Source organism: Maricaulis salignorans (assembly GCF_900103475.1).
In the GTDB taxonomy this organism is placed as follows: Bacteria; Pseudomonadota; Alphaproteobacteria; order Caulobacterales; family Maricaulaceae; genus Maricaulis; species Maricaulis salignorans.
Map to the genome: position 1 here is coordinate 1 of NZ_FNHG01000006.1, position 55,561 is coordinate 55,561.

Consider the following 55,561-nt stretch of genomic DNA (forward strand, 5'->3'; position numbering starts at 1 on the left):
TGGCAGGGCGTCCATTAAGGTCTGACGGCACTAAACGACCGACCTGAGTACCTTTCTGGATTGGAAACGGCGGTGGAGACGCCACGGGAAAACTGCACGTGCGGGACGTCTCGAATGTCACGCTACTAAAACTACCGGTTACCGGCATTCGCCGGCGTCCCGCACCCTCCTATCCCTCCAGCCGCTTGCGGCGTGGAGATTTTGGTGCACACCGCCGCCCCGGCAGACAGGACCATCCTGATATCGCCGGCGTCGTAAACGCTGACCACCCCTCCCCATAAGCCACCATCCCTGCTAAACCCCGCGCCATGACCGAAACCACACCCCAAACTCCCTGGACCGCGACGGCCCTTACCCTCTTCCCCGAGGCCTTCCCTGGCGTGCTTGATGTGTCGCTGATCGGGGCCGCTGCGAATCGTGGACTTTGGGCGCTTGAAGCTGTGGACATCCGGGAGTTTTCCCGTCATAAGCACCGCTCCGTTGACGACACTCCGTCTGGCGGGGGTGCTGGTATGGTGCTCCGGCCTGATGTGGCGGCAGCGGCGATCGATGCGGTGCAGTCTGACTGGTCTGGTCAGAAACGGCCGTTGATCTATTTGACTCCCCGGGGACGGCCACTTTCTCAAGCGCGAGTGAGGGAATGGGCGGCTGGTCCCGGTATTGCCGTGTTTTGCGGACGCTTCGAAGGCCTCGATCAAAGGGTCATTGAAAGCCGCGAAATGGAAGAGGTCAGTGTCGGCGATGCCGTGCTGGCCGGTGGCGAAGTCGCTGCACAGCTTCTCATTGAAGCCTGCGTGCGATTACTCCCCGGCGTGCTGGGCGACCCGGCCTCGACCGAAGATGAGAGTTTCGAGGGCGACCTCCTTGAATATCCTCACTATACGCGACCGCGCGTTTGGGAGGACAGGGAGATACCCGAAGTCCTGTTGTCGGGGCATCACGGCCAGATCGAGGCCTGGCGCCGGCAGCAAGCGGAAGAGATAACGAAGAAGCGCCGCCCGGACCTTTGGTCCCGGTTTCTGGGGCGCAAGGAGAATGCGCGATGAATATGATCGAGCGGATTGAGCAAGAAGAAGCTACCCGCGTCCTTGGCGACAAGGTCCTGCCTGATTTCGCCGCTGGCGATACGCTGCGCGTTCACGTGCGCATCAAGGAAGGCGAACGCGAACGCGTCCAGGCCTATGAAGGCGTCTGCATCGCCCGCAATGGTGGCGGCCTCAATGAGAGCTACACCGTTCGCAAGATCTCCTTCGGTGAAGGCGTCGAGCGCGTCTTCCCGATGTATTCGCCTAACGTCGAAAAAATCGAGATTGTCCGCAAGGGCAAGGTTCGCCGCGCCAAACTGTATTATCTGCGCGATCGTCGCGGCAAGTCGGCCCGGATCACCGAGCGCACGACCGGTCGTGGTATCGTCAAGCGCGAGCCAAAGAAGAAGGGCTAAGCCCTCTCTCCCTTACCGAACAGAAAACGCCCGCTGGTCAACCAGCGGGCGTTTTTTTACGTCTCGTTAACAGATGCTGGCCGGTTTTGCGGCGCGAGTCCGGATTTGCGGGTTCACCGCCAGACGGTTAGCACCAAACCCGCAATTCAGGACTCCGGGGCCGTCTAGCCCTCTGAGTCCTCAATTCTGTGCATGTCCTCATCGGACAATCCGAAATGATGCCCGATTTCATGCACCAGGACATGTCCGACCAATTCGCCAAGGGTGACCGTCTCGCGCTCCGCCCATTCATCAAGAATCGGCCGCCGGAACAGGAAAACCCGCGAAGCTTCCGGTGTCGGGTCCAGGGTCGACTGCTGCGTCAGATCCACGCCCATATAGAGGCCGCTCAACTCGAATGGCTCCTCCAGCCCGACCGCCTCGAGCATTTCTGCATCGGCGAAATCGGCGACGAAGAGCTCGACATGGCCGCACATCGTCCGATAGGCCTCGGGCAGGCCTTCCCAGGCGCTTCGGGCCAGGGTTTCAAAGTCCGACAGCGTCGGCGGGGTCAGATTGGCGATATTGGTCATGAGGCTTATCCAGTTTTGCTGAGACGCCTCTAACCGGGATTGCCGCCCAGTGCACGCACCAATGCCGCCGCGACGTGGGAGCGGCAACTTGTCAGGCGAACAAAAAACGAACAAACTACCCGTATGGACCTTTCTGACGTCGCCTCCGACCGCAATCCGCAGATCGATGATGCCCAGGCACTGATGCGTGGCGCGGCCCGCCTGCTCTGGCAGATGGGGTTCAGTGCGATCCCGGAATTCTCCCTGCCCGATGGTCGCCGCGCCGATCTGGCCGCAATCGGACGCAAGGGCGAGATCACCATAATCGAGGTCAAATCAGGCCTTGCCGATTTCCGCGCCGACCATAAATGGACCGATTACACCGGCTATTGCGAGCGGATCTATTTCGCCGTCTCGCAGCGCTTTCCCCACGAGGTCATCCCGGAGCATGCCGGCCTGATCATCGCTGACGGCTTTGGCGGTGCGATCGTGCGCGAGAGCCCCGTGCTCACCCTGGCCCCGGCCCGTCGCAAAGCCCTGACCTTGCGCTTCGCCCGCGCCGCTGCCGATCGTCTGATGCGCGTCGGTGAAGGCGAGCAAGCGGGCTATAGCGTCGACGGAAGCTGACGCAGCACGCGATCAGGCCTCCGGCTTCACTCGCCAGGGCGGATCGATCCGGTTGACGCCGGCATGGTAGAGCTTGATCAAATGCCCGTCCGGATCGCGCAGACTGGCCTCGCGCCACAGCCAGCTGGTATCCGCCGGTGCGGTTTCAAACGCGAAGCCTTCGGCCTGCAGCGCCGCAACCTCATCATCGAGTGCATCGCATTCCAGATAGATCACGGTGCCCGGCACAACTGGGTCGGCCGTCAGATGCAGTGAAAAAGTGGTATCGCCCTCCGGCGCGAGAAAGCGGGAATAATGCGGCGAATCGACCAACAGGCGAAAGCCGAGCCGCTGGTAGAAACCCTTTGATCGCGGAATATCACTGACCGGTATCGTCAGCTGGTTCAGACGCATGGCTCGCTCCTGTGTCGTCGGCAATCTCGTCGAGCGGACGCAAGAGCCGGTTAAGGCTGAGATCACTCAGCAAATAAGCCCATCCCGCCGTGCGGGCATTGATCGCATCGGCTGCCACCTGCCCGCCATCGGTGACGGCAACCGCACTGATGACGGCCCAGCGCGTCTCGCCCAGGGCCAGGATTTCAAGGCTGACGCGCAAGCCGGAGAAGGTCTCCTCAACATGGCGGCCCACAGGTTCGCCGCGCAGCCGGTCGGCCCGGCGCACATCGCGGAATCGGATACGCGACAGGGCAGCAGACGGGCCGTTTCCGGCACCGGCCGTGATCGGCCGCCAGCCGCCCGGTTCACGCAGCGAGAAATTACGCGCCGAACGGCCAGCGCGCTCGAACACATAGGCCGGACCCCGCTCGGGCGTGATCAATGTGCGGGCAATATCGGTCGTGTCCAGGGCGAGAAAGTCGAGATCAATCCAGCCATCCGCCAGGGCAATCGCGGGGATCACTGCGGCACCGCCGGACAATTGCGCGGCATAGCTTCGCGGCCGGTCCGGAAAGCGCAGATAGACGCGTCCATTGCGGGCGGCGCCGATCAGGATGTCGGTCAGGACGGCGCCATCAGCTCCGCGCACCGTCAACCGCGTGCCGGAACCTGGCTGCCCGGCCTCGGCCAGCTCCAGCCGCGCATGCTTGGCCGGGTCGGCTGTTCGGGCACCGACATAGCTCAGATCGGCGAGGAAGGCGTCCAGCTCGGCCAGGCGCTCAGGGATGACCGGGTGATCATCGCGGCTCGGCATGACCCAACCCGCATCGCTGCGCGTCAGAGTGAAGTGATCCTCCGGGCCGGTAATCTCGATCTCCCGGGCATTGGCCACACTCGCCGACCAGTCCGGCAGCACCGGTCCGCTGACATCAGGACGCCAGTCGCGCTGGATCTGTATCGCAATCGAACCGGCGCCCGCAGCCAGAAGCAGGATGGCCGCACCGCCAGTAATCACCAGTTGGCGCAGTCTCTGTCGATCCATCGGCCGGCTCATGTCGCGCTCCTGCGGCGGCGGGTCAGTGCCCCGGCCAGGCCGAGCAGGACCACCAGGGCCGGCGGCACGCCGATTGTCCAGAATTGCAGGCTGGAATTGAGGGCGTCGATATCATGGCGGAACTCGCGCTCGACCTCGCGCAAATGCGCCCTCGTGCTGAGAATTTGTTGGCGCAGCGCCACCGCTTCATCACGGCCGGCGCGGGCGCCCGGATCGGCCAGACCCGAGGCCTGGCCGGAACCGAGCAATTCCTGCAAGCGGGTCTCGGCCGCGTCAATTTCCGCCTCGAGCCGGTCCTGTATCTCGACATAGCGCGCCTCAGCCTCGGCCCGCAGGTCATCGACCCGCGTCATCGGCCGCGCCGAGGGAGCGCGCGAACGCAGCCCGATCAGGGCTGGATCGCCGGCCGCCATATCGACCAGATTCATGGCGAGGGCGAGATTGTCGGCGACAATCATATCGCCGGCCGCCGGGTCGCTGCGCAGGTAGAAACTGTCATCAAGCCAGTCGATATCGGCCACCACGGTCAAATCCAGCGCCGTGACCGAGCGATTGAGATGATCTGCCGGGCTGAACATGGCGTCGGCGGCAGGCGGACCGTCGGGAAAGGCCGAACCGGTTTCGCCGCGTAGCCGCGCCCCCAGCACGACAGGCTCACGGCCAGCCTCATAGTCACGCAGCAGATCGTCCGGACTGGGCGCTCCTGCAGCGATATCGGCATCGACCAGGGCACCATCCGGGCTGGTGGTCATCAGAGCTGTCACCTCGAACCCGCTATCTGGCAGGAAAACCAGAGCCCCGGGCGAGCCGAAATTAATGCCGCGATCGAGCGTAGCGGTCGCCAGATCGTCGCCATCGATCTGGGCGGCGCCGATGGAGAACCAGAGCGGATAGGCACGGCGGCGGGCACGGCCATCGGTATCAATAATCTCGACCGGCAGGCCAAGCGTACGGTCCATCGCCACACTTTCGCTGTCCCAGGCGACACCCCAATTGGCCAGCAGCATGGGCAGGTCCGAGGCCCGCTGGGCATCGACAGGCGGCAGACCATCGAGGCCGGGCCGCAGTGCCATATGGGCCATCGGGTCGATAAGCAGGAGCACGCGTCCCTGGCGCAGGGCGAACTGGTCGATCAGATAGAGCTGGCCCTCATTGAGCCGGCCGGGATGGATGATCATCAGTGCAGCCGCATCCGGGATGCGATCAAAATCGCGATCAAGCCATTGCAGATCATAGGCGTCATTGAGATCGGCGATGAAACGGTTGGGCGCTCCATTGGACGGGTCGAGCGGCAGACCGGTCAGGATCGCCAGCCGTGGGCGCTCGGGCCGATCGACATCGGAGATGAGCCGCGTGAGGTCATACTCCAGACGCGCTTCATCGGCCTGGTCGAACAGGTCGATCACTGCCTGGTCATCAACCGAATTGCGGGCGACCAGACCAAAGAATATCTGCTCACCGGTATCAGTCGGCAGGGCGGCGAGACCCGCCGCGAGCGCTTCATCCTCGGCCTGGGAAAAGGGCGCCGGGTCGATCTCGATCAGACGGATCCGGCCGCCGGACTGTTTTTCATAGGCGCGCAGCAATTCGCGCACCCGGGTCGCATAGCTGCGCACCGCAGGATATTGCGCCGCTTCGGCCCGCGAGTGATAGAAACGCCATTCAACCGGCTCATTGAGACGGTCGATGACCGCCAGTGTGCCGGGCGAGAGCCGGTAAAGGCCATTCTGGGTCAGGTCGACCCGCACGCCGGACAGGGTCTGGCCGGACAGGAATGTTCCGGCGAGGAAGATAACGACAATGCTGGCCAGCATCAGCGGCAGGTAGAGCGCCTTCTTCATCGTCCGCCCCCACGCTGCTCGGCAATCATGACGCCGGCTGCAGCCAGCGAAGCGAGGATCAGGCCGGCGAAATAGAGCAGATCGGTCAGAGCAATCACGCCATTGCGAAACGCATCATAATGTTCGAGCGCACTCAGCCCGGCGATAAACTCCGACAAGGCGGCCGGGGCATTCTCGCCCAGCACCGACAGGACCAGGGGCAGACCGGCCATGGTCAGCAGGAAACAGGCACCGGCACCCAGCACAAAGGCAACGACCTGGTTGGCCGTTGTCGCTGACAGGGCCTGGCCGATGGCCAGATACCCGCCCGCCAGGAGAAGCGCACCGAGATAGGCAGTCGCAATCGCCATATTGTCCGGCTCACCCAGATAATTGACCGCAATCCACATCGGTGCGGTCAGGGCAATGGCGGCGGCGGCGACGGTCCAGGCGGCGAGGAATTTGCCGCCCGTCGAGGCCCAGAGCGGGATCGGCAGCGCCATCAGGAATTCCAGCGTCCCGCGATCCCTTTCCTCGGCCCAGGCCCGCATGGCCAGAGCCGGCATAAGGATGACCAGTAGCCAGGGCAAATGGTCGAAGAGCGGCGCAAGATCAGCACGGTTGGTGTCGAAGAAACGGCCGATATGAAAGGCAAAGGCCGGCGCGGCAAAGGCGAAGACGGCCAGGAAGACATAGGCGAGCGGGGTCTGGAAATAGGCGGTCAATTCGCGGCGGTAGACGGCAATCAGCGAACCCATCACGCGGCCTCCACGGTCGCGCGGGGCCCGGCGGTGAGGTGGCGGAAAGCGGCTTCGATCGTTGCGTCGGATGTGACCGCCTCAAGCGCGTGGGGCGTACCGTCGAACAGGAGCCGGCCCTCGGCGATGATAATGGCCCGGCTGCACACGGCGGGGACTTCGTCGAGAATATGCGTCGAGATGATGATCGCCTTTTCCGGCGCCATTTCGCGGATCAGCTCGCGCACCCCGTCTTTCTGATTGGGGTCGAGCCCGTCGGTCGGCTCGTCGAGAATCAGAACGGCCGGGTCATGGGCAATCGCGGCGGCCAGGGCGGCACGGCGTTTATAGCCCTTGGATAATGTGCCGATCGGCTGCGAAGCGGCTGCACCCAGCCGGGCGCGGTCCAGCGCCAGTTCGGTCGCCCGCTTCAGCGCATCGCCGGAGAAGCCACGCACTTGCAGGCCGAAAGCGACAAAGGCGCGCGGTGTCATCGCCGGATAGGCTGGGGCCCCCTCGGGCAGGTATCCGAGACGCGATTGCGCCTCAATCCGGTCCTGTACGCAATCATGGCCGGCGATGCGGGCACAGCCGGAATCGGGCTCGAGACAGCCGGCGAGCATGCGCATGGTCGTGGTCTTGCCGGCACCATTGGGGCCGAGAAAACCGAGGACTTCACCGCGCTCGAGCGTGAAGCTCACATCGTCGACGGCCCGCAGGCCTCCGAATTCTTTCACCAAATGGTCGGCAACCAGCATGGGAAGGGCTCACGTATTGCAGACCCTAGCGTTAGCGCGGTGCAAGCCACTTGGCCAGCGCGAAGGCCGGTCACAAAATTACAAATTCGGGGAAGCGTGTCGACCGGCGCGCTGCTCTTGATCCGGGGGGCTGGGGGGGCTGTTTAAAACCAGGACCCAGAGCTTTGATGCGGCCGATCGACCCTCGAACCGTGGCTGTGTGGTGCGGCGCGAACGGGCCGAAAATATGGCAGCTTTGCGGCACAGGGTGAAATGTTTGTAAGCTGGCGCCCACGACTCACCCGCGATTCAACCGGCAGGAGAAAATAGTGGCGGCAGGCCCTCAGATCGCAAAACGCGCACCGGTCATGGTGATGTGGAACCGGCGCGAACTCTCCGAGATTCTCAATGTCTACGGCCGCTATGTCGCCATGGGGGAATGGAAGGACTACGCGATTGACGGCCTGGCGACCAATGCCGTGTTCTCGATCTTTCGCCGCGCCAGCGAAGTGCCGATGTTCGCCATTGTCAAAACCCCCGCCGACGCGCAGCGCCAGGGCATGTACAAGGTGGTCGCCGTTGACGGCCAGGTCCTCAAACGCGGCCATGAACTGCCCCAGGTGCTGCGGGTCTTCGAGAAGAAACGTTTCTCGGTCGTCGATTGAGCCTTGCCCAGAGACCAAGAAAAACCCCCGGAGCCAGGCTCCGGGGGCCGGTATTCAGTGGGGCATGACCCCGATCAGCTTCGCCAGACTACTCGCGATTGCCCATCAGCATCATCAGGAACTGGAACATGTTGATGAAGTTCAGATACAGGCTGAGCGCGCCATAAGAGGTCGCAACCGACATCTGGGCCTCATTACCGCCAAGCTGGTAGTAGGTCACTTTGAGGCGCTGGGTGTCATAGGCTGTCAGGCCGGCAAAGATCGCCACGCCGATCACCGAAATCACGGTCATCATAATGCTTGAGGCCAGGAAGACATTCACGACCATGGCGATGATCAAACCGATCAGGCCCATCATCAGGAAAGAACCCATTCCCGTCAGATTGCGCTTCGTCGTGTAGCCCCACAGGCTCAGACCACCAAAGGCGGCAGCCGTGATGAAAAAGACCTGGGTGACACTTTCGGTCGTGTAGTTCAGCGCCCAGATGCCGAGCGAGGCACCGATCAGCGAAACGACGGCCCAGAAGAGCAGGTTCGCAGCCGATTTCGACGGGTTGCGCATCATGAACATCGATCCGAACAGGATGATGAGCGGTGAGAAGGCGATCACAGTCCCGAGCAGGGTCCGGGCCATATAGGTCGCAGGACCGTTGGCCGTTTGCACCAGAACCGGGTGGAAGAGGAGCTCGGTCACGGCCGGAACGCTCGACGTCACATAGGCGAGCACACCAGACAAGACGAGGCCAAGGCCCATCTTGTTGTAGACGCCCAGCATGAATTTGCGCAGCCCGGCGTCGACGGACATGTCCAACGAAGGCGTGCCGGCATGGGTGCGGGAAAAATCATTCATAGTTTCGGTCCCTCATTCCTGTTGCCGCCCGATCAGGCGATTTGCAGTCAATATCGGGCGGCTGCAGACTGATTGCAAGACGGGACGCGAAGGCTTCGCATCCCCCCTCGCGGCGGCGTCAGCTCTGTGCCGAATTCAGCGCCCTCGCTGCCGGGACCGAGAGCGCGGCGCGCGCAACCAGAGCGCCGCCAGCCGCGGCCGACAGGATGGCCACCGCGCTTACGGCCGCGACCGCCACCCAGTCCGGCGCCCACACCGCCTCGACCAGCTGGGTCATCACATACCAGGCTGGCGGGATCGCCAGTAACAAGGCCAAAAGGGTCGCCATGACGCCGACCAGTCCGAATTCCAGCGCGAAGATCGCCAGAACCCCGGCCGGCGTCACGCCAAACGTCTTGAGCAGGGCCGCATCAGTGACGCGCCGCCTCGCCGCTGCGGCGAAAGCGCCCAGCATCACCAGGGCCCCCGCCAGGGCCACAACACCAGCAACCGCATTGATCGCCACCGTTGTCTGCGCGAACACCTCGGCGGCGGCCTGCAGGCGCTCGCGAACGCGATAGATCACGGTATCGGGGAAGGCCGAGCCAACCGCCCGGGCGATCGCATCCTCGAATTCCGGTTGCGCCCGCAACAGAACCGTCTGGGTCGGATTGGCGGCTTCCAGCGTCCCCGGCGCGAAAATTATGGCGACATTGACCCCGAAACCACCCCAGTCGATCGTCCGCAGGCTGGCAATCTCGGCGGTGATCTCGCGGCCCAGGATCCGGAAGGTCACGCTGTCGCCAACTCCGAGACCGAGCCCGCGCGCAGCGTCACCCTCGATCGAGACGAGCGGCGGTCCGGCATAATCCTCCGGCCACCATTCGCCGGCTTCGAGCACAGCCTCCGGCGGCATCCGGGCCAGATAGGTCAGGCGCGTCTCGCCATCGACCAGCCAGCGTTCTGACGGCGCGACGGCCTCCAGATCGAGCGGCTCGCCCTTGAGACCTGTGATCCGGCCCAGCAGGGCCGGTGCCCGGCGGTAGCGCGCAGCATCGGTGATCTGGGCGCCGGCCTCGGCCGCGATACGGTCGAATTCATCACCGCGATCAGACGGTATCTGGGCGATGACCAGGCTCGGCAGATTGGCCGGAGCGGTGTCGCGGATCTGGGTCACCAGATTGTGCTGCACCAGCGTCACCACGGCGAGCAGGGCCAGGCCAAGCCCCAGCGCCGGTGCCGCGACCGGCGCCACCGAGCCGGGGCCGCCCAGCTGGGTCAGGGCCAGGCGCAAGCCACCGCGGGTCCGATGCGCCAGCCCGGCTGCCAGCCGTCGCAAACCGAAGGCCGCGCCCCAGAGCAGGAGGAAGACGACCACGGCGAAACCCAGCATCACGCCGGCCACCAGTGGCGACGGGCTGAACAGCACAGCCAGTGCAATAAAAACCAGGCCGGTCAGCACGGCGGCAATCCGCTCCGCCCATGGCGTCGCACTCTGCCCTCGCACCTCGCCGCCCAGCAGGGCTGCCGGCGGAGTCGCCCGGGCCCGTCCGACCGCCGGCAAGGCGAAGGCCAGCGCCGAGAGCATGCCGAACAGCACAGCCAGAGCCAGCGGACCGGGATAAATCCCCGCCTGGACCGGAATCGGGAGGGCATCGCCAAAGCCCTGCACCAGGGCGATCGGTGCCAGCGCGCCCAATGCTGCACCGAGCAGCGAGCCGGCCAGCGCCAGAACCAGGATTTGCAGCAGATAGGCCAGCCGGATCGTGGCGCCGTCAGCACCCAGCGCCTTGAGCGCCGCGATGGACCCGGTCCGCGTCGACAAAAAAGTGGAGACAGCCTGCGCCACACCCAGCCCGCCCGCCAGCAAGGCGGCCAGCCCGGCCACGGCCAGGAAAACACTGAGATTATCGAGCAAATCGTCAAACTGGTCGCCAAGATCATCGCGGGTGGTGATATTGACGCCCTGTTCGCGCAAACGCGGTGTCCATTGCGCCGCGAGCGCCGCCAGGTCTGCGTCCTCATCATCGAACAACACGCGCAAGCCGGATCGATAGATCGAGCCTTCGCTCATCAGCCCTGCACCCTCGACAATGTCCAGCGCGACCAGAAGGCGCGGCGCGAAGTCGAAACCGAGATCGAGCCGGTCAGGTTCACTGACCAGTTCGGCGCGCAATTCGAAGACCCGGCCGGCCAGTTCGATCCGGTCACCGATCTGTGCATTGAAGACCCGGAAAATGTCGGGGTCGGCAGCGGCGCCGGCCATCCCGTCCTGCGGGGCCAGAAGATCTGGGAGCGACCGATCCGGCAGGGTCACCACTGTGCCGAGCAGCGGATAGGCCGGATCGACACCCCGCAGCCGGACCAGCCGGCGGATATCGTTGACACTTGCCATGACATTGATGTCGGCGATTTGCGACACCTGCCCGGCAGACCCCATCTCCGCCACCAGATCATCCGGCAAGCTGGCGCGCTGAACAGAGAAGGACAGGTCGCCTCCGAGGATCCGGCTCAGCTCGCCGGCAACGCCCTGGCGGAACATCGCGCTCGCCGACCCGGCTGCGGCAATTGCAGCGACGCCAAGGGTCAGGCAGGCCAGGAAAACGACGAAACCACGCGTGCCGGCGCGCAATTCCCGTCCAGCAATGCGCAGGGCCAGTCCCGCATTCATGACTGAATAGCCCCGTCGCGCATTTCAACAATCCGATCGGCCCGGCTGGCGAGGTCGCGATCATGGGTGACCAGGACCAGGGCCGCGCCATGTCGACGCGCGGCCTCAAACAGGAAATCGGCAATCATGCTGCCCGCGGCCGTATCGAGATTGCCGGTCGGCTCGTCGGCAAAAATGATCTCCGGCCCGACGGCCAGCGCCCGCGCCACGGCGACGCGCTGTTTCTCGCCGCCCGAAAGCTGACCCGGATAATGCTTCAGCCGGTGCTCCAGCCCGACCTGGGACAGGGCTTCGGCAGCACGCTCACGCACCCGGTCCTGGCGGGCAATTTCGAGCGGCGCCATGACATTCTCGAGCGCCGTCATCGTCGGCATCAGATGGAAGGACTGGAAGACGAAGCCGACGCGGCCACGGCGCAAACGGGCCAGCTCGCCCTCATTGCGACCGGTAACGGGATCGCCAAGCAGGATGATCTCGCCGGATGTTGCCCGTTCCAGCCCGGCGGAGACCGCCATCAGGGAGGATTTTCCCGATCCGGACGGGCCGACAATTGCCACGCTCTCGCCAGCCCGGACGTCGAGACAGACATGATCGAGAATATGGATCGGCCCCGATGCGGCCATCAGCGTCAGTTCGACATCGCGCAGCGACAGGACGGGGGGCAAGCTGGTATCTGTCATCACGGATCCGGAGTTTGCGTTGATATCGAATTTCGATATATGTCATAGAATGTCGTTCGGCAAAGGCCTTGTTTAAGATGCGTCACATGCTTCACCTTATCGTGATCGGACTGCTTGGCCTCACCGCACCGGCCTTCGCGTTGGATGACGAACCAGCCTACCGGCTGGTCGTGCTCGGTGACAGTTTGAGCGCCGGTTTCGGCCTGAGCGATAACGAGGCCCTGCCGGCCCGGCTCGATCAAGCCCTCGCAGCCCGGGGTCTGGCCCAGGTCATCGTGCTCAATGCCGGCGTCTCCGGCGATACCACGGCAGGCGGCCTGGCCCGGTTCGACTTCTCGGTCGGTCCCGATGCCGACGGCGTCGTGATCGCGCTGGGGGCCAATGATGCCCTGCAGGGACAGCCACCGGCGCGGACACGGGCCAATCTGGCGGCGATGATCGACCTGGCGCGGGCCCGCAATCTCGACATTGTCCTCGCGGGCATGCAGGCTCCGGTCAATATGGGTGTGGAGTACCGCGCGCAATTCGACGCGATCTATCCCGACCTGTCACAGGCCGAGGATATCGCTCTCTACCCTTTCCTGCTGGGGCCGGTCATCCTGCGCCCTGAACTCCTGCAGCGCGACGGCCTGCACCCGACGGCCGAGGGCGTCGAGCTTATGGCCGCCCCGCTGGCGGACTTCATCGCCACAGCCCTGTTCGTCCTGCCGCTGCGAGAAGTGACGCCATGAGCCAGCGCCTGTTCGCCGCCATCGGCCTGCCGGACAGCGTGTGCGATCCACTGCTGGCCCTGCAGTCAGGCCTGCCCGGTGCCAGTTGGAGGCCGCGTGAAAACCTCCATCTGACGCTTCGTTTTTTCGGCGATATCGATGAACGCAAGGCCGAGGATCTCGAATTCGAGCTCGGAAAAATTACCGCACCGGCCTTTGATCTCACACTCAAGGGTGCGGGCTGGTTTGGCCGGCTGGAGCCACATGCACTGTGGATTGGCGCCGAGCCCGCTCCGGCGCTGCTGGCTCTTCAAACGAAATGCGAACGCGCGGCCCGACGGGCCGGGCTTGCCGCCGAAACGCGCGATTTCGTTCCCCACGTCACCCTCGCCTATCTCAGAAAAACGCCGGTGGAGGCCCTGGCCGGCTTCACGCAGGCGCTCGGCACCTTCCGGTGTGATCCAGTGAGGATCTCACGCTTCAGCCTCTATGCCAGCTGGTTGAGCCGCGGTGACGCCAATATCTATCAGCCGGTCACGAGCTACCCGCTAGGCTAGTCTTGCGCATCGACCTCAAAGGCGGACGGCAGAACCGTCACCTGCCAGCCACCATCCAGCTGGTAAAGCCAGAAAATATCGCCATAGGCATGATCGGCCAGACGCCCGTCGCTGCAGCCAACGGCCTGCGATGCCTCCGGGCCGGCAAATTGCGCCAGCCAGAGACAGCTGGTGTTGGAATGCTCGCCGACCAATGTCCAGCGAGCGTCCGAAGCGGCCGCATCGGCAAAGGCCGTGGCGCGATTGCGCGTAATCACGTCCTGCGCCGCACAACCCGCCTCCATGCCGTCCCCGGCCTGATGAACGATCACCGCCTGACCTCCGGCCTCGGCGGTTCGCAGGGTCCGGCAGGCGGCACTCGCATAGGCCTGGTCAACCGCCGGAGTCCCGATCAGCTCGGCCAGCCGCGCCACCATGGCCTCGCCCTGAGGGCTGAGGGGACAATCAAGCGCATTGCAGTCCGACGAGATCTTGCGCGCATGCCGGACGACCAGAATATGCCGCTCAGCGCGCTGCAGGTCGGCAGACCGGTCAGCCGGAGCCCGTTCCAGCAAGCCCGGACGATCAAAGCCCGCCATGGTTTCAGGACCGGCGCAGGCGGCCAGTATCGACAGAAGTACAAGCGTCGGAAGTAAGCGGGTCATGCGGGGCCTCGTGTCCGGTTCGCACGGAGCATAGAGCGGTGCCGGGGACGCATCCAGCCCTAAAGGAAACGGACGCCGGCTAGACTTCCCGTCGCATCGGCAGACACACAGTGATCACTGTGCCGGTGTCAGCCTGACTGTCGATCTCCAGCGTGCCGTCCATCAAGGTGGCCAGACGCCAGCAGATCGCCAAGCCGATGCCACCATCACCGCGCATACTGCCGAACTCGGCACGCACCCGTTCGATTACCTCGGGTGGAAAATGTAATTCCCCTGCGACCGCCGTGAACTTCACCCAGGCGAGTCCCTCGCCTTCTTCCTCGACATCGATCAGGCCGCGAATGGTGCCGGGCGGGCTGTATTTGATCACCAGCGAGGCGAGCGTTGAAAGCAGCTGCCGCGTCAACCGGCTGTCACCGATAACCTGCTTCGTCGCTGCGGCGGAGATCTCGGTGGCAAACACCAGACCCTTGTCACGCGCGGACGGCGCAAACAGGGCCTCAATCGATTTGACGAGCTCAGCCGGTGAGAAGACCAGATTGCGCACTTCAACCTGGTCTGACCTCAACCGCGACAGGTCGATCACGACACCAACCCGCGCCAGCATCGTCTGGGCGGATTGCTCCATCGTGGCGAGCAGTTTGCGTTGCGCCGGATCAAGCTCGGTGTTTCCAAGCAGGCTGCCCAGCCCGATAATCCCGTTGAGCGGTGTCCGCAATTCATGGCTCAGCCCCAGCAGGAATTCCGATTCATGCTGGCTGGACTCCCGCTGGCTCTCCACCGCGGTCTTGAGCTCATTCTCGAGCGTCGTGCGCACATGGTGCTCATGCTCAAGCGCCGATGTTGATTGCTCCAGGCTTTCCATCAAGCGGCCAAATCGCCAGGTGAGTTGCACCACCCCCAACAGGAACAATATCGTCGCGACCGTTTCACAGGCCCAGCGGACCCAGGTCTCCAGGACCGTGCCGATCTGGACAGATTGTCCCTCGCCGACCAAGACCGGTCCAGCCATCAGGAACACGAGATGAAGGAGGTGGTATCCGCCCCAGATCGCCATCCCGACTGCAATCAGGCCGAGTTCACGCGAGATTCCCGCGAAGCTGATAGCCCGCAAATTCCTCGCCATCACGAACAGCGTTAAAGCCAGCACGAGGATTACAAAGACATCTTGGACAGCCGTTGACAGCATGAAGTTCTCACTCATGCGCGGCCCTACAGATGAGCCACGGGGCAGTCTATCACCCGTCCAGGGGCGTCGCATGATGACACCCCGGTCAAACCGGCGGCGCAAAATCACTCGTATCGTGCTGTCTGTAAAGCGTTAACTGGCCCGATGAATTAAAGATACGTGCGCTTGACTCGGTTGGCCGGTGCGAGAACGCGCTTATCCTCAATCATTGCGGCCCAACCGGCGCTTGCGCCGCGCGAGCAACTGAAGCCGAAGTGCATTCAGGCGAATGAAGCCGGCCGCATCCTTCTGGTCATAGACTTCGTCCTCTTCGAAAGTGACGTGCGCTTGCGAGTAGAGCGAGTGATCGGAACTGCGCCCGACGACATTGACCGAGCCCTTGTAGAGCTTGAGCCGGACATCGCCGGTGACATATTCCTGGCTGGAATCGATCGCCGCCTGCAGCATTTCGCGCTCCGGCGAGAACCAGAAGCCTTCATAGAGAAGCTTGGCATAGCGCGGCATCAGCTCGTCCTTGAGGTGGGCCGCACCGCGATCGAGGGTGATCTGCTCGATACCACGGTGGGCCGACATCAGGATCGTCCCGCCCGGGGTCTCGTAGACGCCGCGGGACTTCATGCCAACGAAGCGGTTCTCGACCAGGTCGAGCCGACCGATGCCGTGCTTGCCGCCGAGTTCATTGAGCCGGGTCAGCAGGGTGGCCGGGCTCATCGCCTTGCCGTCAATGGCGCAGGCATCGCCGCGCTTGAAGGAAATGGTGACATATTCAGGCACATCGGGCGCATCTTCCGGCCGGACAGTGCGCTGGTAGACCAGTTCGGAGGCTTCCTCGGCGGGATCCTCGAGCATCTTGCCTTCCGAGGAGGTGTGCCAGAGATTGGCGTCAACCGAGAAGGGCGCCTCGCCGCGCTTGTCCTTGGCGACTTCAATCCCGTGCTCTTCGGCATAGGCGATCAGCTTGGTGCGCGAGTTGAGGTCCCATTCGCGCCAGGGCGCGATAACCCGCAAATCCGGGTCGAGGGCGTAGACGCCCAGCTCGAAACGAACCTGGTCATTCCCCTTGCCCGTGGCGCCGTGAGCGACGGCATCGGCGCCAGTCTCGTGGGCGATCTCGACCAGGCGTTTGGAAATCAGCGGCCGCGCAATCGAAGTGCCGAGCAGATACAGGCCTTCATAGATCGCATTGGCGCGCACCATCGGGAAAACGAAATCGCGGACAAACTCCTCGCGCAAATCATCGATGAAGATTTCCGAGACGCCGGCGGCCTGGGCCTTGCGCCGCGCCGGTTCCAGCTCCTCGCCCTGGCCGAGATCGGCGGTGAAGGTGACGACTTCAGCATCATACTCATCCTGGAGCCATTTCAGGATCACGGATGTGTCGAGCCCGCCGGAATAGGCAAGAACGATCTTCTTCACTTTGGCTGGAGTCTTCATGGCCGCTTATCCCTTCGCATTGTGTGCAGCCCGCGTAGCGCTCCCGCCCTTTGTGCGCAAGTGGTCCGGCCGGATATTTCGTCTTGCAGCAGCAGATATTGCGTATTCACCACTGGACAGGCCGCCGATCCACCGCAATCTACCGCCATGGTCACACGCCCTGTTTCAGCTTTTTCCGGTTTTTCCGGCCGCCGTGCCCGTTTCGAGCACGACCGGCCCGACGCTGCGACAACACGCGAATTGCTGGCGCGTCTCCTGCGCTGCGCCCGGGACGAAGGCCTCGCCACCGCCACAGACTTGCGGCAGCGGCTGTTGCTCTCCGGCATCGATATTGACATGCCGCGGCTGGCCGACGCCCGCCGCTTTCTCGACAGCGGTATCGCACTCGACGCCGAAGCAATCAAAGCCGGGCTGACCCCGGATATTGGCCGCTTCCTGCTACAGATTCTCGACGGCGATCTGGCGATCGAGAATTTTCCTGTCTTCGAAAACCGGATTGCCAATATCTACGCCCATGCCCAGGCCGCCACGGGCGGCGAGGTCGCCAGCTATATTCCCGAACTGGCGAAGCAGGATCCCGACAGTTTCGGTCTCGCGGTCTGCAGTATTGACGGTCAGCGGATGGCGCTGGGCGACGCGGAAACCCCCTTCTGTCTGCAATCAGTGATGAAGCCGCTCAATTACGCCCTCGCCCTGGGCCTGAATGGCGAGCGTTTCGTGCATGAGCATGTCGGCCGCGAACCCTCGGGTCAGGGCTTCAATGAATTGACCCTCAACCGGGATAATCGCCCGCACAATCCGATGATCAATTCCGGTGCCATCATGTGCAGCGCCATGATCCGCCCCGGACGCCCGGTTGCCGAGCGCTTCGACATGCTGATGCGCTTCTGGAGCTCGGCCATTGGCAGCCAGGCCTGCAGTTTTGACGAAGCCGTCTATAATTCGGAAAGGGGCACGGCCGAACGCAATTTCGCCCTGGCGAAGCTGATGGAGAGCCATGATGTCTTCCCCGAGGGGAGCATCGTCGATCGCGCCCTCGACCTCTATTTCCGTAGTTGTGCCATCTCCCTCGATTGCCGCGCCCTGTCAGTGGCAGCCGCGACACTGGCCAATGGTGGCGTTTGCCCGCTGACCGGCCACCGTATCGCGGAGCCGGCCACGGTTCGCAATACGCTGTCCCTGATGCTGACCTGCGGCATGTATGATTTTTCCGGCGAGTTTGCCTTTGTTGTCGGCCTGCCAGCGAAATCGGGTGTCTCGGGAGGGTTGATGCTCGTCGTACCCGGAGTTTGCGGTATCGGGCTTTGGAGCCCACCCCTCGACCGGCTCGGCAATCCGGTCCGCGGGCTCGAATTCTCGCGCCGCCTGGTCGAAGCCTTTCCGTTTCACATTTTCGCGGGGACAACGGACGGGCCACAATAGCGCGCTGGACTTTCCCCGCGCCACTTCCCACTTTGTGCCCTGTCACCAGCCCTGTTTCCTGCCCCCCGGAGAATTTCCCATGCGACGTCATCTTGTTCTGATTACCGGCGCCTCCTCGGGCATTGGCAAGGCGCTGGCGCGCGAATTTGCCGCCAATGGCTGGGACCTCGCCCTGACCGCGCGGCGCAAGGACCGGCTCGAAGCCCTGGCTGAGGAAATCAAGGCCCAGTACGGCGTCGACAGCCTGGTGATCGCGGCCGATCTGTCCAAGGCCAGCGCCCCGAAGAAGGTCATTGACGCCGTTGAGGCCGAGGGCCGCCAGATTGACGGCCTGGTCAATAATGCCGGTTTCGGCCTCCCCGGAACCTATACCCAGACCAGCTGGAAACAGCAGGCCGACTTCCTGCAACTGATGCTGGGCAGTTATGCCGAGCTCGTGCACCGGGTGATGCCGGGCATGCAGGCGCGCGGCTATGGCCGGATTCTCAATGTCGCCTCCGTCGCCGGCCTGATGCCCGGATCGAAGGGCCACACGCTTTACGCTGCGGTGAAGTCGGCGCTGATCAAGTTCAGCCAGTCACTCCATTTTGAAGGCAAGGAATACGGCATCCACGCCACAGCCCTGTGCCCGGGCTTCACCTATTCCGAATTCCACGACGTCAATGAAACGCGCGACCTGGTGTCGAAAATGCCGTCCTATTGGTGGCTGACCGCCGAACAGGTTGCCGAGGCCGGCTATAATGCCGTCCAGCGCAATCAGCCGATCAGCGTTCCGGGCCTGTGGTATAAATTTCTCACCGGCCTCAACCAGGTCCTGCCGACACCGGCCTCGATGTGGATGATGGAGCGCAGCACGGGCAGCGTCCGTCGCGGCGAGGTCGAGCCGGCAAGCCCGGCCGCCGGCGACTGATCCATGCTCGATCTCACCCTGTTGCCGCTTTTTCTCGCCGGCGGTCTGGCGCTCGCGCTGACGCCCGGACCGGACATGGCCTTTACGCTCGCGACCACCGCCTCGCGCGGGCTGCGTGCCGGGCTGGGTGCAGTGGCCGGTATCATCACCGGCGGCGCGATCTGGACCGTGGCGGCGGCGATCGGATTGGCGGCCCTGCTGACAGCCTCCGAACATGCGCTCGCGGTGGTCCGCTATGGCGGCGCCATTTATCTGCTGTGGCTGGCCTGGCAAACAATACGCTCGCTTGACGCCGCGCCGCATGCCCGCGCATCGGCCTCGGCTTCGCAGGCCTTCCTGCGCGGCCTGATGACCAATCTGCTCAATCCCAAGGTCGGACTGTTCTTCCTCGCCTTCCTGCCGCAATTCACCAATGCCGAGCTGGGCCCGGTCTGGATCCAGATGTTGATGCTCGGCGGGATGTTTTTCGCGATGGGGACGATGGTCCTGGTCGCGGTCGCGCTGGCGGCCGGTGCGGCGCAGGCCCGACTGGCCCGTTCGCTGACCCTGCGCCGGGCCTTGAACGGTCTGGCCGCGACGGCGTTTGGCGCACTCGGTTTGCGCTTGATCTTCAGCAGCAATACCGACTAGACCTGCGGCTTATGTTACAAGCTGATCCCCGCCTGATCGTCGCGCTCGATAAGCCGACTGTCTCCGACGCATGGGCGCTTATCGAAGCGCTCGGCGATACCGTCAATTTCTACAAGATCGGGCTGCAACTCATCCCGATTGGCGGCATGGAACTGAGCACCCGCCTGAAACAGGCCGGCAAGCAGGTTTTCCTCGATTACAAGCTGCACGACATCCCGGCAACGGTCGAGAAAGCCACCCGAAGCCTCGCCGACACGGGCGCCGACCTGCTGACGGTCCACGCTGAACCGGCCGTGATGCGCGCCGCCGTCGCGGGCCGCGGCGATAGCGGTCTCAAAATCCTCGGCGTCACCGTAATGACTTGCTATGACGACGAGATGCTCACGGAAATGGGCTATGCCTTCGGCGCACGCGATCTGGTCATGCGCCGGGTCGAGCAGAGCCTGGAAGCCGGCGTCGATGGCATCGTTGCCAGCGCCCATGAGGCCGCCGGGATTCGCCAGAAATTTGGCGGCGATTTTCTCATCGTCACGCCCGGTATACGACCTGCGGGCGCCGCAGCCGATGATCAGAAACGCGTCGCCACGCCGGGATCGGCCCTGCACGATGGCTCGACCCATCTGGTGATCGGGCGGCCGATCAATGCCGCGACCGATCCGGCCGCCGCAGCGCGCGCCATCATCGCTGAAATGGCCGCAGCAGCGCCGCAACCCGCAACGGCCTGACTTGCATTCAGCCTGTCAGGGGTAGGCGCGGCGCGGGGCGACATGCGGCACAGGGGCTGTGCGGTGATCGAGCGCCCGCACTTGCCGGGCGCGATGCCCGAGGCCGGCATGGCCGGCGCGGACCCGGCCATCCGCCGCGATGAGGATCACGCCGCGATAGCTGTAAACCGGCGCGAAGGGCCGCTCGACACCGCCCACCAGAGTACCGACGAAGAAATCATCGCCCAGTCGCACGGTTTCGGCCTGGGGGGCGCGCTGGTGCACCGAGCGACCGGAGGCCGGAACAGGCTGCTGTGACGTAGTGACGGTCGCGCCCTGATAACGCTGCGACACCGCCGGAGGCTGGGTGTTGGGCATGTTTGCGCTGTAACTTACGGGCCAGACCTGCTCGGGCGATACCTGCGCGGGCCGGGCCAGGACAGGCTGGCTGTGAGATGCAGATTGAAGCGAGACGGTTGGCGCGGTCATGGCCGGGCGATTCCCCGCGCGCAGCGCAACCGCTCCCGCAGGCACCGCTTCCAGCCCATCCGGCATTTCCGTGAACCGGCAAGGCGAACCGGTATAACTGCCATCCAGCGCCTGGCGAATCTCGGCAGCGCTGCAGATGCGCTCCGGGCCCCCGGCAAGGCGGGGCTCCGTTTGTGGCTGGGCGAGCGCGACCGGTGTGGCCGCGGCGACCGCCAGCATCAAGGCGAGCAAGCGTTTCATTCCGGCACACTAGCCCGGACCGTGCAGCGCTCAAAGCGAGCGCACCCGGCAGGCGAATCGGCGCATCCAATAGCGGCTGTCAGGGGTAGGTGACTGCTTTGTCCCGATCCGTCGCCGGGCAGGGCCTTGCGTCGGGCTTAGAAATCGCTGGCCATGCCCTTGCGCTCCCAATCACCGAACCGGGTCGGCTCAAGGCCTTTCGGGCCACCGGTTTCGGCCGGGCCGTTCGCCGCTGCATCAATCGCGGCCTGCCTTGCCTTCGCTTCAGCCAGGGCGCGCTGCGCCGCAGGTGTCAGCTGTTTGTCAGGGGCCGGGGCGGTGGCGGGATTTTCCGGGGCATCTTGCATCCCTATCCGTTACAGCGCCGGGAAGGCCGCGCCAAGCACGGAACTGCAAGCGAGCCGGGCCGCCGGGACTATTAGACGTGGCCCGGCCGCCGTGCTAGCTGGCGCGCATGAGTGATGGACTAGATCCCCGCCGGGTGGCTGCCCGGGCCTATTCGCTTGTGCTCAAACAGCACAAAACGATTGAATCCGCCCTGCATCGCGATCCCGGCTTTGCGGCAATGAGTGATCGTGACCGCGGTTTTGCCCGCGCGATTGTCTCGACGACCTTTCGCCGCCTCGGTCAGACCCGGCTGGTCCTGAACAAATTCCTCGCCAGACCGATCGAGGAAAACGCCGCCCCGATCCAGGCCATATTGCTGACCGGTGCCGCGCAATTGCTGTGGATGGGTGTTCCGCCACACGCTGCCGTCTCCTCGGCCGTCTCGCTGGCCGATGAAGACGATAAATCCCGCCGCCTCAAAGGTCTGGTCAATGCCGTCCTGCGCAAGGTCGACCGCGAGGGCGGGGCGATTGCCGGCGCGACCGCACCGCAGGAAAACCTGCCGGAATGGCTGGTCCAGAGCTGGCGCACCGCCTATGGGCCCGGCCAGCTCAGCAAGATCGCCAATGCCCTGCTGGAAACCCCGCCGCTTGATCTGACGGTCAAAATTCCGTCCGAGCGCGAACACTGGGCCGCCGAACTGGGCGCCACCATTCTGCCGAATGGCACATTGCGCCGCGCCAGCATCACCGATCTGACCACCTTGCCGGGCTTCGCCGAAGGGGCCTGGTGGGCCCAGGATGCCGCTGCCGCACTTCCCGCCCAGCTTCTTCGGGTCAAGCCCGGTGAAACGATCGTTGATCTCTGCGCCGCGCCTGGTGGCAAGACGATGCAGCTGGCTGCCATGGGCGCCAAGGTCATCGCCGTCGACGTGTCCGAGCAACGCATGAAGCGGGTCAGTGAAAACCTGCAGCGCACCGGACTGGAAGCCGAGCTGGTGGTCGATGATGGCCGCACCTGGCGCCCCGATAATCGCGTCGATGCGGTTTTGCTCGATGCGCCCTGCACCGCGACCGGCACACTGCGCCGCCATCCGGAAGGCGCCTGGATCAAGCGTCCCGAAGACGTCGCCAAGCTGCAATCGCTCCAGTTCGAGCTGATCAAATCGGCAATCCGGATGATCAAGCCGGGCGGGCGCCTGATCGTATGCACCTGTTCGCTTCAGCCCCAGGAGGGCGAGGCGCTGGCCAATACGATCTCGAATTATGAAAGCCTGGCACCGTTCGCCATCACCCGGACCGAGCTGACCGACCTGGCCGAATCGGTCACCAAGGGCGGATTCATGCGGGTCACACCCGCGGTCTGGCGCAGCCATGGCGGCATGGATGGATTCTTCATCGCCCGCTTTTCCAAGCGCGCCTGATTGGGCACTGTTTCAGCGTGATCGGCGGGCGTGTCTTGCACGTGTGCTACAGCACTGTTATCCGATCTGTCATGGGCGCTCCGGTTTACATTTCACCATCCATCCTGTCGGCGGATTTCGCCCGGCTCGGCGACGAGGTTCGCGCGATCGACGCGGCCGGCGCTGACTGGATCCATATCGATGTGATGGACGGGCATTTCGTGCCCAATCTGACGATCGGGCCCGGCGTCATCAAGGCGCTGCGGCCGCATAGCGACAAGCCGTTCGACGTTCATTTGATGATCACGCCTGTCGACCCCTATATCGACGCCTTCATTGAAGCGGGCGCCAATATCATCACGGCACACCCGGAAGCAGGTCCGCATTTCCACCGCACCGTCCAGGCGATCAAGGCGCGCGGCGCCAAGGCCGGTGCCGCGCTCAACCCGTCTTCCTCGCCTGACATGATCGATTATGTGCTCGACGAGCTCGATCTGGTGCTGGTGATGAGCGTCAATCCCGGTTTTGGTGGCCAGAGCTTCATCGACAGCCAGTTGCGCAAGATCGAAACCCTGCGCGAACAGGTTGAGCGGCGCGGCCTGTCGACGATTATCGAAGTCGATGGCGGTGTCACGCCGGGTAATGCCAGTGCCTGTATCAATGCAGGCGCCAGCGCGCTCGTCGCCGGCTCTGCCGTCTTCAGGGGCGGCCCCGACCTGTACCGGCAGAATATCCAAGCGTTGCGTGGGTAGCGGCAATGGCTGGCGCTGTCCGTCTGTCTGACTATCCGATTGCCGCCATCCAGGCACTGAGGCGCGAGGCCTCCTCGACCGTCAACGCCATCGGCCTGCTGCGCTCGATGCGCGCACTCGGTCCGATCCCTGAAACCCTGTGCGCCTATCCGGCGGACTTCTATTCGGGCCATACCGGGCGCGGTGCCGAAATTCTGGAGGGCCGGTTTGACCTGGCCGGCGACCAGCTCGACGCCGACTCCGGCAAGGCGGGCATCTGGTCACGCTCGACGCCATCTCGCGCCTTCGCCTGCAGCCTGCACGGTTTCGGGTGGTTGCGCGATTGTGCCGCCGCCGAAACGTCGGGCGATGAAGCGCGCCGACTCGTCGATGCCTGGATCCAGGGCTTTGGCCGCTGGAACAGCTTCGCCTGGTCACAGGACGTCTTGTCATCCCGGTTGATGAACTGGTTACGCAGCGGCGAATTGCTGTTTGCGGTGCCCGGTGGCGACAACGAGGACGCAATCCGGCGTCACGCTGCACGGCTGCGCTGCCTTGTGCGCCAGACGCGCTATCTGCAACGCGCCCTGCCTCTGGCACCGGATGGGATCATCCGGCTGCGTTGCGCTGCGGCCTTGACCCTGGCCGGTCTGTGCCTGCCGGGCGAGGCTGCAATGCTGAAGGCGGCGATCGCAGCCTATAGCCATGAGATCGACCGCCAGATCCTGCCTGATGGCGGACATTTGTCCCGCGCGCCGCGCGCCGTGGCCGAAGCGCTGATTGACCTGGTCACCGTGCGCGATGTCGCGGCCGGACTCGAGACAGAATTGCCCGCCTCGCTGCAGCGCGCCGTCGAGCGGCTGGCGCCGATGGCGCGTTTCTTCCAGACCGTAGATGGCGGGCTGGCAAGCTTCCATGGCGGCGGCGAGGGTGACCGGGCGGCCTTGGCGGCAGTGCTCGAACGCGGAGACATCAAGTCGCGCACATTCGGATTCGCGCCCCATTCCGGCTATCAGCGTGCCCATGCCGGCGGTGCCACAGTCCTGCTCGATGTCGGCGAACCGCCGCGCGGCGCGCTGAGTGTCGAGGCCCACGCATCCGCGCTGGCCTTCGAATTGTGCACGGCCAGCGGCCGCCTCGTCGTCAATTGTGGCTGGGCCGATGATCAACCCGCCAATTGGCGTGAAGCTGTCCGGGCGACGGCGGCCCACTCGACCCTGACCCTGGAAGAGACCTCTTCGGCGCGGCTGTTGTCGCCCGGCTGGCAGCGTTCACTGCTCGGACCCCGGCTCGCAACCTCGCCCGGTCCGGTCACGGCGCGGCGCAATGAAGAGGAACTCGGCGTTTGGCTCGAGGGCGGCCATGAGGGTTATCGCGAAGAATACGGGCTCTCGCACCGGCGCCGGATCTTCCTGGCGGCCGATGGTGGCGATGTCCGCGGCGAGGACGCCCTGTTCCGCCCGATTGATGACGGGGCGCCCGATGATGTCGAGGTCCGCTGGCGTTTTGCGATCCGCTTCCATCTCCACCCCGGCGTCCGCGCCTCACTGGCACGGGACTCGATGAGCGTTCTGCTGGTGCAGCCGTCCGGAGCGGGGTGGCGTTTCCGGTGTGATGGCGAGCCGATCCGTCTCGAGCGCTCCGTCTATCTCGCGGCCGGCGCCCCACCCCAGCGCGCGACCCAGATTGTCGTGCAGGGCGAAGCAGAACCGTTCGGGGCAGGCGACCGGCCACCAAATCGTGTACGGTGGGCGTTTCAGCGCCTCGGCCGTATTGGCGGCGCTGCGGGGGAATATCCATGAGTACACCACGCCCCGACGCGCCGGCGCCCGTATCAACGGGCAGCAAGATGACGATGATCTGGGTCGCCCTGTTTGACCTCGGGGCTGGCGCAGCCTCGATGTGGGCGGCGATCCATATCCGCTACCTGTTCGAGGGCACCCCGCCGCCCGACTCCATCATGCTGCAATCGGTGGCCGTATTTGCGCTCGCCTGCGCGGTGGTTTTCCCGGTCCATGGCCTGCATCGTGGATTGTGGCGCTATACCGCGCTCAATGATGCGGCCCGCATCCTGATGGCGATCATCATCGCCAATCTGGTCTTCCTGCCCATCCTCTTCCTGATCAACCGGCTCGATGGTTTCCCGCGGACCAGCCAGTTGATCGAAATCCCGATCCTGATCGGCCTGATGCTCGGCTCGCGGCTGATCGTCGCCTCCTGGCGCACCCGCGGGCTGCAATCGGTGCTGCAATTTGAGGATCGCAGCAAGCCGGCCGCCATTCTGGTCGGCACTGAGGAAGACCTCGACACTGCCCTGCGCGACCTGGCGCGGCGCAATGGTTCGGCCCCTTTCCGGCCAAAAGGCCTGATCGAGCCCAATCTCGCCCTCGCCGGCCGCGCCATTCATGGCGTCCCGGTACTCGGAGGACTGGACGTTCTGCCGGCCGCCCTCAAACGCCTGTCGGAAGCCGAGAAACTGCCGCCGCGCCTGGTGCTGGCGGGAACACATACGGATGTTGAACTGGTCAACGCGCTGGTCCGGATCGCGGCTCGCTCGGGCGCCAAGCTTTCCCGAGCGCGCCCGGCAGAGGGGCCCGGCGCCTTTTCGCCGGTCGAAGCTGCCGACCTGTTGAACCGGCCACCGCGGGCGCCGGACCTGGAGCCGGCGCGCCCGTTGATCGAGGGCAAGCGCGTTCTGGTCACCGGTGCGGGCGGCACGATTGGGTCGGAGTTGGCCCGGCTTGCGGCCAATCTTGGCCCGGAAAAGCTGATCCTGCTCGATTCCTCGGAAGCCAATCTCTACGAAATCGACCTGGAATTCGCCACCCGCTCGCCCCAGGTGGCCTGGCGTGCCGTGCTCGGCGATGTCCGCGATGCGGTGCGGCTGGAGCAGGTTTTCTCGGAAGAAAAACCAGACGTCGTCCTGCACGCGGCGGCGCTGAAACACGTACCGATGAGCGAGCGCAATCCCGGCGAAGCGGTGCGCACCAATGTGCTCGGAACGATCCAGACCATCCAGGCCGCGGTCCAGCACGGGGCACAGGTTGTGGCCCTGATCTCAACCGACAAGGCGGTCGAACCGACCAATATCATGGGCGCCACCAAACGCGCCGCCGAGCTTTTTGCCCAGTCAGCGGCTGTCCCCGGCAGCGCGACGCGGATCTGTGTTGTCCGTTTCGGCAATGTCCTTGGATCAACCGGGTCTGTCGTTCCGCTATTCGAACGTCAGATCGAGCTGGGCCGCGCCATCACGGTCACCGATCCGGAAGCCACACGGTATTTCATGACGGTCGAGGAAGCGTCCGGCCTGGTCTTGTCGGCAGCGGCACAGACAGCAGCCAATCCATCATTGAATGGTGCGCTCTATGTTTTCGACATGGGCGAACCGGTCTCGATCCTGCGCCTCGCCCGCCAGTTACTGCGTCTGCGCGGCCGCGATCCGGACGCGCCCGGCACGCTGTCCGTCGTTGGCCTCAGGCCCGGCGAGAAACGGCATGAAAGCCTGGTCTATCCCTTTGAACATACTCAGGACACCACGATTCCAGGCGTCTGGCTCGTCGATGGTCCCTGCACCGATCCCCGCGAGATCGAGTCCCGGCTGGCCACCCTGCTCTCGGCGGCTGAAACCCAGGATGTCGAGGCGGTGAAGCTGGCCCTGAAGCAAGTGTGTGGTCTCAGCCCGGCCGCGCCGATCTGATTGACATGTCCGACCGTCATGCTACCTCCGCGACCAACCCAATTGATTGCGAATGAATGGAGCCCCGCCCATGCCCGATCTGGATCTAGTTCCGCTTCGACGCGCCCTGATATCCGTGTCGGACAAGACCGGCCTGATCGAACGGGCACAGCGCCTGGCGGCGGCGGATGTCGAAATCCTCTCAACCGGCGGCACGCTCAAGGCGCTGCACGATGCCGGCATCGCGGCTCTGGATGTCGCCGAGGTCACCGCCTTTCCCGAAATGATGGATGGCCGCCTCAAGACCCTGCACCCGCGGGTCCATGGCGGATTGTTGGGCCGCCGCAATAACGAACAGGACGTCACGGACATGGCACAGCACGCCATCCCGGCAATCGACCTGCTCTATGTCAATCTCTACCCGTTCGAGGATACCGTCGCGAAGGGCGCCGAATACGCGACCTGTGTCGAGAATATCGATATCGGCGGGCCCGCCATGATCCGGGCTGCGGCCAAGAATCATGCCTGGGTTGCCGTCTGTGTCGATGGCGAAGACCTCGACGAAGTCCTCGACGCGATCGAAGCGCAGGCCGGGTCGACATCGCTGGATCTGCGCAAGCGGCTGGCGGCGAAATCCTATGGCCGCACGGCAGCCTATGACGCCGCAATCTCCAACTGGTTTGCCGATTCCCTCGACATCCCGACGCCGAGCTATCGCGCCTTTGGCGGCCATCTGCTGCAACCGCTGCGCTATGGCGAAAACCCGCATCAGGCCGCGGCGCTCTACCGTACGTCGGAAATCCGGCCCGGCATCACGACCGCCCGTCAGATGCAGGGCAAGGCGCTGAGCTTCAACAATCTCGCCGATGCCGATGCCGCCTTTGAGCTGGCCGCCGAGTTTGATCCGGAAAGCACGGCCGCGGTCGTGATCGTCAAACACGCCAATCCTTGCGGCGTCGCGCTGCACGACAAGCTGACCACCGCCTATGAGAACGCGCTGACCGCCGACCCGGTGTCAGCCTTTGGCGGTATCGTGGCGATGAATCGCAAGCTCGACGCAGAAACCGCCAATGAAGTGGTGCGGATCTTCACCGAAGTGGTCGTCGCGCCGGATGCTGATGAGGACGCCCTCGCAATCCTGTCCGCCAAGCCGAATTTGCGCGTGCTCCTGACGGGCGCGCTGCCGGATCCCGACCAGACCGGCTGGCTGGTCAAGACGGTGGCTGGCGGACTGCTGGTCCAGGAGCGCGACACGGGTCGCGTCCTCCCCAGCGAGCTGAAAACGGTTACCAAACGGGCCCCGACCGAACAGGAGCTCACCGACCTCCTCTTCGCCTGGAAAGTGGTCAAACACGTCAAATCCAACGCGATCGTCTATGTCCGTGGCGGCGCGACCGCCGGCATCGGCATGGGTCAGACCAGCCGGCTCGAAGCCGCACGCCTGGCGTTGAGCAAGGCCGAGGCGACGGCAGTCGAGAATGAGTGGGACGGCCCGCACACCCAGGGCTCGGTCTGTGCGTCGGACGCCTTTTTCCCCTTCGCCGACGGCCTGAAGGCCGCTATCGAGGCTGGCGCGACGGCGATCATTCAGCCGGGCGGTTCCATCCGCGATGATGAAGTCATCGCCGCCGCTGACGAAGCCGGTCTGGCCATGGTCTTCACCGGAATGCGCCACTTCCGCCATTGATGCGGGCCCGCCCGGGTCAATGTGAATCAACTAAACATTGACGCGGCCGGTCGCAGCGGCACATTGGCGCCATGATGTTCAATTTTTTGCTCCGCGCCATTCCCGCCGCCCTGGCCATCGCCGCAACCGGACTGGGAGCCTCTGCCAGCTCCAATGCGAGCGGTTTTGGCGTGCCCCAGCGCACGCTGGAAGAACAGGCCGACCTGATCCGGCCGTTTACCGATGTCCGGATTCCCGAAACCGCGACGGGCCCGGTTCCCGCGGTTCTGATGTTTCACGGTTGCGGCGGCCTGCGACAGGTGCAGGAAGACTATGCCCGCTCCGCCCTGGATGCCGGATATGGCGTGCTGATCATCGGATCGAATGCGGCGCGCGGGATCGACCGCTTTGCCGCGATGAGCCAGGTCTGCACCGGCCTGCGCCTATGGGGCCGTGAGCGCGCTGCCGACGTCTTTGCCGGGCTCCACATCGCCCGTGAGGACAGCCGTATCGACGCCTCGCGCCTGGCCCTGATCGGCTGGAGCCATGGGGGCTGGACGGTGCTCGAAGCGCTCGATGATGCGGGTCGCAATGTCGCCCCGGAGGCGCTGGAGCACAGCACGGGTCCGGTTCCCGATCTGGCCGGCGTCCGCACAGCAATGACCCTCTATCCCTATTGCGGCTTTCCCATGCGCAGCAATGGGCGTGAATATGCCCGCGAAATTCCGCTGCACGCGATCCTGGCGGAGAATGACATGATTGCGCCACCGGGCGATTGCGAACGCCTGTTCGAGCGCTCCGAAACGGCCGGTCATCGGGTCGATGTCCAGGTCTGGTCGGGCTTGACTCACGCGTTTGACGAGCCGAATCCGCCGCCGGATCCCCGGATCAATTTCGATCTTGATGCGGCCGAACAGGCGCGCAGCGACTGGCTGGAAACCCTCAGCCTCGAACTCGCGCCCTAGGTCGCGTTCAGCGAGCCTGGCAGGGGTTCGACCCTGTCGAACCCCATACCCGGTAGGCTTGAAACGATCCTATGTCAGGGCTGGGCCACTGACGCCATTTCGCCAAGCTGGGTCGATGCGATCGAGAGCTTGGACAGGGTCCATGATCCCGACTCATCAAGCTGGCGCTGAACCAGGTCAACCCGATCGGCTTCATCGCCATTGACCGTATTCCAGGCCTCGACCAGCGAGTCCGCCCATTCCCGCGACGGGCTTTCGACGCCACTGGCCAGAGATCCCCCGGCCTGGGCAGCAAAGCGCATGGCCGAAGCGGCCAGCGTCTGCTGGCTGGCATAGAGGTCTTCCATCAGGCGGCGCACGGCCAAGCGGTCCCAGTGCAGTTCGGAGGACACTTCCTGGCCCAGACCGCGCAAACGGTCGAAGCGGAAACGGGCACCGATCGCATGATAGATATAGGCGGTCGAAGCGAGCGGCCAGTCACTTGCCACGGCCATGTCTATCACATCGGTCGATGAAGTCAGGGGCCGCAATTCGGCGACGGCCTTGGCCAGGGCTGCCGGAGCGCCGGCAGCGACAAACTTCTGCTTGCGAGCCCGGACACCCTTGCGCTCGTGATCGGAGATGATCTCGTGCGCCATGGAACGCAATTCCTGGACGCCGGCCTGATAATTACCGATTACCGTGCCTATGTTCTCCAGGGTCGACGCCGCGCGTCCGCGATTGCGCCGGACCAGCCAATAGGCCTGGCGCCGCAAGAGCCGGATGATTTCCCCATGCAGCTCAATCTGCACCGAGGCCGGAGCCTCGTTGTCGAGACGATTGATTTCTGTCGAGAGTTCGCTGAAGCGGAAAATCTGGCGTCCGACCTCAAAGGCATGGGCGATGGCCGGCACGGCGGCCGCCGTTGAATCGATCGCCCGGTGAATAAAGGTCGGTCCACCCAGATTGATCATTTCATTGGCGAGAACGGTGGAGATGATCTCCCGTTTCAGCCGGTGACCCTCCATGGCGTCGGTATAGCTGTGGAGCCCCTTGGGGAAGTAGTTGACCAGCATGGAATGGAAGTGCGGATCATCGGGCACATCCGATGCGACCAGCTGATCGAACAGGGTGATTTTCGCGTAGGAAATCAACACAGCCAGTTCGGGACGGGTGAGTCCCAGGCCGCGCTCCTTCAGACTGCGCATCGCTTCCAGATTTGGCAGGCCCTCAACCTCGCGATTGAGCTGCCCGACGCTTTCCAGCCGCGCCATGAAACGCTCATGGGCATCCAGATCAGCGATACTGGAATGCTCGGCCATGGAGAGAGCCAGGGTCTGATCATAATTGTGTTTGAGGACATGATCGGCGACGTCGTCTGTCATCGATTCCAGCAACACATCGCGATCCGCCAGGCTCATCGCGCCACTGCGCACCATGGGCCGAACCAGGATCTTGATATTGACCTCGTGATCCGAACTGTCGACGCCGGCTGAATTGTCGACGAAATCGGCATTGGCCCGGCCGCCGAGGCGGCTGTATTCAATCCGCGCTGCCTGGGTTGTGCCCAGATTGGCACCTTCGCCGATGACCTTGACCTTCAGGTCGGCTGCATTGACGCGAACGCCTTCATTCGTCTTGTCGCCGACCTCGCCATGCTGTTGATGGCTGGCTTTGACATAGGTGCCGATACCACCAAACCACAGCAGTTCAGCCTCGGATTTGAGCAGGGCGTGAATGAGTTCCGCCGGGCTGGCCGTGGGCGTTGTCAGCCCGGTCAGGGCCCGGATTTCGTCGGACAGGGGCAGGGATTTTTCGGCCCGCGAGAAAATACCGCCGCCGCTGGAAATCAGTGATTTGTCATAGTCCTGCCAGGAGCTGCGGGGCAGGTCGAACAAGCGCTTGCGCTCATTCCACATCTGCTCGCAATCACCCGGATCGGGATCGATGAAGATATCGCGGTGGTCGAAGGCCGCGAGCAGGCGGATCTGTTTCGACAACAGCATGCCATTGCCGAACACATCGCCGGACATGTCGCCAACACCGATGACGGTGAAGGGCTCGCTCTGGATATCCTTGTTCAGTTCCCGGAAATGGCGTTTGACCGATTCCCAGGCACCGCGCGCGGTGATCCCCATCTTTTTGTGATCATAACCGGCTGATCCACCCGAGGCGAACGCATCACCGAGCCAGAAATCGAACTCGTCGGTTGCCATGCCATTGGCGGTGTCGGAGAAAGTCGCCGTTCCCTTGTCGGCGGCGACAACCAGATACGGGTCATCATCGTCCCAGCACACGGTCGATTGAGGATGAACCACGACATCATCGACAATATTGTCGGTGACATCGAGCAGGCCACGGATGAAGGTCTTGTAGGCTTCACGGCCGGCTTCGAAAATCTCGTCGCGCGAACCGTCGCGCGGCAGGGTTTTTGGATAGAATCCACCCTTCGATCCGACCGGCACGATAACAGCATTCTTGACCTGCTGCGCCTTGACCAGGCCGAGCACTTCGGTGCGGAAATCATCACGCCGGTCTGACCAGCGCAGGCCGCCACGGGCGACCGGGCCGAAACGCAAGTGAATGCCCTCGACATCCGGCGACCAGACAAAGATCTCGCGATAGGGCTTGGGCAGCGGCAGATCGACCAGCGAAGCGCTGTCGATCTTGATCGAAATCCGCGGCTTCACCTCGCCCGCAGCATCAGCTTGATAGAAATTGGTTCGCAGCGTCGCCTGGATGAGGGCGAACATGCGCCGCAGGGCGCGGTCATGGTCGAGACTGCGAACGGCATCGAGCTGGGTCAGGATTTGCTGACCGACCTCATTGGCCGCCTCAATCCGGGCCTTGTGTTCGCCGTCAAATCCCGGGTCGAACTTGACCCGGGCCAGTTCGAGCAGGCCGCGTGCAATATCGGGATAGGCGGCGAGCGCCTCTTCCTGGATTGCCTGCGACGGATCGAGACCGGTTTGCTGGCGATAGCGCGCACAGGTACGCAGGAAAGCTGCCTCGCGCCAGGTCACGCCGATTTCGACGATCAGGCGATTGAAGCCGTCATCCTCGGCACGGCCCTCGGCCATGGCGAGCAGGGCATCCTCGAGCTTTGGACCCAGTTCTTCCAGGGATTGATGCTTGAGCGCGTCGGAGCGGATTTCGAAATCATGGACATAAGCCCGGTCAACCAACTCGCCATTGCGGCCGCGGCGGTCAACGGGGAAACCGGTTTCCTGGACGACGTAAACGCCGAGGTTTTCCAGCACGGGCATGACCCGGGACAGCGAGACCGGCTTGCCGACACGATAGATTTTGAGACGCAATTCAGTCTGTTCATCATCGGCTTCGCGATAGACGCGGACCGCAACCTTGTCGCTGGAATCGAGTGATTCCAGTTTCATGACATCGGCCAGCGCTTCGCTGGAATCATAGAGCTCGCGATACCCGGCCTTGAAGGCATCCTGATAGGCCGGCATGCGCAGGCGGATCGCTTCCGACGCTGTTCGCCGGACATGGGTTTCCAGATCGTCTTCCCAGGTCCGCGACAGCCGCGTCACGCGCCGCTCGAGCTCGGCGATATCCGGCTCGGGGTGATCGAAAGGGTTGAGCCCGATGATGAAGTGGACCCGCGCCAGCGAACTGTCACCGAATTGCGGGTAATAGGCAGACAGACGTCCGCCAAAGGCTTCGCGGATCAGCTCGCCCGCCTGCTCGCGGACTTGCGAATTATAGCGGTCGCGCGGCACGAAGAGCAGGGCCGAGACGAAACGGTCGAACTGGTCACGGCGAATGAAGAGCTTGGTGCGCGGCCGGTCATGCAGGTGCAGGATGCCGAGGCAGATTTCCAGCAGGTCATTCTCGTCGGTCTGGAAGAGCTCGTCGCGCGGGAAATTCTCGACCGTATTGCGCAGTTTCTTGGCATTATGCGTACCCGGCGCCTTGCCGGCGCGCTCAAGAACGCGCCGCACCTTGCGGCGGATGAGCGGCACCAGGGAAGCGCTCTGGTCATAGGCTTCGGCGGTAAACAGGCCGACAAAACGGGATTCGCCGATCACGGCACCGTCTTCGCGATACCGTTTGACGCCGATATAATCCATGTAGACGCGACGATGGACGCGCGATTTCATATTGCCCTTGGCGACAATGATCGGCGTGGGCTCGCGCAGAAAGGTTTCGATCGCCGGGGTCAGGACGGCCGGCTCGGAACCCTTGCGCAGAACGTGGCGCTCCGGATCGCGCAGCACGCCACGCCCGGAATCCAGCCGGACGCGCGGATGGCGATCGGCCATCGAACCGTCTTCGCTGACGTCGAAATCATAGATGCGGCAGCCAAGGAAGGCGAAGTGATCATCGCGCAGCCAGCGCAGAAATTCCAGCGACTCGGCGATTTCCTCGGGTGAGGCCAGGGTTTTCGCCTGTTGCAGATGAGCAATCGACTCATCCATCTGGGCGCGCATGTCGGACCAGTCCTCGACGGTGACACGAACATCGTCGAGCGTCGCGGTGACACCCTCGATCAGCGTGCGCCGGGACAGCTCGTCGAGCTCGGGCAAATGCACCTGGATCATGGATTCGGCCGTGCAGCGGCCACCTTCGGTCGTGCGGCGGCCTTCGGCATCGCGCCGGACCTGGACGATCGGGTGGAACATGGCGACCACGTCATGCCCCTGGGCACCGATCTCGCCCATCACCGAATCGACGATGAAGGGCCGGTCATTCCCGATGATTTCAAGGACATCACGGCCGAGATCGACACCGTCAGCGCGGGTTGCCGTGCGCATACGGACCAGGATGTCGTCGCCGACGCGCCGGTCTCCGAATGCCCAGAACTCGACGCTAAGCGCGGCGATATCCTCCACGGAGACCCGTTCCAGGTCATCCGACAAGGCATCGTCAAAGATTTGCGCAAAGAAAGCGTTGCCGGTTTCGCCGCACTCCGCTCCGAATTGATCTTGCCAGCGGCGTCGGGCCGCTTCCATGAATTCCGCACGCGTGTAGGCATGCGCGATTCCGACGACCGCCCCCATGATACGGCGCTCCTCAGCTCAGGTTGATCCAAACCTGAGCCTAGACCTGTTTGCCCCCGGTGCAACCCGGCGATGCCGCTGAAAACGCAATTGCGCTATTCCAATTGGGGTGGGTCAGAGAATGCGGCACCGCCGGGCAGGGACAGGGGGCCCGACGGTGCCTGACAGACCTCATTCGGCAGGCTGGGGGGACGCACGTTAGAGGCCTGGTCGTTCGCTGGAGGCGTTTGGGGGAAAACGTCTCCAGGGCATTTACCGGCGGGGCATGAAAGCCACCGCCAGCAAAGACATGGGGAGGGGCCAACCGTATTCCAACCCCCCAATGCATCACAGATCTGCGAGCGAGGCCGGCGCTAGTGGGGCCGACCGGACGACCCGGCGACCAGCATGTGCCGCGCGGCAGAGGATTCATCATCATCCATGGCGCGCCGGACGCCGCAACGCAGCACTTCGACGAGATAGGTCAGATCGTCATCATTGCTTTCAAGAGCCCGCAATTCGGTCTCGACGAAAGCCAGCACCAGATCGGCCACCTGCAGGCGATCGCGGTCATTATCCGCCTGTTGGATGTCCGGGAAAAATTGGGCGAGTGATTTCTGGGTCATCTGCCAATTCCAATCGTTTTCAGGGTTGGGGCTGTGGGAGAGCGCAGCCAGGTCTCCACAACTTCATCCAGCGGCATTGTGCTGCTGAGGCGGTCAATCAGGTCGAAGGAGATGTCGCGGACACTGGAGGCCGAACGCAGCCCGACAGCCCGGCCACCGACCGCTTCGGGAATGACAGTCAGCTGCTGCCCGCGCGCAACGGCATCAAACATGGTCGCCATCAGCGAAAACGGCGCCGAAAACCCGACCAGAAAGCACGGCGGACCGGCATGGTGGCGGACCATGCGGCCGAAATCAGGATCCGAATAGGCCGACAGGCCGGTGCGGATGAAGACGGCTTCGCGAGAGAGTGGCCGCAGGCCGTCAATCGGTGCCCCGGGAACCGTGAGGCCGCAATTGATCGCCGGACGGTTGCTTTGATACTGGCAATGAAGGACGGGCCAGCCAGACAGGCGCGCTGAGGTCAATAACCGCCGGATGCGGTCCGCGACGGCGACATTGCTGCCATCATCCTCGCCCTCGCCCGGATCAAGCGATTCACGCTGGCAATCGAGCAGAACGAGTGTTGGCAAATACCGGGTCATGCGAGCTCCTCCGGGCGGCGCTGCTTGCGCGGCGCCCGCCGCAGGGACCGGTCAAAGGGTCCGGGTCGATCCCAGTCACCATCCGGACGGATAATGGCCAGCGGATCGGAGTCCATGGTGATGGCATTGGCCGGACGCTCGAGCGGATGCTCGATCTCGACATATTCATAGTCGGAGAACATGAAGCTCGGCCGCCCCGGACGAACCCGGAAACCGTGCGAGCGCCAATAGGCGACCCGGTTGAGCTGGGCATGGCCGAGCACCTGGCGGTATCCACGGCGGGCGCTGTAGCGCAGGGCTTCCTGCATAAGGGCCCGCATCACGCCATGGCGGCGGAAGGTCGGCAACACCGCCGCCCGCTCCACCTTGGCGAAATCGGCAAACCAGCGCAGCCGCAGGACACCGACCGGCTCACTGCCACGCCAGGCAATCAGGTGCGATGCCGCGACCAGGTCATTGCCGTCATATTCTTCGTTATAGGGCGCGCGCTGCTCACCCAGATAGGTAACACCCCGCAGGGTCATCGCCATGACAACATGGTCGAAGCTGCGCGCCACTGTCACGCGCAACCGGTCTCGGCTCTCCGCATTCATGCGTAGTGCTCCTCTGAGGTTTTCTGGTTGCGAAGCGCCAGTTTCTCGGCGATTCGATGAGGAAAGCCCGTACTGCCAAACAGCAGTGTCGTGCCATCGGGACGGCCCAGCGGCACGAATCCGAGCCGGGACATAAGCTTTTCACCCGGCACCGATCGGGCGCGGGCATAGACGCGGATATCGCAATAGACGCCAAACCAGACGGCGAGCAGGCCGCGCAGTGATGCGGCCTGATCCATCGGCGAGCGTCCCGCCATGCCCCAGGACAACAGGGCGTGGGCGTCTTCAGACGGCCCGCACACCCATTCGCGTTTCGCATTGGCAAAGCCGAACTGGCCAGCCAGCAGAGCCTCGACACCCTGTTCGGTCAGCGGGATCGACGCGAGCAGGGCGTTGGCCTTGCCATTCCTGCGACGCAGCTGCAGCGCCCGCCCGGTCCAGGCCTGGACCTGCCAGAGCGCTTCCGGGCCGGCGACCTCGCCCTCAATCAACTCGTCGGCGAGCTGGTGGAACTCGTCGATCTGATGCTTGTGAACCTGCGTGAAACCATATGGCCCGACAGCTGCATGGAGTTGCTGGTCCTGAAATTGAACGCCGGACCGGGATAGGCTAGGCTGATCGACTGAACTACGCATCGGGCATTCCTGTTTCGGTCTGACCCAATTGGCTTAACACCGCTGCCATGCACGCGGCCTCTTCGAAGTTGGAATAGTGGATAGTCAGCAAACAGCCATCAGCCTGCGTCGCAACGTGTTTGACTGGGACGATCTCCAGATCTTTCACGCTGTCGCCACGACAGGATCAATGAGCGGCGCAGCTGCGGCGCTCGGGTGCCAGCAGCCCACCGTCAGCAAGCGCATGCGGCAACTGGAAAGCCGGCTCGGCGCCCAGCTGATCGATCGGCGCGCCGACGGTATCGTGCTGACCCAGGCCGGGGAAGCGGCACTGGACTATGTGCGGACCATGCAACGCTCGGCGCAGCAACTGGAATCGCGCATCTCGGGTACCGATACAGCGAGCACCGGGGATGTGACGCTGCATGCGTCGGACGGACTGTCGACCTATTGGCTGGCGCGCCACGCGCCGCGCTTCATGCGGGTCAATCCGGGCATCAATCTGCACATGCACAGAGCCGATGCCGGTATTGGCCCGGCGCCCGACCTGTCGATCACGTTCACGCCCGACAAGGATATGGATGCGCCGACCTCGGCGCTGGGCTCCATGCACTATATGCCGTTCGCCTCACGCGAATTCATCAATACCTATGGTGTGCCAAAATCGACCCATGACCTGCTCAATCTGCGCTTCCTGAAGCTGGAACAGTATGATCGCGGCCTCGCACTCTGGGAAAACCGCAATGAAGTGGTCGATGCATACATAAATTATGCATTCAGGACAGATGTTAGCTCCATCCTTTTGGAAACTATCAGACATGGCGGCGGAATCGCCATGGCGCCGACCTATCTGGCTGCGCTCTATCCGGACGAGTTAGTGGTGCTGGACTATGATGTTAAGCAGGACGTGCGTTTCTGGCTAAAATACCTGCCAGGCAGCCAGCGCGTCGGACGTACAAAATGTGTTGGCGACTGGATCGCCGAGATTTTTGACCCTAAGGATTACCCTTGGTTTCGTGAGGAATTCTGCCATCCCGGTGAGTTTTGCGAGATCGAAGTTATAAAACCACGATAATGAGGTTGTTATGAGTGCTAGAGGCCCAACGAGTATTGACCAGCACGTCGGTGCTCGCCTTCGCCTGCGGCGCAGCCTGTTGGAGATGAGCCAATCCGAGCTTGGAGAAAAGCTTGGTGTGACCTTTCAGCAAGTTCAGAAGTATGAGCGCGGCACCAACCGCATCGGCGCCAGCCGCCTGTTTCATGTCGCCCGCGTCATGGAAGTCCCCGTTTCCTACTTCTTCGAAGGTCTGGATACGGAAGGGGCTTCCGAGCTGAAGGGCCCTGACTCCGAAACGCTCTACGACTTCATCGCAAGCCCTGACGGTCTCGCTCTGGCTTCGGCATTCTCCGGAATCCGCGATCAGACCGTCCGCCGCCGGGTCATCGACCTGCTGAGATCACTCTCAGTCTGATTTCTGCCCGATATCTGTCGGCTATATGAACGGATCTGCCCCGCTATTGCCCGGGCCCGGTCCTGCTCGCGCCTTATCAACCCCTCAGCTTGAACCAATCAATGCTGAGGGGTAATTCTTGTGCGACCTAAATCATCCAGAAATTCATCTGCCGAACCGTCAACGGACCGGGCCAATGCATCCGCGGATCGCGATACGCGCGCCGGTTCGCACCCCTGGTTCCATCTGAATGGGTCAGGCCGGGCCTCAGGCTCAACGCTCGACATGGCAGCGACCACGAGATTCCCGAGACGGCCGTGAAGGCCGCGCCTGGGACCGGATACGGATCAGTTGCCCGATACAGGCCGGTTATCGTGCCGGCACATGTGCGAAAGCGGTCTGGCAGGCGCGAACACGCGCGCACGTCCCGCCGCGTCGCGGCGGCTGGTCACACCATACTCATCACAAATCTGGAAGAGAATGGAGCGGGCGATGAGATTCGAACTCACGACATTCACCTTGGCAAGGTGACGCTCTACCCCTGAGCTACGCCCGCTCATGTCTATGCGGGGACCAGCCCCGCCAGGGAGCGGGGTATATCGCGCAAACAAAGACGGATTGCAAGAGGGAGATTCCGTCGCGGTGCACAAGGACTTGATCCGGCCCGCCAGTCGGGCTTCAAGACACGGATGAGCGCTTCACGCCCTGAATTATTCGCCCACCTCGATGGGCTTGGCATCCGGCACGAAACTGTCAGCCACCGACCGGTCTTCACGGTCGAAGAGGGCAAGGACATAAAGGCCGCCCTGCCAGGCGGCCACACCAAGAATCTCTTCCTCAAGGACCGTAAGGGGCAGATCTTTCTCATCACGGCCCTGGCTGAAACCGAGATCCGTCTCAACCGGCTGCACCGGCGGCTCGGCAGCGCCCGCCTCTCCTTCGGGCCCGAGGCCCTGCTGTTCGAAACGCTGGGGGTGCGCCCCGGCTCGGTCACGGCGCTGGCGCTGCTGAACGACACCGATGGGCGGGTGCGCTTCGTGCTCGATATGGCGTTGATGAACTGGCCCGTCATCTATTCCCATCCGCTTCTGAATGACGCCACGACCGGAATGGCGCCGGCTGACCTGGTCCGCTTTGCGGAATCGACCGGTCATCCACCGCAACTGATTGACTTCACCGAATTGCTTGATGATGAAGATGCCACGCAGTAACGGCTTGCGCCGACGGCCTTGCAGGGCCACTTACTGGGCAAGACGCAGCGAGGAAACGCACCATGACCCTGTTCAACACCGGAGCCCCCGACACAGACACTGATGATCTGGTCAAGGACTCCTCCGACAGCAATTTCATGGCGGATGTCGTCGAACCTTCGAAGTCCGTCCCGGTCCTGGTCGATTTCTGGGCCCCCTGGTGCGGCCCCTGCCGCCAGCTTGGCCCGATGATCGAGCATGTTGTCCGCCAGGCCGAGGGCGCCGTGCGTCTCGTCAAGATTAATATCGACGAGAATCCCGGCATTGCACAACAATTGCGCGTCCAGTCCATTCCCGCCGTCTTTGCCTTCAAGGATGGTCAACCGGTTGACGGTTTCATGGGCGCGCTGCCGGAAAGCCAGATCAAGGATTTCATCCAGCGGATTTCGGGCAAGGGTCCGAGCGAAGCTGAACTGAAGGCCATCGTCGACCGCGGCATGGCCGGACTCGAGTCCGGTGACCTCGGCGGCGCCGCGCAGGATTTCGCCTCGGTCCTCCAGCTCGACCCGGGCCACGCCTCGGCGCTGGCCGGTCTGGCGCGCGTCTGGCTCAAGTCGGGCGATATCGACAAGGCAAGCGAGATACTCGGACAAGTTCCCGCTGACCGCGCCGGCGACCCGGCCGTTGAGGCCGCCCGGACGGCGCTCGAGCTGGCCAATGCCGCCCCGGCCGATGATGCGGTGACCGCAGGCTTGCGTCAGGCGGTTGCGGCCACACCGACCGACCTGCAGGCGCGCTATGACCTCGCTGAGGCACTTCTGGCAGGCGGCGACCATGCCGGCGCTGCTGATCAATTGCTCGCCATCACGGCGCTGGATCGCGAATGGAATGAACAGGCCGCACGGACCCTGTTGCTGAAGATCTTTGAAGCCGCCGGACCGATGAGCGACGTCGCCCGCGACGGTCGCCGGCGCCTGTCATCAATCCTGTTTGCCTGAGGAGGCCATGATGAGTGACGCATCCACCGCATCGACCGATCGCATGCTTGATCCCAAATTGCTCGAAATACTCGTTTGTCCCGTCACCCGCGGACCGCTGGTTTATGACCGCGAGGCGCAGGAGCTCGTATCCGAGGGCGCCGGACTGGCCTATCCGATCCGCGACGGGATCCCGATCATGCTGCCCGAGGAAGCCCGGCAGCTGGAGCAGGTCTGATGGCGCGGCCCTGGCCCGAGCAATTGCGCTTTTCCAAGGCGGACAAGGCGCTGCATGTCCGCTTCGACGACGGCAACGCGTTTTCCATTCCTTTCCAGACCCTGCGGACCGAGAGCCCCAGCGCCGAAGTCCAGGGCCATGGGCCGGATCAGAAAGTGACCGTGACCGGCAAGGAGAACGTCCAGATTTCCGCCGCTGAACCCGTCGGCCGCTATGCTGTCCGGCTGGTCTTCGATGATGGCCATGATAGCGGCCTGTTTACATGGGACTATCTCTACGCGCTCGGCGAGGCCGAAGCGCGCCCGTAAGCAAGGCTGGCGCCGCACCAGCGGACGCACTAGTCTGGCAGGCCTAGCTGATCATCAGGTGATTCATGAGACTCATTACGGTTTTGGCCGCGCTCGCCGCGAGCGCGCTGTTCAGCTCGACCAGCCTGGCCGGTCCGGAAGATTTCGCAACCGGTCCCCTGATTGACGGCTATGGCGCCGTGGCGCCCGTCACCAACCAGATGCCAATAGCTGACGACACCGTTTTCCGGGTTGCGTTTGACGTCTCCACGCCGGCGGAAGTCGGTGAGATCAACCGCAAGCTGGACAGCGCAGCGCGCTTTCTCAACATGCATGTCGCCGCCGGTATTCCCGGGGAGAATATTCACATCGCGATCGTCGTGCATGGCGGTGCTGTCCAGGACGTCACGACCGGCAGTCATTTCACGCCGGGCATGGAGCCGGCCAATGCCGAGCTGGTCGCGACATTGATCGCGCACGGCGTCAGCATCTATGTCTGCGGCCAGAGCGCGGCCTATCATGATGTCGCGGTCGAGGATTTATTGCCCGGAGTTACCATGGCCCTGTCGGCGATGACCGCGCACGCGCTCCTGCAGCAGGACGGCTATACACTCAATCCGTTCTGACGCGCCGTCACGCCGCGTCCAGTCGCTTGCCGCGCAGAAGTTTGGGCGGCTCACCCGTGTCGCCGCCGGCCTGGCGCATGAAGAAACGCCGCGCCGGACCGATCTGGTTGACGATGGACAGGCCGATCCCGCGTAATTGCCGCAATGGCTCGATATCATTCGAGAACAGCCGGTTGAAGATATCCGTGCCGGCGGCCAGGGAGGCACTGTCGAATTTGCGCCATCCCTCATAGCGCCGAAGCGTCGTCAGGGCGCCGATATCCAGCCCGACCCGCTTCGCCTCGCCGCAGACCTCCGCCAGGGCCGCCGCATCGCGGATACCCAGATTGAAGCCCTGACCGGCAAGCGGGTGGATGCCGCGCGCCGCATCGCCGACAAAGGCGATCCGTTCAGCGCAGAAGTCCTCCGAGAATTTCAGCCCCAGCGGATAGGCCCAGCGCGGACCTTCCGGGCGCAATTCGCCAAGAAAATCACCGAAACGGTTTTCCAGTTCCTGCTGGAAGACGTCGGCATCGGCGGCCTGTAACGCATCGGCAACATCCGACGGCTCGGTCCAGACCAGCGAGGCGCGATTGTCAGGGAGTGGCAGGATGGCGAAAGGCCCTGACGGCAGGAAATATTCATAGGCAACGCCGTTATGGGGCTCGGCATGGCGCACGGTGGCGACCAGGCCCTTCTGGCCGTAATTCCAGCCGACACTGCGTATCCTGGCCTGGGCGCGGATGCGCGAGAATTTGCCGTCGCACGCCACCAGCAACTTGCCCGACAGGCGCCGTCCGTCGGCGAGCAGGACATCGACGCCATCGGGCCTTGCCTCGTAACGCTCGGCCATGGCCGGAGCGATGGAAATGATATTCGGCCGCGCCAGCACCGCACGGGCCAGCACCATGCGCGTATGCCGGTTCTCGGCCATCCAGCCGAGCGGCTCGCCCTCGGGGCCTTCGCTGATCTCGCGGCGATCGAAATGCAGACTGTGCGGCCCGGGTCCGCCCGGCCGTGTGCCGCCATAGGGGCGGCCATCGCAGACCATGATGTGTTCGATTCGGGTGGTGTAGGGCCGCAAGTCATCGGCGATGCCCAGCGCCTCGAACAGGCGCCAGGACGTGAAGGCGAGGGCCGAGGCCCGGCCGTCGAATTCCGGGGCCAGCTGGGTATCGATCGGCAGCGTATCCACCACCGCCACGCGCAGTCCCGCCTGATCCATGGCCAGGGCAAGGGTCAGACCGGCCAGACCACCACCGACAATGATCGCATCGCCGTCAAAGAAATTGTGTTCGCTCATGAGCCGGAGAATAGGCGATTTTCCCGCCCTTGAAAGCGGGCATCGCGCCGCAGACGCATTAACCCCTGTTTACCACCCGGATACCCTTGCCGGGCTAGAACGGGGCATGACAAAACGCGCCGCACCCAAATCCGAGACCGAAGCCCCGCAGCCGGGCCGAATCTGGCTGACCCGGGCGTCCGATCTGCTGCTCGGCGGATTGATGCTGGTCAGCGGTGCCTTTCTGCTGACCGCCCTGTTGAGCCACAATGCGCTCGACCCGAGCTGGAATGTCTCGGCCGAGGGTGAAGTGCGCAATCTGATGGGCAAGCCGGGCGCCGGTTTCAGCGATGTCATGCTGCAATCGCTGGGCTGGTCTGCCGCCGGGCCGGCGATCGCGCTGATCATCTGGGGCGGTGTGCTCCTGCTTCGGCGGCCGCGGCGCCGTCCGGCGTCCATCGCCGGCTGGCGCTGGCTGGCCGCCGCCATCGGCACGACCGGCTTTGCTGCCGCTGCCAGCGCACTCCCCCTGCCCAATGCCTGGCCCTTTGCCAGCGGGCTGGGCGGTGCACTCGGCGATATGGCGCTGGGCGGATTGCGCAGCCTGCCCGCCTCACTCGACCTGCCGGCAGCAACCGGGATCGGCGCCGCCTTCGGCCTGGTCTTCGCGATTGCCGGGATTTTCTTCACCTTCGGCCTGCGCTCGCGTGATCTCTCGGCGGCCTATGATGCCGCCGGACTGGCCTGGGCCACGGTGCGCGTCTGGTTCGACGCCCTGCGCGGCCATGGCATGTCACTCGCCCGCTTGCTGAGCGATGGCGGCACGCGGACGGATGCGCGCGATGAGCTGGTCCGTGAGGAACCGGTCCTGCGCCGGGCCATGCGCGCCGCCGACGCGGATGCTGATGATGAAAGCGAGTTCGACGACGCGCCGCAGCCCGCCTTCAGTTCCAGCGTCAAGGTCGCCCCGACGCGCCGTTCGGCCACATCGGAGCGCGATCACCGCGAAGCCCAGGGCTCGCTGGCATTCGCCAGGACCAAGGGCTTCAAACTGCCGCGCCTCGACCTCCTGTCCAAGCCGCAACAGCGCAATGGCGCCGTCGATGAGCTGTCCCTGCGCCAGAATGCCGTGCTGCTGCAGGGCGTGCTGACCGATTTCGGGGTCAAGGGCGAGATCGTCCAGGTTCGCCCGGGCCCGGTCGTGACCCTGTATGAGTTCGAGCCCGCCCCGGGCGTGAAATCCTCGCGCGTGATCAATCTGGCGGATGATATCGCCCGCTCCATGAGCACGACTGCGGCCCGCGTGGCCGTGGTGCCGGGCCGCAATGCGATCGGGATTGAACTGCCCAATCCCAAGCGCGAAACCGTTTTCCTGCGCGCCTTGCTGAATTCCAAAGTGTTCGAGGAGAGCAAGGCCGAGCTGCCCATGGCGCTGGGCGAGACCATCGGCGGCGAACCCTTTGTCGCCGATCTGGCACGCATGCCCCACCTGCTGATCGCCGGGACCACCGGTTCGGGTAAATCGGTCGGCATCAATGCGATGATCCTGTCCCTGCTCTACCGGCTGCCGCCGGAAGACTGCCGCATGATCATGATCGATCCGAAAATGCTGGAATTGTCCGTCTATGACGGCATCCCGCACCTGCTGACACCGGTCGTGACCGATCCGAAGAAGGCCATCGTGGCGTTGAAATGGGCCGTCCGGGAGATGGAAAGCCGTTATTTGCGGATGTCGAAGATCGGCGTGCGCAATCTGGCCGGCTTCAATGAGCGTGTCGCCGCAGCCGAAGCCGCCGGCGAACCCCTCTCGCGCACCGTCCAGACCGGCTATGACCGCGAAAGCGGCGAACCGATCTTCGAGACCGAGATCATCCAGGCCGAGAAAATGCCCTATATCGTCGTGGTGATCGACGAGATGGCCGATCTGATGATGGTCGCCGGCAAGGAAATCGAGGCCGCCGTCCAGCGTCTGGCGCAAATGGCGCGCGCTGCGGGCATTCATGTGGTCATGGCAACCCAGCGCCCCTCGGTCGATGTCATCACCGGCACGATCAAGGCCAATTTCCCGACCCGTGTTTCCTATTCGGTGACGTCGAAGATCGACAGCCGGACCATCCTTGGCGAGCAGGGGGCCGAACAACTGCTCGGCATGGGTGATCTGCTCTATATGGCCGGTGGTGGACGCCTGCGGCGCCTGCACGGGCCCTTTGTCTCGGACACCGAGGTGGAGGACGTCGCCGCCTATCTCAAGAAACAGGGCGCACCGGAATATCTCGATGCGGTCACGGCCGACAGCGAGGACGGCGAGAGCGGCGCTCTGGGTCTGGACGGCGAAGCCAGTAGCGGCGATGCCTTGTTCGACCAGGCCATCGCCCTGGTGGCGCGCGACCGCAAATGCTCCACCAGCTATATCCAGCGCCGGCTCCAGATCGGGTATAACCGCGCAGCGACCCTGGTCGAGCGCATGGAGGAGGAGGGCATGATCGGCCCGTCCGACCATGCCGGGCGCCGCGAAATCTACCTGCCCGAACACAATGTGGCGTGACGCACAAATGAACGTCGAGGCCTTGCTCACGCCGCAATCGCACGGCAGTTTGGCGCCATGATTATGCACCTGATTTCCGCCCTGCTCCTGCAGGCATCGCCGGCCGCAGCCGAGGCTCTTCCGGAACCCGCATCCGTGCAGGCAGAGGCCGTGCAGCCGGAGACCATTCAGCCCGAGGCCGCGCAGGCCGAACCTGCGCAAGCCGCGACCGGGCAGCCCGCCTTCGACCGCGCCGCGGCGATTGCCGACGTCAATCGCTATCTCAACGCGATCACGACCCTGCGGGCGCACTTCATCCAGATCTCACCCAATGGCAGCGCCGCACGCGGGGTCGTGTCGATCGCGCGCCCGGGACGCTTGCTGTTCGAATATGACGATCCCTCACCGATCCGGGTGATTGCCGACGGCACGACCGTGGCGCTGGAGGATCGCGCCCTGGAAACGGTGGACCGCGTGCCTTTGCGCTCGACGCCGCTCTGGTGGTTGCTGAAATCGGATATCGACATCGCCAATGATGCTGAAGTCGTCGATATTCGCAGCGAATATGGCTTCCTGTCCGTGATTGTCCGCGACCCGGATGGCGAGATGGATGGCGATATCGAATTTGTCTTCGCCGGACCGGAACTGGAATTGCGCGAATGGTTCGTGACCGATGCCTTGGGCGAGGTCACCCGCGTCAGCCTGCTGGAAACAGAGACAGGCATGGCATTGAACCCACGCCTGTTTTCGATCCCCGAGCCGGAAAGCCGGCGCGACTCCCGGCGAGGCCGCCGCTGATCGCTGCGGCATTTTGACCACAGGCAATACCTTTCTAATATTTTATTTGTATATTTTTTCCCATCGTGGCGTTATTACTACGCTGACTGAGAAGAGATGGATCGGCTTCGTCCCCCCGCTTGCGGATCCAGAACTCAGTTGCGCCGGCTTGATCCCCTCCCGGCGCTGCGACGATGAAAATTCGCGCACAGCATAGCGCCCGGTCTCTCCCCCCCTTGAGACCGGGCGCATTTCATTCCGGCCCAGCTTTACACCGGCATTTCCGCTGTGCAGTGCGCCGATTGGGGGTTAAACAATTTCCATGCAATTTCACGACGATTCCGACGACGTTGATTTCACACGTCTGCTCGAGGAAATTCCCCTGCTCTACAAGGCCCGCGCCTTTGCCGAGAGCCTGAACGCCAATACCTGGTTCTCCAGGCTCGGCGAACCGCTCGATCCACGCGATCGCACCCTGGCCCGCGCCTATCTTGACGGGCTGGGCTTTCCCGAAGCCGAGCCGGCCCTGCTCTCCGACTGGAGCGAGGCGGCCACCGCGGCTGAAAGCCTCGATCGTGACCCGGTTGGCTGGGAAGCCGAGGAAATGTTGCGGGCCGGCCTGATTACGCGCGTGCTGGAGCGGCTCGACGAGGAAGCGGTCAATGTCGCCCTGTCCCAGGTCGGCAGCAAAACCCATGATTCCTCGCGCGATGCCGTCGAAGAGGCCGCGTCGATTGATGATATCGAGGATATGGAACTCGTCCATGCCGCCGCCGGTGCGCTGGCCCAGGCGGCCAATGGCGCAGCGCTGGTGATCATGGCGGAAGCGGAAGATGATGATCCGCCTCACCCCTTCCTGGCCCGCTGGCGTCTGTTTGCCCGCGGCCGCTGGCCGGTCGGCCTTGCCGGTGCCAGCTATAATATTCTCTGATCAGTCCGACGAAAGAACACAGCCATGAGCGGTATCTCGATAGCGACCTGGAATATCAATTCCGTGCGCCTGCGCGCACCCAGCGTAGCTGCCTGGGTCGCCGAGGCCGATCCGGACGTATTGTGCCTGCAGGAAATCAAGTGCCTGAGCGAGCAATTCCCCGAGGAAGCCTTCAGGGAAATGGGTTTTCGGCATTTCCACATTCGCGGCCAGAAGGGCATGCATGGCGTGGCAATCGCGTCAAAACTCCCGCTCGAGGATTTGCCCGACGAGGATTTATGCCCGCGCTCGGAAGCCCGGCATCAGCGGGTCGGCGTCGCCGGTTTTGAATTGCACAATTTCTATATCCCGGCCGGCGGCGACGAGCCGGATCCGGCGATCAATCCGCGCTTTGCACACAAGCTGGAATTCCTCGACAAGCTCGAATCCTATTTCGCCGGCCGCGCGGCGGCGAAGACACCGCTCGTTCTGGTCGGTGATTTCAATATTGCGCCCTATGAACATGATGTCTGGTCGCACAAGCAATTGCTCAAGGTGATCAGCCACACGCCGGTCGAGGTCGATGCCCTCGAGCGCATCCGCCAGGCTGGCCGGTTCAGCGATGTCGCGCGCGAACTCATCCCGATGGATGAGAAGATCTACACCTGGTGGAGTTACCGCGCCAAGGATTGGAAAGCCGCCAATCGCGGCCGGCGCCTCGACCATATCTGGGTCTCGCCCGAGCTGCACGACCAGGCCGTCGCCGGGGGCCGCGAGGCTCTCAAGGTCTGGGATAATGTGCGCAGCTGGGAAAAGCCCTCCGACCACGCGCCCGTCGTGCTCCAGCTCGAATTATAGGGCTTGGCCGCCCGCAAGCCTGCCGAGCTGATCCTGGAACCCCTCAGTGGACCAGTCTGTAGCCACCACTCTCGGTGACCAGGAGGCGGGCATGCGACGGATCGGCTTCGATTTTCTGGCGCAGACGATAGATATGGGTTTCCAGCGTGTGGGTCGTCACCGCCGGGTTATAGCCCCAGACCTCATGCAGCAATTCCTCCCGCGGTACCGCCTTGGCGCCGGCCCGGTAGAGATATTTCAGGATATTGGTCTCTTTCTCCGTCAGACGGACCTTTTTCTGGTCGGCGGTAAGTAGGAGTTTCATCGATGGGCGGAACTCATAGGGACCCACCTGGAAGACCGCATCCTCGCTTTGCTCATGGCTGCGCAGATGCGCCCGCACGCGCGCCAGCAGAACCGAGAATTTGAACGGCTTGGTGACATAGTCATTGGCACCCGATTCAAGACCGAGAATCTGGTCGGAATCGGTGTTCTGGCCGGTCAGCATGACGATCGGTGCCGTGATGCCATTCTTGCGCATCAGGCGGCAGGCATCGCGTCCGTCCATATCGGGCAGATCAACATCCAGCAGGATCAGATCGGCCCGCTGGTCGCGCGCAATCGTCATCCCTTCACCGGCGGAACCTGCCGCCAGTGTCTGAAACTCTTCATGTAAATCGAATTGTTCGACCAGGGCTTCGCGGAGGTCATCGTCATCATCGACGATCAGGATGGTTTTTCTTGAGCTCATCTGGCCGATCATGCCGATTTCGCGGCGCAAGGCAAATCCTGCCCACCGGCAAGACCAACCCGGCAATTTTTGCCGGGTTGCCCGGTTAAGCCCTTGTGGCAAGCGTCTGATTTATGGCCTGATTATTGCTTCCTTCGGCTTGAGTCCGCCTTGCGGACACCCAGCCGTGGTGGGGAAGGCGAAGGGGACGCCAGGCGTGGCCAATGGCCATGAATAGGCGTCCCTCGCCGACCATCCGGCACTGCTCGAAGGCTTCCCATGGACTGGATTGTCTCAGGATCGGGCTCGATGGATCTGGCCGGAAAACGCGTCCGCGCGGCCCTCGGGCGATCGGGAATTTGCCCGCAAAACTCAAAGCAGGAAGGCGATGGCGCCACGCCGACCGGCCGCTATGCCCTCCGCAGAATTCTCTATCGCGCTGACCGGATGACGCCCCCGCTGACCGCCTTGCCCGCCCGTCCCATTCGCGCCGATGATGGCTGGTGCGACGCGCCGGACGACCCGGCCTATAACCGCCCGGTTCGACTGCCTTATCCGGCCTCTCATGAGACACTTTTCCGTGAGGACGGGCTCTACGACATCATTCTGGTGGTCGGTCATAATGATGACCCGCCGGTTCCGGGCCTGGGCTCGGCGATCTTCCTGCATTGCAAGCGTGGGGATTACGAGCCGACCGAGGGCTGCGTCGCGCTCGACCCGGACGATGTGCGGCGGCTGCTGTCAAACGCGAAGCCGGGCGATCATCTGGTGATCGAGCCCTAGTCGCGGGCGCCGAAAAAGGCCGTACCGATGCGCACCGAGCTCGCCCCCAGCGCGATGGCGGTTTCGAAATCAGCGCTCATACCCATCGATAATTCTTCCAGGCCGTTTTCACGCGCCAGCCTGGCCAGAAGGGCAAAATGCAGGCCCGCAGGCTCGGCCGTCGGCGGAATGCACATCAGACCCGCGATCTGCAAACCATGCTCACCGCTCATCCGGGCGAGAAAACCGGGCAGCTCCGCCGGCGCAATTCCGGCCTTCTGCGGCTCTTCACCGGTATTGACCTGGACCAGCAGGCGCGGGGTCCGGCCCGTCGCGGTCATGGCCTTGCGCAAGGCGATCGCCAGCTTGTCACGGTCAAGGGTTTCGATGACATCGAACAGCTCGACCGCGTCCTGGGCCTTGTTGCTCTGCAAAGGTCCGATCAGGCGCAATTCGAGGTCCGCGATACCGGCGCGCCGTCCGCCCCAATGCTCGAACGCCTCCTGAACGCGGTTTTCACCGAAAACCCGTTGCCCGGCGTCCAGCGCGGCGTCGATGGCTTCATCGGACTGCCGTTTCGAGACCGCGACCAGGGTGATGTCGGACGGATTGCGTCCGGCCTGTTGCGCAGCCGCGCCAAGCTGTGCGAGCAAGTGTGTGCGGCGTGCCGCAATTTCCGGAGATGTATCCATGACGCGGCCATATGATGCACAGGCCGGCTTGGCAAGACTGGCGCAGCGGGTTCGCGGCGGTCTGCGCACAGATTTGCCAGCCCTGTTTGCACTCACCGACCCGGTCAGAACGCCTGACCCGCTGGCTTTTGCCAGCCAGCTCGCGTCGGGAAGCGGGCTGGTCTATCGCCATTTCGGCGCACCGGAACGGTTTCACATCGGTCTCGCACTGGCGGAACTGGCCCATGCGCACGGACTCTATCTCTTCGTCTCAAACGATCTGGCCCTGGCCGACGCTATCGGGGCTCATGGCATGCACTGGCCGGAACGCGATCTGGCCCAGGCCTGGGCGCGGCGCCTGCGCGGTGACCGGCGCCCCTTTACCGCTTCAGTCCATTCCCCCGCGGCCGGCCTGCGTGCGGCCCGGGCCGGGATTGACGGTGTGTTTCACTCAACAGTTTTTGCCAGCCAGAGTGCGACGGCGGGACGGCCGCTCGGGATCCACGCCGCAGCCGCCCTGGCACGTCATGTCGACACGGCCGTCTATCCGCTGGGCGGCGTCAATGCAGACACGGGCCGGCGATTGATCGGACTGGGATTTGCTGGATTTTGTTGTGTCGGCGCCCTGTCCCGGGACTGAGAGCCACGGAGACTAGAAGCCACGAAGACTAGAAGCGCAGGGCCGATTCAAACTTGATCTCGGGCTGACGCGCATCGCTTTCCATCAAGCGGAACATCGGGTCTTCCGGAGAAATCAGGCGAACCTGGCCACCGAGGCGAAAACGGTCACCCAGATTGATAAAGGCACCGGCGCTGAGGTCATTGAGGTCATTGCGGACATCCGGACCTTCCTGGATGCCAACACGAACGCCCCAACGGCCGCCCGGGGATTCCCAGTCGACCGTGTTTTCCAGATCGAGACCGGGCAGCATGCGCTCATTCATCGACAGGGTGAAAGCTTCATACCAGGGCGTATCAACACCAAGCGCGTCTGCCGGTGCGGCGGACTGGATCTGTGCCTGGTCGGTAGCGGGTGCTGCTTCCTGAGCGAGAGCTCCTGGCGCAAGGCTGAGCATTGCCGTTGCCATCGCACCAGCGATCGCAGTCTTGACCATTAAGGTCTGGCAATTTCCCCACTTGGACATGGAACTACACTCCCTCGGTTCATCAAACTACAGAAAGGCCCCGGACTCCCCAAGAAGATTCTGCCGACTGAACAAAAGAATCCGTCCAGCTGTGGCGGATATGTCAAAACTGCCAGCCAAGCTCGGTGAAAAATGCCGTTCCCGTGCGCTCGATTTGCGTCCGCCCGAGGGGCGTTGCGACCGGTTCGTCGCGGCTCGACGCCTGGATCCCGCCACCCAGAACCCAGCGCTCGCCAATCAGGCGCGACGCGCTTACTTGCAGCGTCTGACCGTCAACATGAACCAGGTCATCGCTGAACCGCGCCAGCTCGAACGCCGTCAGCCAGGCACCGTGTTCATAGGCCGCCGACACCGACCAGGCCTCATAGGCGCCATCAGAGGCGATGCCATTATTCGATCGCAACCAGCGCGCACCGGCGCTGACCGGGCCGCGGCTCCAGTGGAAACCGGCATCCTGCGTGCTCACACCGGCAAAACCGGCGATGCCGCTCGCCTCTGCGCCCTCGCTGAATCCAAGGCTGAAAGCGAATTCATTCTCACCGCGCAAAATTTCATAGCGCGCGCCAAATTCCCAGACATTTTCGAATGCCGGGCCCACCAGACCGGCGGGTCCGTCTTGCCAGGCGCAGTGATCAACGCCGCAATCGACAATACGGGGAGTGAAGGATGAGGCTATACGCAGGGAACCGACGCTGGACGATTGGCCAATAGCAATCGAACGGTAGGCCAGCTTGAACGCATTGCCGGAGCTGAGATTCCGGGTCCGCGCACCGCTGAGTCCGGTCAGATCGACCCGGCCGCCATCAGCCCGACTCAACCGGAAGGCCGAGGGTCCCCGCTCAGGATCGAGGTCGGCAGCGCCCGCCCCATAGCCAAGGCGAACTTCGCCCCAGCCAATATCGATGAAGCCATAGCCCGATTGCAGGGCGACCCGCACCCCGTCCGCTGAATCCGTGGCGTCAGACTGAAAGCCGGACACGCCAGCACGGACAGGGCGAACCGAGCCATCAACCCGGACCGCCGCGCAATCCGCCGACCCGGCCGGGCAATCACCGACGCGCCCGCCCCAGCTCCGACGGCCGGAATCCCGCTCGACACGCCCGCCAAGGACAAAACCCCAGCGGCGACCGGAATCCGTAAAGGATTCAAACGCTAGCTCAGCATCAATGTCATAGAGAAATTTACCGGAAGGCGCCGCATCATCGCCGGCGAGCCAGACAGCCCCGACATCAATCCGGACCTCGGGCAGGTCGCCGTCGGTGGAATTCAGGATGGATTGAGAGAAAGCCGGCGGGCCCGCGATGGCACCGGACAAAGCGGCGACAATGATCGCGCTGGAAGTCCGTTTCATACCTCGCGGTCCCGCCGTTCGGCCCCGTCCCCCCGGACGTCGCGCCGTTAATGGATGCGAGAGACAGGCTCTGGTCAAGCGCCACAAACCCTTCATCAATGGGTTCCTTGTCACATGTTGCACACATGCCACGCTCATTCGGGTGCCTTTCGGCGCTGGCGTGACACAGATCGCGTGTTATACACACCTTCCCGATACGCCTGAGCTTGCAAGATTCGAGTGTGTGGGGAGTGTTTTCGCCGTCTTGCATTGAAGGAGTTACGGCACATGTCCGACAGTCGGATTCTCGGTGCGGCCCTGCTTGCCGCCCTCCTGTTTCTCCCTGCCTGTTCAACCCGGGGCGACGCCAGCGCCAGCGCGCAAACGGATCAGCGCTCGTCCGGCTTCCAGCTGCCGAGCCTGCCGAACCCGCTTCGCAGCAACCGCCCGGTTGAGCCGGAAGGTATTGGCGTCAATGGTTATTTGTGGCGCGCCAGCCTGGACACAATCAGCTTCATGCCGCTCTCCGAGGTCGACCCGTTCGGCGGCGTCATCATCACGGACTGGTATGCCAATCCACAGATGACCACGGAGCGTTTCAAGCTGACGGTCTATATCCTCGATACGCGCCTGCGTGCCGACGCGCTTGCGGTCAATGTTTTCCGCCAGGTTCGCGAAGAAACCGGTGGCTGGATTGATGCAGAGACCAACCCGCAAACCGCCTATGAAATTGAAAACGCTATCCTGACCCGAGCTCGCCAGCTGCGCATTGCGCGACTGGAAGATTAGGGCACCGGGTACGCGGTCAAACGCTGCGAGCCAAGCATATGAGCCGATACAATCCACGTGAAGCCGAGCCAAAATGGCAGGCGGCTTGGGCGGAGCGTGACTCCTTCCGGGCGGGCGGGCCAAAGGCTCAGAACGGCAAACCCAAATACTATGTCCTTGAGATGTTTCCCTATCCATCCGGACGCATCCATGTCGGCCACTCGCGCAATTACACCATGGGCGACGTCATCGCCCGCTATAAGCGCGCTCGGGGCTTTGACGTCCTGCACCCGATGGGCTGGGACGCGTTCGGCTTGCCGGCCGAGAACGCCGCCCGCGACCGTGGTGTGCATCCGGGCAAATGGACCCATGACAATATCGACGCGATGCGCGGTCAGTTGCAGCGCCTCGGCCTGGCGCTGGACTGGAGCCGGGAATTCGCGACCTGCGACCCGTCCTACTACAAGCACCAGCAAGCCATTTTCCTGAAATTCTTCGAAAAAGACCTGGTCTATCGCAAGACCGCCAAGGTCAACTGGGATCCGGTTGACCAGACCGTGCTGGCCAATGAGCAAGTCATTGACGGCCGTGGCTGGCGTTCCGGCGCCCTGGTGGTTCAGCGGCAGCTGGATCAGTGGTTCTTCAAGATCACAGCCTATGCAGACGAGCTGACCGATGCGCTGGATACGCTCGACCGCTGGCCGGAAAAAGTCCGGGTGATGCAAGCCAACTGGATCGGACGCTCCCGCGGTGCGACCGTCCGCTTCCCGCTGACCGAAACTGAAATCGCCGATGAGTTCGGGCCAACGATCGATGTCTTCACCACCCGCCCGGATACCCTGTTCGGCGCCAGCTTCCTGGCGCTGGCGCCTGATCATCCCATCGTGCGCAAGATCGCCGAGGATAATCCGGAAGTTGATGTCTTCATGCGCGAATGCGCCCGGATGGGCACGACCGCCGAGGACATAGAGAAGGCGCCAAAACGCGGCGTCGATCTGGGAATTACAGTACGCCACCCCTTTGATCCATCTTGGGAATTGCCGGTCTGGTCGGCCAATTTCGTGCTGTCATCCTACGGGACAGGCGCGATTTTCGGGTCCCCGGCAGGCGATCAGCGCGATCTCGATTTCGCGCGCAAATACGAGCTGGCCGTCAATCCGGTCGTGTTGCCGGCCGGCGAAGATGCCGCGAGCTACACGGTCGAGGACGAGGCCTATACCGGGCCGGGCACGATCATCAATTCGCGCTTCCTGGACGGGCTGGATACCGAAACGGCGCTGCAACGCGCGATTTCCGAGCTGGAATCGCTGAAACTTGGCGAGGGTTCCACCAGCTACCGCCTGCGCGACTGGCTGGTTTCGCGGCAGCGTTACTGGGGCTGCCCCATACCAATCATCCATTGCGACACTTGCGGTGTCGTGCCGGTACCCGCCGACCAATTGCCGATTGTCCTGCCGGAAGACATCACCTTCGACCAGCCGAGCAATCCGCTGGAGCGCCATCCGACCTGGAAACACACCGATTGCCCGTCCTGTGGCAAGCCGGCGCGCCGCGAGACCGACACGCTGGACACGTTCGTGTGTTCGTCCTGGTATTTTCTGCGCTTCACATCGCCCTGGTCGGAAGACAAGCCGTTTGACGCCGCCGAGGCGGAACACTGGCTGCCCGTCGACCAGTATGTGGGCGGTATCGAGCACGCTATCCTGCACCTGCTCTATGCGCGGTTCTTCACCCGGGCGCTGAATGACACCGATCTGCTAAACATGGCGAGCGGCGAACCCTTCGCCGGCCTGTTCAC

At 63.4% G+C, this 55,561-nt stretch carries 55 protein-coding genes and 1 tRNA gene (1 of these 56 cut by a window edge); 31 read left to right on the forward strand and 25 right to left on the reverse strand.

Translation table 11 applies throughout. The annotated features are described in order from the left end of the window. Window positions 1-308 precede the first annotated feature (308 nt). Both trmD and rplS read left to right on the forward strand, forming a co-directional pair. On the forward strand, window positions 309-1,046 hold the full coding sequence (gene trmD, locus BLT42_RS06540) for a tRNA (guanosine(37)-N1)-methyltransferase TrmD (protein WP_091768693.1): 738 nt from the start codon (window positions 309-311) through the stop codon (window positions 1,044-1,046). Then, window positions 1,043-1,441: a 50S ribosomal protein L19 gene (gene rplS / locus BLT42_RS06545; protein ID WP_091768696.1), complete on the forward strand. Its 399-nt coding sequence runs from the start codon at window positions 1,043-1,045 to the stop codon at window positions 1,439-1,441. The genes trmD and rplS overlap by 4 nt, the downstream gene beginning before the upstream one ends. A gap of 164 nt (window positions 1,442-1,605) precedes the next feature. Here the strand turns inward: rplS and BLT42_RS06550 are convergent, their stop codons facing one another. Continuing rightward, window positions 1,606-2,013: a metallopeptidase family protein gene (locus tag BLT42_RS06550; protein WP_091768699.1), complete on the reverse strand. Its 408-nt coding sequence runs from the start codon at window positions 2,011-2,013 to the stop codon at window positions 1,606-1,608. A 123-nt stretch (window positions 2,014-2,136) separates the two neighbouring features. On the opposite strand from BLT42_RS06550, the gene BLT42_RS06555 reads away from it, so the two are divergent. Further along, a complete protein-coding gene (locus BLT42_RS06555; RefSeq protein ID WP_091768702.1) occupies window positions 2,137-2,619 on the forward strand; it encodes an MmcB family DNA repair protein in 483 nt (160 codons plus the stop codon). Window positions 2,620-2,631: 12 nt separating this feature from the next. Here BLT42_RS06555 and BLT42_RS06560 read toward each other — a convergent pair whose 3' ends face one another. From BLT42_RS06560 to BLT42_RS06580, 5 genes are read right to left on the reverse strand one after another with little or no spacing between them, the layout of a single operon-like run. After that, the gene (locus BLT42_RS06560; RefSeq protein WP_091768705.1) at window positions 2,632-3,012 is read right to left on the reverse strand and encodes a VOC family protein; all 381 of its coding nucleotides are present in this window, start codon (window positions 3,010-3,012) and stop codon (window positions 2,632-2,634) included. Then, complete coding sequence (locus tag BLT42_RS06565; protein ID WP_091768708.1) at window positions 2,978-4,048, reverse strand: DUF4340 domain-containing protein; 1,071 nt, start codon at window positions 4,046-4,048, stop codon at window positions 2,978-2,980. The genes BLT42_RS06560 and BLT42_RS06565 overlap by 35 nt, the downstream gene beginning before the upstream one ends. Further along, the gene (locus tag BLT42_RS06570; RefSeq protein ID WP_091768711.1) at window positions 4,045-5,889 is read right to left on the reverse strand and encodes a GldG family protein; all 1,845 of its coding nucleotides are present in this window, start codon (window positions 5,887-5,889) and stop codon (window positions 4,045-4,047) included. Before BLT42_RS06570 ends, BLT42_RS06565 begins: the two co-directional genes overlap by 4 nt. Beyond that, window positions 5,886-6,626, reverse strand: a complete 741-nt coding sequence (locus tag BLT42_RS06575) for an ABC transporter permease (protein ID WP_091768714.1) — start codon at window positions 6,624-6,626, stop codon at window positions 5,886-5,888. Before BLT42_RS06575 ends, BLT42_RS06570 begins: the two co-directional genes overlap by 4 nt. Further along, the gene (locus BLT42_RS06580) at window positions 6,626-7,363 is read right to left on the reverse strand and encodes an ABC transporter ATP-binding protein (RefSeq protein ID WP_091768717.1); all 738 of its coding nucleotides are present in this window, start codon (window positions 7,361-7,363) and stop codon (window positions 6,626-6,628) included. Before BLT42_RS06580 ends, BLT42_RS06575 begins: the two co-directional genes overlap by 1 nt. 347 nt (window positions 7,364-7,710) lie before the next feature. Here BLT42_RS06580 and BLT42_RS06585 point away from each other — a divergent pair, with 347 nt between their 5' ends. After that, complete coding sequence (locus tag BLT42_RS06585) at window positions 7,711-8,007, forward strand: DUF2794 domain-containing protein (protein ID WP_091768720.1); 297 nt, start codon at window positions 7,711-7,713, stop codon at window positions 8,005-8,007. A gap of 88 nt (window positions 8,008-8,095) precedes the next feature. Here the strand turns inward: BLT42_RS06585 and BLT42_RS06590 are convergent, their stop codons facing one another. The 3 genes from BLT42_RS06590 to BLT42_RS06600 all read right to left on the reverse strand — a co-directional run bounded on the left by BLT42_RS06590 (window position 8,096) and on the right by BLT42_RS06600 (window position 12,187). After that, window positions 8,096-8,857 carry a Bax inhibitor-1/YccA family protein gene (locus BLT42_RS06590; RefSeq protein ID WP_091768723.1) on the reverse strand — a complete coding sequence of 254 codons (762 nt, stop codon included), beginning with the start codon at window positions 8,855-8,857 and terminating at the stop codon, window positions 8,096-8,098. A 118-nt stretch (window positions 8,858-8,975) separates the two neighbouring features. Continuing rightward, a complete protein-coding gene (locus BLT42_RS06595) occupies window positions 8,976-11,507 on the reverse strand; it encodes an ABC transporter permease (protein ID WP_091768726.1) in 2,532 nt (843 codons plus the stop codon). Continuing rightward, window positions 11,504-12,187, reverse strand: coding sequence for an ABC transporter ATP-binding protein (locus BLT42_RS06600; protein ID WP_091768728.1), 684 nt, complete (start codon window positions 12,185-12,187; stop codon window positions 11,504-11,506). The genes BLT42_RS06595 and BLT42_RS06600 overlap by 4 nt, the downstream gene beginning before the upstream one ends. 86 nt (window positions 12,188-12,273) lie before the next feature. Here BLT42_RS06600 and BLT42_RS06605 point away from each other — a divergent pair, with 86 nt between their 5' ends. After that, entirely contained in the window at window positions 12,274-12,918 is a 645-nt protein-coding gene (locus BLT42_RS06605; RefSeq protein ID WP_091768730.1) for an arylesterase, read from the forward strand. Further along, window positions 12,915-13,454, forward strand: a complete 540-nt coding sequence (thpR, locus tag BLT42_RS06610; protein ID WP_091768732.1) for an RNA 2',3'-cyclic phosphodiesterase — start codon at window positions 12,915-12,917, stop codon at window positions 13,452-13,454. Before BLT42_RS06605 ends, thpR begins: the two co-directional genes overlap by 4 nt. Here thpR and BLT42_RS06615 read toward each other — a convergent pair. The 3 genes from BLT42_RS06615 to BLT42_RS06625 all read right to left on the reverse strand — a co-directional run bounded on the left by BLT42_RS06615 (window position 13,451) and on the right by BLT42_RS06625 (window position 16,721). Next, window positions 13,451-14,098, reverse strand: coding sequence for a histidine phosphatase family protein (locus BLT42_RS06615; protein WP_091768734.1), 648 nt, complete (start codon window positions 14,096-14,098; stop codon window positions 13,451-13,453). The two genes, thpR and BLT42_RS06615, sit on opposite strands and share 4 nt — an antisense overlap. 79 nt (window positions 14,099-14,177) lie before the next feature. Beyond that, window positions 14,178-15,287 carry a sensor histidine kinase gene (locus tag BLT42_RS06620; RefSeq protein WP_176780284.1) on the reverse strand — a complete coding sequence of 370 codons (1,110 nt, stop codon included), beginning with the start codon at window positions 15,285-15,287 and terminating at the stop codon, window positions 14,178-14,180. A 201-nt stretch (window positions 15,288-15,488) separates the two neighbouring features. Further along, entirely contained in the window at window positions 15,489-16,721 is a 1,233-nt protein-coding gene (locus BLT42_RS06625; RefSeq protein WP_091768738.1) for an argininosuccinate synthase, read from the reverse strand. A 147-nt stretch (window positions 16,722-16,868) separates the two neighbouring features. On the opposite strand from BLT42_RS06625, the gene glsA reads away from it, so the two are divergent. From glsA to pyrF, 4 genes are all read left to right on the forward strand, one after another. Beyond that, complete coding sequence (gene glsA / locus BLT42_RS06630) at window positions 16,869-18,143, forward strand: glutaminase A (protein ID WP_091768740.1); 1,275 nt, start codon at window positions 16,869-16,871, stop codon at window positions 18,141-18,143. A gap of 79 nt (window positions 18,144-18,222) precedes the next feature. Next, window positions 18,223-19,053, forward strand: coding sequence for an SDR family NAD(P)-dependent oxidoreductase (locus tag BLT42_RS06635; protein WP_091768742.1), 831 nt, complete (start codon window positions 18,223-18,225; stop codon window positions 19,051-19,053). Between the two features lie 3 nt (window positions 19,054-19,056). Continuing rightward, entirely contained in the window at window positions 19,057-19,683 is a 627-nt protein-coding gene (locus tag BLT42_RS06640; RefSeq protein WP_091768744.1) for a LysE family translocator, read from the forward strand. A gap of 11 nt (window positions 19,684-19,694) precedes the next feature. After that, window positions 19,695-20,408, forward strand: a complete 714-nt coding sequence (gene pyrF, locus BLT42_RS06645) for an orotidine-5'-phosphate decarboxylase (protein ID WP_091768747.1) — start codon at window positions 19,695-19,697, stop codon at window positions 20,406-20,408. Window positions 20,409-20,423: 15 nt separating this feature from the next. On the opposite strand, the gene BLT42_RS06650 is transcribed toward pyrF, so the two are convergent. Further along, a complete protein-coding gene (locus BLT42_RS06650) occupies window positions 20,424-21,116 on the reverse strand; it encodes a hypothetical protein (protein ID WP_091768750.1) in 693 nt (230 codons plus the stop codon). Between the two features lie 137 nt (window positions 21,117-21,253). Further along, on the reverse strand, window positions 21,254-21,463 hold the full coding sequence (locus BLT42_RS06655) for a DUF1674 domain-containing protein (protein ID WP_091768753.1): 210 nt from the start codon (window positions 21,461-21,463) through the stop codon (window positions 21,254-21,256). Window positions 21,464-21,570: 107 nt separating this feature from the next. Here BLT42_RS06655 and BLT42_RS06660 point away from each other — a divergent pair, with 107 nt between their 5' ends. From BLT42_RS06660 to BLT42_RS06685, 6 genes are all read left to right on the forward strand, one after another. Next, window positions 21,571-22,866, forward strand: coding sequence for an RsmB/NOP family class I SAM-dependent RNA methyltransferase (locus BLT42_RS06660; protein WP_091768756.1), 1,296 nt, complete (start codon window positions 21,571-21,573; stop codon window positions 22,864-22,866). Between the two features lie 71 nt (window positions 22,867-22,937). Beyond that, a complete protein-coding gene (rpe, locus tag BLT42_RS06665; protein WP_091768759.1) occupies window positions 22,938-23,597 on the forward strand; it encodes a ribulose-phosphate 3-epimerase in 660 nt (219 codons plus the stop codon). 5 nt (window positions 23,598-23,602) lie between these two features. After that, the gene (locus BLT42_RS06670) at window positions 23,603-25,378 is read left to right on the forward strand and encodes a heparinase II/III family protein (protein ID WP_091768762.1); all 1,776 of its coding nucleotides are present in this window, start codon (window positions 23,603-23,605) and stop codon (window positions 25,376-25,378) included. Next, complete coding sequence (locus tag BLT42_RS06675; RefSeq protein ID WP_091768765.1) at window positions 25,375-27,273, forward strand: SDR family NAD(P)-dependent oxidoreductase; 1,899 nt, start codon at window positions 25,375-25,377, stop codon at window positions 27,271-27,273. Before BLT42_RS06670 ends, BLT42_RS06675 begins: the two co-directional genes overlap by 4 nt. A gap of 70 nt (window positions 27,274-27,343) precedes the next feature. Continuing rightward, a complete protein-coding gene (purH, locus tag BLT42_RS06680; RefSeq protein ID WP_091768768.1) occupies window positions 27,344-28,939 on the forward strand; it encodes a bifunctional phosphoribosylaminoimidazolecarboxamide formyltransferase/IMP cyclohydrolase in 1,596 nt (531 codons plus the stop codon). A gap of 71 nt (window positions 28,940-29,010) precedes the next feature. Further along, window positions 29,011-29,883, forward strand: a complete 873-nt coding sequence (locus tag BLT42_RS06685; protein WP_091768771.1) for a dienelactone hydrolase family protein — start codon at window positions 29,011-29,013, stop codon at window positions 29,881-29,883. Between the two features lie 74 nt (window positions 29,884-29,957). On the opposite strand, the gene BLT42_RS06690 is transcribed toward BLT42_RS06685, so the two are convergent. The 5 genes from BLT42_RS06690 to BLT42_RS06710 all read right to left on the reverse strand — a co-directional run bounded on the left by BLT42_RS06690 (window position 29,958) and on the right by BLT42_RS06710 (window position 37,300). Continuing rightward, window positions 29,958-34,883 (reverse strand): NAD-glutamate dehydrogenase, encoded by a 4,926-nt coding sequence (locus BLT42_RS06690; RefSeq protein WP_091768774.1) that lies wholly within the window; start codon window positions 34,881-34,883, stop codon window positions 29,958-29,960. Window positions 34,884-35,236: 353 nt separating this feature from the next. Then, the gene (locus BLT42_RS06695; protein ID WP_091768778.1) at window positions 35,237-35,488 is read right to left on the reverse strand and encodes a hypothetical protein; all 252 of its coding nucleotides are present in this window, start codon (window positions 35,486-35,488) and stop codon (window positions 35,237-35,239) included. After that, entirely contained in the window at window positions 35,485-36,072 is a 588-nt protein-coding gene (locus BLT42_RS06700) for an isochorismatase family protein (protein ID WP_091768781.1), read from the reverse strand. Before BLT42_RS06700 ends, BLT42_RS06695 begins: the two co-directional genes overlap by 4 nt. Beyond that, window positions 36,069-36,665, reverse strand: coding sequence for a GNAT family N-acetyltransferase (locus BLT42_RS06705; RefSeq protein ID WP_091768784.1), 597 nt, complete (start codon window positions 36,663-36,665; stop codon window positions 36,069-36,071). Before BLT42_RS06705 ends, BLT42_RS06700 begins: the two co-directional genes overlap by 4 nt. Next, window positions 36,662-37,300: a hypothetical protein gene (locus BLT42_RS06710; RefSeq protein ID WP_091768787.1), complete on the reverse strand. Its 639-nt coding sequence runs from the start codon at window positions 37,298-37,300 to the stop codon at window positions 36,662-36,664. The genes BLT42_RS06705 and BLT42_RS06710 overlap by 4 nt, the downstream gene beginning before the upstream one ends. Before the next feature lie 76 nt (window positions 37,301-37,376). Between BLT42_RS06710 and BLT42_RS06715 the strand changes: the two genes are divergently transcribed. Together BLT42_RS06715 and BLT42_RS06720 are read left to right on the forward strand one after the other, a co-directional pair. After that, a complete protein-coding gene (locus BLT42_RS06715) occupies window positions 37,377-38,354 on the forward strand; it encodes a LysR family transcriptional regulator (protein WP_176780285.1) in 978 nt (325 codons plus the stop codon). 10 nt (window positions 38,355-38,364) lie between these two features. Continuing rightward, window positions 38,365-38,751, forward strand: coding sequence for a helix-turn-helix domain-containing protein (locus BLT42_RS06720; RefSeq protein WP_091768793.1), 387 nt, complete (start codon window positions 38,365-38,367; stop codon window positions 38,749-38,751). A gap of 460 nt (window positions 38,752-39,211) precedes the next feature. Here BLT42_RS06720 and BLT42_RS06725 read toward each other — a convergent pair. Then, window positions 39,212-39,286, reverse strand: a tRNA-Gly gene (locus tag BLT42_RS06725). Between the two features lie 133 nt (window positions 39,287-39,419). Here BLT42_RS06725 and BLT42_RS06730 point away from each other — a divergent pair. From BLT42_RS06730 to BLT42_RS06750, 5 genes are all read left to right on the forward strand, one after another. Beyond that, window positions 39,420-39,941 (forward strand): prolyl-tRNA synthetase associated domain-containing protein, encoded by a 522-nt coding sequence (locus BLT42_RS06730; protein WP_091768796.1) that lies wholly within the window; start codon window positions 39,420-39,422, stop codon window positions 39,939-39,941. A gap of 62 nt (window positions 39,942-40,003) precedes the next feature. Then, window positions 40,004-40,918, forward strand: coding sequence for a thioredoxin (gene trxA / locus BLT42_RS06735; protein WP_091768799.1), 915 nt, complete (start codon window positions 40,004-40,006; stop codon window positions 40,916-40,918). 10 nt (window positions 40,919-40,928) lie between these two features. Then, on the forward strand, window positions 40,929-41,135 hold the full coding sequence (locus tag BLT42_RS06740; protein ID WP_091769037.1) for a Trm112 family protein: 207 nt from the start codon (window positions 40,929-40,931) through the stop codon (window positions 41,133-41,135). Beyond that, entirely contained in the window at window positions 41,135-41,443 is a 309-nt protein-coding gene (locus BLT42_RS06745) for a gamma-butyrobetaine hydroxylase family protein (RefSeq protein WP_091768802.1), read from the forward strand. Before BLT42_RS06740 ends, BLT42_RS06745 begins: the two co-directional genes overlap by 1 nt. Before the next feature lie 65 nt (window positions 41,444-41,508). After that, window positions 41,509-42,048 carry a DsrE family protein gene (locus BLT42_RS06750; protein ID WP_091768806.1) on the forward strand — a complete coding sequence of 180 codons (540 nt, stop codon included), beginning with the start codon at window positions 41,509-41,511 and terminating at the stop codon, window positions 42,046-42,048. Window positions 42,049-42,055: 7 nt separating this feature from the next. Here the strand turns inward: BLT42_RS06750 and BLT42_RS06755 are convergent, their stop codons facing one another. Continuing rightward, entirely contained in the window at window positions 42,056-43,330 is a 1,275-nt protein-coding gene (locus BLT42_RS06755) for a UbiH/UbiF/VisC/COQ6 family ubiquinone biosynthesis hydroxylase (protein WP_091768809.1), read from the reverse strand. Window positions 43,331-43,436: 106 nt separating this feature from the next. Here BLT42_RS06755 and BLT42_RS06760 point away from each other — a divergent pair, with 106 nt between their 5' ends. The 4 genes from BLT42_RS06760 (at window position 43,437) to xth (ending at window position 48,378) form a co-directional block, all read left to right on the forward strand. After that, on the forward strand, window positions 43,437-45,854 hold the full coding sequence (locus tag BLT42_RS06760) for an FtsK/SpoIIIE family DNA translocase (protein ID WP_091768812.1): 2,418 nt from the start codon (window positions 43,437-43,439) through the stop codon (window positions 45,852-45,854). 57 nt (window positions 45,855-45,911) lie between these two features. Then, window positions 45,912-46,631 (forward strand): LolA family protein, encoded by a 720-nt coding sequence (locus BLT42_RS06765; RefSeq protein WP_091768815.1) that lies wholly within the window; start codon window positions 45,912-45,914, stop codon window positions 46,629-46,631. Between the two features lie 301 nt (window positions 46,632-46,932). Next, window positions 46,933-47,541 carry a hypothetical protein gene (locus tag BLT42_RS06770; RefSeq protein WP_091768817.1) on the forward strand — a complete coding sequence of 203 codons (609 nt, stop codon included), beginning with the start codon at window positions 46,933-46,935 and terminating at the stop codon, window positions 47,539-47,541. Window positions 47,542-47,565: 24 nt separating this feature from the next. Further along, the gene (xth, locus tag BLT42_RS06775; protein ID WP_091768819.1) at window positions 47,566-48,378 is read left to right on the forward strand and encodes an exodeoxyribonuclease III; all 813 of its coding nucleotides are present in this window, start codon (window positions 47,566-47,568) and stop codon (window positions 48,376-48,378) included. Window positions 48,379-48,421: 43 nt separating this feature from the next. Here the strand turns inward: xth and BLT42_RS06780 are convergent, their stop codons facing one another. After that, window positions 48,422-49,108, reverse strand: coding sequence for a response regulator transcription factor (locus BLT42_RS06780; RefSeq protein ID WP_091769040.1), 687 nt, complete (start codon window positions 49,106-49,108; stop codon window positions 48,422-48,424). Between the two features lie 258 nt (window positions 49,109-49,366). Here BLT42_RS06780 and BLT42_RS06785 point away from each other — a divergent pair, with 258 nt between their 5' ends. Continuing rightward, on the forward strand, window positions 49,367-49,870 hold the full coding sequence (locus BLT42_RS06785) for a L,D-transpeptidase family protein (RefSeq protein ID WP_091768822.1): 504 nt from the start codon (window positions 49,367-49,369) through the stop codon (window positions 49,868-49,870). Here BLT42_RS06785 and BLT42_RS06790 read toward each other — a convergent pair. Beyond that, complete coding sequence (locus tag BLT42_RS06790) at window positions 49,867-50,541, reverse strand: YggS family pyridoxal phosphate-dependent enzyme (protein WP_091768825.1); 675 nt, start codon at window positions 50,539-50,541, stop codon at window positions 49,867-49,869. The two genes, BLT42_RS06785 and BLT42_RS06790, sit on opposite strands and share 4 nt — an antisense overlap. Here BLT42_RS06790 and BLT42_RS06795 point away from each other — a divergent pair. After that, entirely contained in the window at window positions 50,540-51,160 is a 621-nt protein-coding gene (locus BLT42_RS06795) for a thiamine phosphate synthase (protein WP_176780286.1), read from the forward strand. The genes BLT42_RS06790 and BLT42_RS06795 overlap by 2 nt on opposite strands. Before the next feature lie 28 nt (window positions 51,161-51,188). Here the strand turns inward: BLT42_RS06795 and BLT42_RS06800 are convergent, their stop codons facing one another. Together BLT42_RS06800 and BLT42_RS06805 are read right to left on the reverse strand one after the other, a co-directional pair. Further along, window positions 51,189-51,665, reverse strand: coding sequence for an NtrZ family periplasmic regulatory protein (locus BLT42_RS06800; RefSeq protein WP_143024069.1), 477 nt, complete (start codon window positions 51,663-51,665; stop codon window positions 51,189-51,191). A gap of 103 nt (window positions 51,666-51,768) precedes the next feature. Beyond that, on the reverse strand, window positions 51,769-53,016 hold the full coding sequence (locus BLT42_RS06805) for a hypothetical protein (protein WP_091768831.1): 1,248 nt from the start codon (window positions 53,014-53,016) through the stop codon (window positions 51,769-51,771). A gap of 267 nt (window positions 53,017-53,283) precedes the next feature. Between BLT42_RS06805 and BLT42_RS06810 the strand changes: the two genes are divergently transcribed. Both BLT42_RS06810 and leuS read left to right on the forward strand, forming a co-directional pair. Continuing rightward, a complete protein-coding gene (locus BLT42_RS06810) occupies window positions 53,284-53,784 on the forward strand; it encodes a DUF3576 domain-containing protein (protein WP_091768834.1) in 501 nt (166 codons plus the stop codon). Window positions 53,785-53,822: 38 nt separating this feature from the next. After that, window positions 53,823-55,561, forward strand: partial view of a leucine--tRNA ligase gene (gene leuS, locus BLT42_RS06815; RefSeq protein ID WP_091768837.1) — the 5' portion only. Its footprint extends 859 nt past the window's final position; the window shows 1,739 of its 2,598 coding nt (coding positions 1-1,739); it begins with the start codon at window positions 53,823-53,825; its stop codon lies off the right edge, out of view.

Bases quoted from the DNA above. Each gene is read 5' to 3' on its own strand.
- trxA (WP_091768799.1), top strand. From the start codon at position 40,004: ATGACCCTGTTCAACACCGGAGCCCCCGACACAGACACTGATGATCTG.
- rpe (WP_091768759.1), top strand. From the start codon at position 22,938: ATGGGCGCTCCGGTTTACATTTCACCATCCATCCTGTCGGCGGATTTC.
- xth (WP_091768819.1), top strand. From the start codon at position 47,566: ATGAGCGGTATCTCGATAGCGACCTGGAATATCAATTCCGTGCGCCTG.
- BLT42_RS06710 (WP_091768787.1), bottom strand. From the start codon at position 37,300: ATGCGTAGTTCAGTCGATCAGCCTAGCCTATCCCGGTCCGGCGTTCAA.
- BLT42_RS06705 (WP_091768784.1), bottom strand. From the start codon at position 36,665: ATGAATGCGGAGAGCCGAGACCGGTTGCGCGTGACAGTGGCGCGCAGC.
- BLT42_RS06805 (WP_091768831.1), bottom strand. From the start codon at position 53,016: ATGAAACGGACTTCCAGCGCGATCATTGTCGCCGCTTTGTCCGGTGCC.
- BLT42_RS06590 (WP_091768723.1), bottom strand. From the start codon at position 8,857: ATGAATGATTTTTCCCGCACCCATGCCGGCACGCCTTCGTTGGACATG.
- BLT42_RS06755 (WP_091768809.1), bottom strand. From the start codon at position 43,330: ATGAGCGAACACAATTTCTTTGACGGCGATGCGATCATTGTCGGTGGT.
- pyrF (WP_091768747.1), top strand. From the start codon at position 19,695: ATGTTACAAGCTGATCCCCGCCTGATCGTCGCGCTCGATAAGCCGACT.
- thpR (WP_091768732.1), top strand. From the start codon at position 12,915: ATGAGCCAGCGCCTGTTCGCCGCCATCGGCCTGCCGGACAGCGTGTGC.
- BLT42_RS06605 (WP_091768730.1), top strand. From the start codon at position 12,274: ATGCTTCACCTTATCGTGATCGGACTGCTTGGCCTCACCGCACCGGCC.
- BLT42_RS06760 (WP_091768812.1), top strand. From the start codon at position 43,437: ATGACAAAACGCGCCGCACCCAAATCCGAGACCGAAGCCCCGCAGCCG.
- BLT42_RS06595 (WP_091768726.1), bottom strand. From the start codon at position 11,507: ATGAATGCGGGACTGGCCCTGCGCATTGCTGGACGGGAATTGCGCGCC.
- trmD (WP_091768693.1), top strand. From the start codon at position 309: ATGACCGAAACCACACCCCAAACTCCCTGGACCGCGACGGCCCTTACC.
- BLT42_RS06560 (WP_091768705.1), bottom strand. From the start codon at position 3,012: ATGCGTCTGAACCAGCTGACGATACCGGTCAGTGATATTCCGCGATCA.
- BLT42_RS06570 (WP_091768711.1), bottom strand. From the start codon at position 5,889: ATGAAGAAGGCGCTCTACCTGCCGCTGATGCTGGCCAGCATTGTCGTT.
- glsA (WP_091768740.1), top strand. From the start codon at position 16,869: ATGGTCACACGCCCTGTTTCAGCTTTTTCCGGTTTTTCCGGCCGCCGT.
- BLT42_RS06625 (WP_091768738.1), bottom strand. From the start codon at position 16,721: ATGAAGACTCCAGCCAAAGTGAAGAAGATCGTTCTTGCCTATTCCGGC.
- BLT42_RS06615 (WP_091768734.1), bottom strand. From the start codon at position 14,098: ATGACCCGCTTACTTCCGACGCTTGTACTTCTGTCGATACTGGCCGCC.
- BLT42_RS06770 (WP_091768817.1), top strand. From the start codon at position 46,933: ATGCAATTTCACGACGATTCCGACGACGTTGATTTCACACGTCTGCTC.
- purH (WP_091768768.1), top strand. From the start codon at position 27,344: ATGCCCGATCTGGATCTAGTTCCGCTTCGACGCGCCCTGATATCCGTG.
- BLT42_RS06700 (WP_091768781.1), bottom strand. From the start codon at position 36,072: ATGACCCGGTATTTGCCAACACTCGTTCTGCTCGATTGCCAGCGTGAA.
- BLT42_RS06575 (WP_091768714.1), bottom strand. From the start codon at position 6,626: ATGGGTTCGCTGATTGCCGTCTACCGCCGCGAATTGACCGCCTATTTC.
- BLT42_RS06580 (WP_091768717.1), bottom strand. From the start codon at position 7,363: ATGCTGGTTGCCGACCATTTGGTGAAAGAATTCGGAGGCCTGCGGGCC.
- BLT42_RS06695 (WP_091768778.1), bottom strand. From the start codon at position 35,488: ATGACCCAGAAATCACTCGCCCAATTTTTCCCGGACATCCAACAGGCG.
- BLT42_RS06650 (WP_091768750.1), bottom strand. From the start codon at position 21,116: ATGAAACGCTTGCTCGCCTTGATGCTGGCGGTCGCCGCGGCCACACCG.
- BLT42_RS06675 (WP_091768765.1), top strand. From the start codon at position 25,375: ATGAGTACACCACGCCCCGACGCGCCGGCGCCCGTATCAACGGGCAGC.
- BLT42_RS06655 (WP_091768753.1), bottom strand. From the start codon at position 21,463: ATGCAAGATGCCCCGGAAAATCCCGCCACCGCCCCGGCCCCTGACAAA.
- BLT42_RS06640 (WP_091768744.1), top strand. From the start codon at position 19,057: ATGCTCGATCTCACCCTGTTGCCGCTTTTTCTCGCCGGCGGTCTGGCG.
- BLT42_RS06745 (WP_091768802.1), top strand. From the start codon at position 41,135: ATGGCGCGGCCCTGGCCCGAGCAATTGCGCTTTTCCAAGGCGGACAAG.
- BLT42_RS06790 (WP_091768825.1), bottom strand. From the start codon at position 50,541: ATGGATACATCTCCGGAAATTGCGGCACGCCGCACACACTTGCTCGCA.
- BLT42_RS06685 (WP_091768771.1), top strand. From the start codon at position 29,011: ATGATGTTCAATTTTTTGCTCCGCGCCATTCCCGCCGCCCTGGCCATC.
- BLT42_RS06720 (WP_091768793.1), top strand. From the start codon at position 38,365: ATGAGTGCTAGAGGCCCAACGAGTATTGACCAGCACGTCGGTGCTCGC.
- BLT42_RS06810 (WP_091768834.1), top strand. From the start codon at position 53,284: ATGTCCGACAGTCGGATTCTCGGTGCGGCCCTGCTTGCCGCCCTCCTG.
- rplS (WP_091768696.1), top strand. From the start codon at position 1,043: ATGAATATGATCGAGCGGATTGAGCAAGAAGAAGCTACCCGCGTCCTT.
- BLT42_RS06750 (WP_091768806.1), top strand. From the start codon at position 41,509: ATGAGACTCATTACGGTTTTGGCCGCGCTCGCCGCGAGCGCGCTGTTC.
- BLT42_RS06740 (WP_091769037.1), top strand. From the start codon at position 40,929: ATGAGTGACGCATCCACCGCATCGACCGATCGCATGCTTGATCCCAAA.
- BLT42_RS06800 (WP_143024069.1), bottom strand. From the start codon at position 51,665: ATGTCCAAGTGGGGAAATTGCCAGACCTTAATGGTCAAGACTGCGATC.
- BLT42_RS06780 (WP_091769040.1), bottom strand. From the start codon at position 49,108: ATGAGCTCAAGAAAAACCATCCTGATCGTCGATGATGACGATGACCTC.
- BLT42_RS06600 (WP_091768728.1), bottom strand. From the start codon at position 12,187: ATGACAGATACCAGCTTGCCCCCCGTCCTGTCGCTGCGCGATGTCGAA.
- BLT42_RS06690 (WP_091768774.1), bottom strand. From the start codon at position 34,883: ATGGGGGCGGTCGTCGGAATCGCGCATGCCTACACGCGTGCGGAATTC.
- BLT42_RS06635 (WP_091768742.1), top strand. From the start codon at position 18,223: ATGCGACGTCATCTTGTTCTGATTACCGGCGCCTCCTCGGGCATTGGC.
- BLT42_RS06785 (WP_091768822.1), top strand. From the start codon at position 49,367: ATGGACTGGATTGTCTCAGGATCGGGCTCGATGGATCTGGCCGGAAAA.
- BLT42_RS06620 (WP_176780284.1), bottom strand. From the start codon at position 15,287: ATGCTGTCAACGGCTGTCCAAGATGTCTTTGTAATCCTCGTGCTGGCT.
- BLT42_RS06795 (WP_176780286.1), top strand. From the start codon at position 50,540: ATGACGCGGCCATATGATGCACAGGCCGGCTTGGCAAGACTGGCGCAG.
- BLT42_RS06585 (WP_091768720.1), top strand. From the start codon at position 7,711: ATGGTGATGTGGAACCGGCGCGAACTCTCCGAGATTCTCAATGTCTAC.
- BLT42_RS06550 (WP_091768699.1), bottom strand. From the start codon at position 2,013: ATGACCAATATCGCCAATCTGACCCCGCCGACGCTGTCGGACTTTGAA.
- BLT42_RS06565 (WP_091768708.1), bottom strand. From the start codon at position 4,048: ATGAGCCGGCCGATGGATCGACAGAGACTGCGCCAACTGGTGATTACT.
- BLT42_RS06670 (WP_091768762.1), top strand. From the start codon at position 23,603: ATGGCTGGCGCTGTCCGTCTGTCTGACTATCCGATTGCCGCCATCCAG.
- BLT42_RS06765 (WP_091768815.1), top strand. From the start codon at position 45,912: ATGATTATGCACCTGATTTCCGCCCTGCTCCTGCAGGCATCGCCGGCC.
- BLT42_RS06555 (WP_091768702.1), top strand. From the start codon at position 2,137: ATGGACCTTTCTGACGTCGCCTCCGACCGCAATCCGCAGATCGATGAT.
- BLT42_RS06660 (WP_091768756.1), top strand. From the start codon at position 21,571: ATGAGTGATGGACTAGATCCCCGCCGGGTGGCTGCCCGGGCCTATTCG.
- BLT42_RS06730 (WP_091768796.1), top strand. From the start codon at position 39,420: ATGAGCGCTTCACGCCCTGAATTATTCGCCCACCTCGATGGGCTTGGC.